Annotated in this window: 53 protein-coding genes (2 of these 53 only partly in view); 35 read left to right on the top strand and 18 right to left on the bottom strand. The window is 60.5% G+C overall.

Annotated features, from left to right (window positions below):
- The 4 genes from HX818_RS17095 to HX818_RS17110 form a co-directional block, all read right to left on the bottom strand.
- Positions 1–33: the 5' end (the start) of a hypothetical protein gene (locus HX818_RS17095; RefSeq protein ID WP_218173866.1), read on the bottom strand. The gene continues 2,340 nt to the left of window position 1, outside the view; only the first 33 of its 2,373 coding nucleotides appear in the window; its start codon is at positions 31–33; the stop codon falls past the left edge of the window.
- The gene (locus HX818_RS17100) at positions 30–341 is read right to left on the bottom strand and encodes a hypothetical protein (protein WP_177020449.1); all 312 of its coding nucleotides are present in this window, start codon (positions 339–341) and stop codon (positions 30–32) included. Before HX818_RS17100 ends, HX818_RS17095 begins: the two co-directional genes overlap by 4 nt.
- A 119-nt stretch (positions 342–460) precedes the next feature.
- Positions 461–3,808, bottom strand: a complete 3,348-nt coding sequence (locus tag HX818_RS17105; protein WP_023659189.1) for a dermonecrotic toxin domain-containing protein — start codon at positions 3,806–3,808, stop codon at positions 461–463.
- 299 nt (positions 3,809–4,107) lie between these two features.
- Complete coding sequence (locus HX818_RS17110; protein WP_003216012.1) at positions 4,108–4,821, bottom strand: SIMPL domain-containing protein; 714 nt, start codon at positions 4,819–4,821, stop codon at positions 4,108–4,110.
- 206 nt (positions 4,822–5,027) lie between these two features.
- Between HX818_RS17110 and HX818_RS17115 the strand changes: the two genes are divergently transcribed.
- The 3 genes from HX818_RS17115 (at position 5,028) to HX818_RS17125 (ending at position 8,667) form a co-directional block, all read left to right on the top strand.
- Positions 5,028–6,290 carry an ATP-binding protein gene (locus HX818_RS17115; RefSeq protein ID WP_003216013.1) on the top strand — a complete coding sequence of 421 codons (1,263 nt, stop codon included), beginning with the start codon at positions 5,028–5,030 and terminating at the stop codon, positions 6,288–6,290.
- The gene (locus HX818_RS17120; protein WP_003216016.1) at positions 6,283–6,843 is read left to right on the top strand and encodes a response regulator transcription factor; all 561 of its coding nucleotides are present in this window, start codon (positions 6,283–6,285) and stop codon (positions 6,841–6,843) included. The genes HX818_RS17115 and HX818_RS17120 overlap by 8 nt, the downstream gene beginning before the upstream one ends.
- Positions 6,844–6,942: 99 nt before the next feature.
- Positions 6,943–8,667, top strand: a complete 1,725-nt coding sequence (locus tag HX818_RS17125; protein ID WP_003216018.1) for an ABC transporter ATP-binding protein/permease — start codon at positions 6,943–6,945, stop codon at positions 8,665–8,667.
- A 198-nt stretch (positions 8,668–8,865) separates the two neighbouring features.
- Here the strand turns inward: HX818_RS17125 and HX818_RS17130 are convergent, their stop codons facing one another.
- Positions 8,866–9,303: a YhcB family protein gene (locus tag HX818_RS17130; RefSeq protein WP_003216019.1), complete on the bottom strand. Its 438-nt coding sequence runs from the start codon at positions 9,301–9,303 to the stop codon at positions 8,866–8,868.
- 147 nt (positions 9,304–9,450) lie between these two features.
- Here HX818_RS17130 and HX818_RS17135 point away from each other — a divergent pair, with 147 nt between their 5' ends.
- From HX818_RS17135 to zapE, 3 genes are all read left to right on the top strand, one after another.
- Entirely contained in the window at positions 9,451–10,080 is a 630-nt protein-coding gene (locus tag HX818_RS17135; protein WP_023659190.1) for an alpha/beta hydrolase, read from the top strand.
- 16 nt (positions 10,081–10,096) lie between these two features.
- On the top strand, positions 10,097–11,452 hold the full coding sequence (locus HX818_RS17140; RefSeq protein ID WP_177020450.1) for a tryptophan--tRNA ligase: 1,356 nt from the start codon (positions 10,097–10,099) through the stop codon (positions 11,450–11,452).
- Positions 11,453–11,530: 78 nt separating this feature from the next.
- Complete coding sequence (gene zapE / locus HX818_RS17145) at positions 11,531–12,625, top strand: cell division protein ZapE (RefSeq protein WP_003216025.1); 1,095 nt, start codon at positions 11,531–11,533, stop codon at positions 12,623–12,625.
- Between the two features lie 194 nt (positions 12,626–12,819).
- Here the strand turns inward: zapE and HX818_RS17150 are convergent, their stop codons facing one another.
- Positions 12,820–13,740 (bottom strand): GlxA family transcriptional regulator, encoded by a 921-nt coding sequence (locus HX818_RS17150; protein WP_173406101.1) that lies wholly within the window; start codon positions 13,738–13,740, stop codon positions 12,820–12,822.
- A gap of 220 nt (positions 13,741–13,960) precedes the next feature.
- Between HX818_RS17150 and HX818_RS17155 the strand changes: the two genes are divergently transcribed.
- Positions 13,961–15,097, top strand: a complete 1,137-nt coding sequence (locus HX818_RS17155) for an acyl-CoA dehydrogenase family protein (protein ID WP_003216028.1) — start codon at positions 13,961–13,963, stop codon at positions 15,095–15,097.
- Positions 15,098–15,220: 123 nt separating this feature from the next.
- On the opposite strand, the gene HX818_RS17160 is transcribed toward HX818_RS17155, so the two are convergent.
- A complete protein-coding gene (locus HX818_RS17160; protein WP_177020451.1) occupies positions 15,221–16,261 on the bottom strand; it encodes an NADP(H)-dependent aldo-keto reductase in 1,041 nt (346 codons plus the stop codon).
- Positions 16,262–16,509: 248 nt separating this feature from the next.
- Between HX818_RS17160 and rplM the strand changes: the two genes are divergently transcribed.
- The 8 genes from rplM to HX818_RS17200 all read left to right on the top strand — a co-directional run bounded on the left by rplM (position 16,510) and on the right by HX818_RS17200 (position 22,318).
- Positions 16,510–16,938: a 50S ribosomal protein L13 gene (gene rplM, locus HX818_RS17165; RefSeq protein WP_003216032.1), complete on the top strand. Its 429-nt coding sequence runs from the start codon at positions 16,510–16,512 to the stop codon at positions 16,936–16,938.
- 14 nt (positions 16,939–16,952) lie between these two features.
- Positions 16,953–17,345 (top strand): 30S ribosomal protein S9, encoded by a 393-nt coding sequence (gene rpsI, locus HX818_RS17170; protein ID WP_003216038.1) that lies wholly within the window; start codon positions 16,953–16,955, stop codon positions 17,343–17,345.
- Positions 17,346–17,611: 266 nt separating this feature from the next.
- Complete coding sequence (gene petA / locus HX818_RS17175; RefSeq protein ID WP_003216040.1) at positions 17,612–18,208, top strand: ubiquinol-cytochrome c reductase iron-sulfur subunit; 597 nt, start codon at positions 17,612–17,614, stop codon at positions 18,206–18,208.
- Positions 18,208–19,419 (top strand): cytochrome bc complex cytochrome b subunit, encoded by a 1,212-nt coding sequence (locus HX818_RS17180; protein ID WP_003216042.1) that lies wholly within the window; start codon positions 18,208–18,210, stop codon positions 19,417–19,419. The genes petA and HX818_RS17180 overlap by 1 nt, the downstream gene beginning before the upstream one ends.
- Positions 19,419–20,198 carry a cytochrome c1 gene (locus HX818_RS17185; protein ID WP_003216044.1) on the top strand — a complete coding sequence of 260 codons (780 nt, stop codon included), beginning with the start codon at positions 19,419–19,421 and terminating at the stop codon, positions 20,196–20,198. Before HX818_RS17180 ends, HX818_RS17185 begins: the two co-directional genes overlap by 1 nt.
- A gap of 145 nt (positions 20,199–20,343) precedes the next feature.
- The gene (locus HX818_RS17190) at positions 20,344–20,961 is read left to right on the top strand and encodes a glutathione S-transferase N-terminal domain-containing protein (RefSeq protein ID WP_003216049.1); all 618 of its coding nucleotides are present in this window, start codon (positions 20,344–20,346) and stop codon (positions 20,959–20,961) included.
- Positions 20,962–20,978: 17 nt separating this feature from the next.
- Positions 20,979–21,398, top strand: coding sequence for a ClpXP protease specificity-enhancing factor (locus HX818_RS17195; RefSeq protein ID WP_003216051.1), 420 nt, complete (start codon positions 20,979–20,981; stop codon positions 21,396–21,398).
- A gap of 170 nt (positions 21,399–21,568) precedes the next feature.
- The gene (locus tag HX818_RS17200) at positions 21,569–22,318 is read left to right on the top strand and encodes a FadR/GntR family transcriptional regulator (RefSeq protein ID WP_008437251.1); all 750 of its coding nucleotides are present in this window, start codon (positions 21,569–21,571) and stop codon (positions 22,316–22,318) included.
- Between the two features lie 201 nt (positions 22,319–22,519).
- Here the strand turns inward: HX818_RS17200 and HX818_RS17205 are convergent, their stop codons facing one another.
- Positions 22,520–23,674 (bottom strand): hypothetical protein, encoded by a 1,155-nt coding sequence (locus tag HX818_RS17205; protein WP_003216055.1) that lies wholly within the window; start codon positions 23,672–23,674, stop codon positions 22,520–22,522.
- A 224-nt stretch (positions 23,675–23,898) separates the two neighbouring features.
- Between HX818_RS17205 and kdgD the strand changes: the two genes are divergently transcribed.
- The 5 genes from kdgD (at position 23,899) to HX818_RS17230 (ending at position 30,446) form a co-directional block, all read left to right on the top strand.
- Positions 23,899–24,810 (top strand): 5-dehydro-4-deoxyglucarate dehydratase, encoded by a 912-nt coding sequence (kdgD, locus tag HX818_RS17210; RefSeq protein WP_003216058.1) that lies wholly within the window; start codon positions 23,899–23,901, stop codon positions 24,808–24,810.
- 54 nt (positions 24,811–24,864) lie between these two features.
- Positions 24,865–26,310, top strand: coding sequence for an aldehyde dehydrogenase family protein (locus HX818_RS17215; protein ID WP_177020452.1), 1,446 nt, complete (start codon positions 24,865–24,867; stop codon positions 26,308–26,310).
- Between the two features lie 87 nt (positions 26,311–26,397).
- Positions 26,398–27,762 carry an MFS transporter gene (locus HX818_RS17220; RefSeq protein ID WP_167662905.1) on the top strand — a complete coding sequence of 455 codons (1,365 nt, stop codon included), beginning with the start codon at positions 26,398–26,400 and terminating at the stop codon, positions 27,760–27,762.
- A 13-nt stretch (positions 27,763–27,775) separates the two neighbouring features.
- Positions 27,776–29,329, top strand: coding sequence for a galactarate dehydratase (gene garD, locus HX818_RS17225; RefSeq protein ID WP_177020453.1), 1,554 nt, complete (start codon positions 27,776–27,778; stop codon positions 29,327–29,329).
- A 175-nt stretch (positions 29,330–29,504) separates the two neighbouring features.
- Positions 29,505–30,446 carry an AEC family transporter gene (locus tag HX818_RS17230; protein WP_177020454.1) on the top strand — a complete coding sequence of 314 codons (942 nt, stop codon included), beginning with the start codon at positions 29,505–29,507 and terminating at the stop codon, positions 30,444–30,446.
- On the opposite strand, the gene HX818_RS17235 is transcribed toward HX818_RS17230, so the two are convergent.
- From HX818_RS17235 to gatC, 6 genes are all read right to left on the bottom strand, one after another.
- Positions 30,443–30,823, bottom strand: coding sequence for a carboxymuconolactone decarboxylase family protein (locus HX818_RS17235; RefSeq protein WP_003216068.1), 381 nt, complete (start codon positions 30,821–30,823; stop codon positions 30,443–30,445). The genes HX818_RS17230 and HX818_RS17235 overlap by 4 nt on opposite strands.
- On the bottom strand, positions 30,820–31,866 hold the full coding sequence (locus HX818_RS17240; protein ID WP_032899620.1) for a calcium/sodium antiporter: 1,047 nt from the start codon (positions 31,864–31,866) through the stop codon (positions 30,820–30,822). Before HX818_RS17240 ends, HX818_RS17235 begins: the two co-directional genes overlap by 4 nt.
- A 59-nt stretch (positions 31,867–31,925) precedes the next feature.
- Positions 31,926–32,297, bottom strand: a complete 372-nt coding sequence (locus tag HX818_RS17245) for a septal ring lytic transglycosylase RlpA family protein (RefSeq protein ID WP_003216071.1) — start codon at positions 32,295–32,297, stop codon at positions 31,926–31,928.
- Positions 32,298–32,489: 192 nt separating this feature from the next.
- A complete protein-coding gene (gene gatB, locus HX818_RS17250; RefSeq protein WP_003216073.1) occupies positions 32,490–33,935 on the bottom strand; it encodes an Asp-tRNA(Asn)/Glu-tRNA(Gln) amidotransferase subunit GatB in 1,446 nt (481 codons plus the stop codon).
- Positions 33,936–33,945: 10 nt separating this feature from the next.
- Positions 33,946–35,397, bottom strand: coding sequence for an Asp-tRNA(Asn)/Glu-tRNA(Gln) amidotransferase subunit GatA (gene gatA / locus HX818_RS17255; protein WP_003216075.1), 1,452 nt, complete (start codon positions 35,395–35,397; stop codon positions 33,946–33,948).
- Between the two features lie 16 nt (positions 35,398–35,413).
- Positions 35,414–35,701: an Asp-tRNA(Asn)/Glu-tRNA(Gln) amidotransferase subunit GatC gene (gene gatC / locus HX818_RS17260; protein ID WP_003216077.1), complete on the bottom strand. Its 288-nt coding sequence runs from the start codon at positions 35,699–35,701 to the stop codon at positions 35,414–35,416.
- Between the two features lie 210 nt (positions 35,702–35,911).
- Here gatC and mreB point away from each other — a divergent pair, with 210 nt between their 5' ends.
- The 8 genes from mreB (at position 35,912) to tldD (ending at position 47,110) form a co-directional block, all read left to right on the top strand.
- Positions 35,912–36,949: a rod shape-determining protein MreB gene (gene mreB / locus HX818_RS17265; RefSeq protein WP_002555108.1), complete on the top strand. Its 1,038-nt coding sequence runs from the start codon at positions 35,912–35,914 to the stop codon at positions 36,947–36,949.
- A 140-nt stretch (positions 36,950–37,089) separates the two neighbouring features.
- Positions 37,090–38,199 carry a rod shape-determining protein MreC gene (mreC, locus tag HX818_RS17270; protein WP_080673268.1) on the top strand — a complete coding sequence of 370 codons (1,110 nt, stop codon included), beginning with the start codon at positions 37,090–37,092 and terminating at the stop codon, positions 38,197–38,199.
- Positions 38,199–38,687, top strand: a complete 489-nt coding sequence (gene mreD, locus HX818_RS17275; RefSeq protein WP_003216081.1) for a rod shape-determining protein MreD — start codon at positions 38,199–38,201, stop codon at positions 38,685–38,687. The genes mreC and mreD overlap by 1 nt, the downstream gene beginning before the upstream one ends.
- Positions 38,688–38,737: 50 nt before the next feature.
- Positions 38,738–39,334, top strand: a complete 597-nt coding sequence (locus HX818_RS17280; protein WP_003216083.1) for a nucleoside triphosphate pyrophosphatase — start codon at positions 38,738–38,740, stop codon at positions 39,332–39,334.
- A 70-nt stretch (positions 39,335–39,404) separates the two neighbouring features.
- Positions 39,405–40,862, top strand: coding sequence for a ribonuclease G (rng, locus tag HX818_RS17285; protein WP_003216085.1), 1,458 nt, complete (start codon positions 39,405–39,407; stop codon positions 40,860–40,862).
- Between the two features lie 76 nt (positions 40,863–40,938).
- Entirely contained in the window at positions 40,939–44,754 is a 3,816-nt protein-coding gene (locus HX818_RS17290) for a YhdP family protein (RefSeq protein WP_177020455.1), read from the top strand.
- 48 nt (positions 44,755–44,802) lie between these two features.
- A complete protein-coding gene (locus tag HX818_RS17295) occupies positions 44,803–45,651 on the top strand; it encodes a carbon-nitrogen hydrolase family protein (protein WP_008437218.1) in 849 nt (282 codons plus the stop codon).
- Between the two features lie 16 nt (positions 45,652–45,667).
- Positions 45,668–47,110 carry a metalloprotease TldD gene (tldD, locus tag HX818_RS17300; RefSeq protein WP_177020456.1) on the top strand — a complete coding sequence of 481 codons (1,443 nt, stop codon included), beginning with the start codon at positions 45,668–45,670 and terminating at the stop codon, positions 47,108–47,110.
- A 45-nt stretch (positions 47,111–47,155) separates the two neighbouring features.
- On the opposite strand, the gene yjgA is transcribed toward tldD, so the two are convergent.
- Complete coding sequence (yjgA, locus tag HX818_RS17305; protein WP_003216092.1) at positions 47,156–47,677, bottom strand: ribosome biogenesis factor YjgA; 522 nt, start codon at positions 47,675–47,677, stop codon at positions 47,156–47,158.
- Positions 47,678–47,785: 108 nt separating this feature from the next.
- Between yjgA and pmbA the strand changes: the two genes are divergently transcribed.
- From pmbA to HX818_RS17335, 6 genes are all read left to right on the top strand, one after another.
- Positions 47,786–49,132: a metalloprotease PmbA gene (gene pmbA, locus HX818_RS17310; RefSeq protein ID WP_003216094.1), complete on the top strand. Its 1,347-nt coding sequence runs from the start codon at positions 47,786–47,788 to the stop codon at positions 49,130–49,132.
- Between the two features lie 149 nt (positions 49,133–49,281).
- On the top strand, positions 49,282–49,677 hold the full coding sequence (locus tag HX818_RS17315; protein ID WP_008434319.1) for a hypothetical protein: 396 nt from the start codon (positions 49,282–49,284) through the stop codon (positions 49,675–49,677).
- Positions 49,670–51,046, top strand: coding sequence for an aspartate ammonia-lyase (locus tag HX818_RS17320; RefSeq protein WP_008434316.1), 1,377 nt, complete (start codon positions 49,670–49,672; stop codon positions 51,044–51,046). Before HX818_RS17315 ends, HX818_RS17320 begins: the two co-directional genes overlap by 8 nt.
- Before the next feature lie 27 nt (positions 51,047–51,073).
- Positions 51,074–51,517 (top strand): hypothetical protein, encoded by a 444-nt coding sequence (locus tag HX818_RS17325; RefSeq protein WP_003216099.1) that lies wholly within the window; start codon positions 51,074–51,076, stop codon positions 51,515–51,517.
- A 1-nt stretch (position 51,518) separates the two neighbouring features.
- Positions 51,519–52,130 (top strand): superoxide dismutase, encoded by a 612-nt coding sequence (locus HX818_RS17330; RefSeq protein WP_003216101.1) that lies wholly within the window; start codon positions 51,519–51,521, stop codon positions 52,128–52,130.
- A gap of 31 nt (positions 52,131–52,161) precedes the next feature.
- The gene (locus HX818_RS17335; RefSeq protein ID WP_003216102.1) at positions 52,162–53,055 is read left to right on the top strand and encodes a ZIP family metal transporter; all 894 of its coding nucleotides are present in this window, start codon (positions 52,162–52,164) and stop codon (positions 53,053–53,055) included.
- Between the two features lie 13 nt (positions 53,056–53,068).
- On the opposite strand, the gene HX818_RS17340 is transcribed toward HX818_RS17335, so the two are convergent.
- Positions 53,069–54,019, bottom strand: coding sequence for a GlxA family transcriptional regulator (locus tag HX818_RS17340; protein ID WP_087692865.1), 951 nt, complete (start codon positions 54,017–54,019; stop codon positions 53,069–53,071).
- A gap of 114 nt (positions 54,020–54,133) precedes the next feature.
- On the opposite strand from HX818_RS17340, the gene HX818_RS17345 reads away from it, so the two are divergent.
- Positions 54,134–55,135 carry an SLAC1 anion channel family protein gene (locus HX818_RS17345; RefSeq protein WP_102369902.1) on the top strand — a complete coding sequence of 334 codons (1,002 nt, stop codon included), beginning with the start codon at positions 54,134–54,136 and terminating at the stop codon, positions 55,133–55,135.
- Positions 55,136–55,155: 20 nt separating this feature from the next.
- Here the strand turns inward: HX818_RS17345 and HX818_RS17350 are convergent, their stop codons facing one another.
- Both HX818_RS17350 and rapZ read right to left on the bottom strand, forming a co-directional pair.
- A complete protein-coding gene (locus HX818_RS17350; protein ID WP_003216108.1) occupies positions 55,156–55,428 on the bottom strand; it encodes an HPr family phosphocarrier protein in 273 nt (90 codons plus the stop codon).
- A gap of 16 nt (positions 55,429–55,444) precedes the next feature.
- Positions 55,445–56,194: the 3' portion of an RNase adapter RapZ gene (rapZ, locus tag HX818_RS17355; RefSeq protein ID WP_003216111.1), read on the bottom strand. 108 nt of this gene lie beyond the right edge of the window; the window shows 750 of its 858 coding nt (coding positions 109–858); the start codon falls outside the window, past its right edge — the gene reads right to left on this strand; it ends in the stop codon at positions 55,445–55,447.

Genomic DNA, 56,194 nt, shown 5'->3' on the forward strand with positions numbered 1-56,194 from the left:
ATGGACAATGTTAAGTTGAGCTGAGCTTGTCATTTCAGATTACCTGGCTGGATGTTGATTGCACGCATCTGCGCCGCCATAAACTGTGGATGAGGAGTACGGTGATTTACGCCATGAGTGGTGAAGCGTCCAGGCGTGTTCCGCTCGTTGAGGGTGAGGATGTAGTTGTCCATTGCACGGGTTATAAGTTGAAAAGATTTATCACCATCGCACTTCAATGTGTCCGGACCAGCACACGCCCGGCGATTAAGCATTTTCTGAAGCTGGTAACCGGTTATTACCGCTGAAACTTCTTGAATGAAGTGCCAGGCAAAAAAAATGCTGCCCGAAGGCAGCGGCATTGCAGTCCTGCTCCCTGAAATGGCAGGTAAACGCTACGCGAACGAGAACGGCGGTCACCACGGTTGCCGCCGTTCGGGTTACCCAGGTTGAGATAAGCGCCTGCGTCGCGGCGATCGCCTTAAAACACCTGTGCGCCGCCATAAACGGTGGACTGTATCCACCGCGGGTCCATAGGATCGCTCCAGACGTGCCGAGGCGGCGTACCACCATCTCCGATCAGGATTTGCCGGCCCTCGTCGCTCCATTCCTGCATGCGTTGTGCGAATTGGCCGTGGTACTCGTTGGCCGGACAAGTGATACCGGCCCATGGGTCCACTATCCACGCATCAGCCCATTCGGGCTCGGCAAATCCAGCGGTCAAGAGGTTAGGCTGACTTGCGGGGCCGCCGACCACGCTGAAGGTGTGTCCCTGCACTTGTGCAATGCGGGCAAAGCCGCCACTGGCGTTAACGGTATCGGTGGCGACCCTGGCCATCTGGTCGCAATTGCCGGCCCCCGTTTTCAGGATGACCTCCGAGTAGTTGGGCGCGCCGGTTCGAGTGTATAGCCAGGTCACTATTTCATTGGCCACGTCGCTGCGCAGACTGTTACCGGCATCGGCCAGGGTTTTCTGGTTGGCCGACCGTATACCGGTTGTCTGGAACTGTTCCTCCACCGTTCTCTTGCCCCAACGGGCGTAGGCCTTGTTTTGCTCGTTGACCGTGAGCTGCCCGAAATAGTGAGGCTTTTGAAGGGGCTCAAGTTGTATGGTCTTGGCGGCCACCTCTACCTTCTTGTCCCAGGCATAGACTGCCAGTAGAACTTCACGTTTCTTTTCATCGGACAGTCCGGCCAGGACTCGGTCCAGTTGGGTGGCTTGATCGGGTGTGAAGTTGTATTCAAGGCTCAGTTTTTTTGCCAGTGAGTCCAGGGAGGGCAGTATCACCAGATCGTTATTGTGGGTTTTTCCGGAAATGTCACGATAGAGGTCCTTGTACTCGTCATGCAGCCTGATGATGTCCCGGCTGGCCGGATCGGTGTTTGCGGCGATGCGTTGAAAGTTGAGCGCAGGGTTCGAACCGTCGTATTCGGCCACGTAGTAAATGCCGGTATCGCCCTCGACCACCACATAATCTATTCCTGCGTAGGGTATTTTTATGCCCCTCAGGACGCGCTGGTCATCACTGAGATCACTGATCTGGTCCAGCTTTACAACCACGGTTTCCTGGTTGAGCGCCCGTGGTTGACCGATATCTTCATAGCCGAAGTCCGGCTCATTGAGCACCACCCCGCTGGTTTGGTTGCGGTAGGTAACCGGCGTGTGCCCGGGCACCGACATCAGCTCCTGGCTGGATGTGTCGCTCACTCTATACAGCCTGTGCTCATGCACCACGGTCCGCGCGCCTTCCTGCGTTGGGGCGCCCGGCAAGAGACGCCGATGCTCAAGTGCCTGGGCGTCTTGAGCGACCGATGTATCGGCGTCCTCGATCATTTTTGTGTAGCACAAGCTGTCAATGTTGCGCTTTACGCGGCGCCCAACCGGCGCACAAACGGCTTCAAAATCCTCCAGCGGCTCGGCATGCTCGGTAGGCCCCATCTTGGTCAAGGCGTCCGGTTGTGCGGGGTCGTAGCGGTAAACGTCATCCCCGACCACTACATCGGTATGGGTTGCACGCTTGATCAGGAAGGTCTGGTCTGCGGACAGGCCCTCAGGTACCAGCACGCTTGCCCCTGCAGCTCCCGGCTCGACTTCGCGCGTGAGGGCGATGCGGGTGGAGGACTCAAGGGCTTTCGAGGCCCTCTCTATCCCTTTCTCCACCAGTGAAGTTGCGCCCGAAGCCACCGTCGGCAGCGCATTGAGCACTCCGAACACGATATGGTCGGCCCCGCCTTTCTTGCCGTGCTTGACGTCATCGATGCCGATACCGGCCTCCGCTACGCCGGAGGCGACGTAGAACACCTCGAGGGCCACGGCGACTTCGGGCATCACCAGTGCCAGCGGCGTCATCAGCATCGCGACCTTGGTGGCGGTTTCCAGGCCTTTGAGGATGTTGGCTTTGGTCACGTCGCTGTCGGTGACGATTTGGGTCTCGGCATCCTTGTACGAGCGATCTTTCTGGCGGGCAGTAATGGCCTCGAATGGGTCCTGGGCGAGGGGTTCGGTGGTGATGAAAGTCTGCGGGTTGAATTCATTCAGGCGCTCCAACACATCGGCATCCGGCGCGTCTTTGCGGTGCCAGCCACCCAGCCCGGTCAGTGTCTGGTTCACGCCGTCGGAGAACGTCCGGTCGGCCTGGTCACGCAGCGTGAAATGGGTTGAAAGGGCTTCGCGCTTGGTGGGGTCGGCAGCTTGCTCAGCCAGCCAGTTTTTCATCTGGGCCTGGCTGTCAAAGCGATGAATAGGCGACGAGTTGCCGGGAATATACAAAAGCGTGGGGCTGATGATCTTGCCGTCATCGGTGACCTTGGGGTTTTTGTCGGTGATGTACAGCAGGTCCGAAGATTGAAAACCGTTGATGCTGAGCAGACCCATTTCCAGGCCTGGGTCCTGGGCGGCAGAGGCTTTCAGGTCCTCGACGCGGAGGTTCGACCAGTCTTTATCGGTGGTCAAGTTCGCTGCGCGTAGCGCCAGTTCCTTGTCGCTTGGGCTCAGGCTGCCGGTCTTTTCCTGGAGCAGGATGGCGGCAACGAAGGAGGCCTTGGTCAATGCCGTGTATTTGCTTTCGTGGCTGGGCCAGAACGTATCCAGGAATGTTTTATACGGCGCGGCGCGTTCGGTGTTCCACACCAATTCCCTGAATTGCTCCGGGGTCTTTTTGATCCGCATCGACTCGTTGTATTGCTGGCGCTGGCCGGGCGGGGAGGCGCGGTATATAAACTCATAGGTCTGCTGGGCATTGACGGCAGAGTCAATGGCAAGCCCCGCCTGGCCCAGCGGCGAAAACGTCAGTAGCCGTTCCAGCCAGGTATGCAGGGTCGTGCGTGTTTTTTCCTCGGGCGTCTGGTGTTCATCGGTGTTGTTTTTTTTCTGCACATCTTGCAGGGCCGCCTGGGTCAAGGTTATCCGGTTCAGTACCTTTGCATTGCGAGGAGGCCTTCCCCGTGTCGGGTCGTAGTTGAAGGTAGTAATAAACGTGTTGTCCGGATCAACGTCCTCGCCCCACTTTTTCTTGATTTCGGCCTTGATAAGGTTGGCGGTGCTTTCCAGGGGCGTCTCGAACCCTGTCGTTGCACTGCGAATGTAGTTTTCGACTGTCTTGTTGTATGGCAATCCCGGGATCAACACGTCGTGAGTGTGACGGCGGGGTCGTGATGCGGGAGTGTCGGTGGCCCGATCGGCTGCCTTTACGGGCTGCCCTGGCGAATATGTCTGCCGTGAAGTATCCGTACCTTGGCGGGGTTTTCCCTGTTCTTCGGCAATACCTGCCGAGGAGGGGGTATCAAGGAAGAAGCCGTTGTTTGCCGCGATGGAACCTATGGTGGTCATATGACAAATCCTGATGTGCATGGTGTGCAGGAATGATGTGATGTCCGCCATAGGTGGTTCAGCGTGTAGGCGTGTTCCGTTCTTTGATGGGGAAGATGTAGTTCGCCATTACGCGGGTTATAAGCTGAAAAGATTTATCGCCGGTGCGCTTCAAGGTGTGTGGACCAGAACACTCTCAGCCATTGAGTATTTTCTTAAGCTGATATCCGGTTATTACCGCTGATACTTCTTGAATGAAGTGCGCAGGCAAAAAAAACGCTGCCCGTGGGCAGCGTCATTGCAACTGGGGTACCACTCGATCAAGGCATCTGGACTTCGATCACGCCATCTGCGGTCATGTTGACCTGGCTGGTGCCGGCTTCGACTTCCGGCGTCGGTGCCGAATCCATCGCTGCGGCTTTCATCATCATCCCGCCACGTGCATACGGCTGTGGATAACCGTTGGTGTTGAAGTTCAGGTTGACGATCTTGTAGCCCTTGCCGCCCAGCGCATCGGTGGCCAGTTGGGCACGGGCCTTGAATGCGGTGACCGCTTCTTTAAGCAGGGCATCTTCGCTGGCCTTGCGGGTCGGGTTGGCGATGGCGAAGTCCATGCTGTCCATTTTCAGGTTGGTCAGCATGTCGCCGGTGAGCTTGGACAGGGCGGCGAAGTCGGCACTTTCCATGCGCAGCTCAGCGCGTTCACGCCAGCCGGTGATTTTCTGGTTCTTGTTGTCGTAGATCGGGTAGCTGTTGCGGCTACCCTGGCGCAGGGTCACGCCTTTGACTTCGCGGGCCTGGGCCAGCGCCTTGTTCATGGTGGTGGTGATTTCGGCGGCAAGCTTGGCCGGGTCGGTGTTCTGCGACTCGGTGTACAGGGTGACGATCATCTGGTCGCGCGCCACTTCCTGGCTGACTTCGGCACGCAGGGAAATCTGGTTGTAATGCAGTTCGTCAGCAGCCATGGCCGGCAGGCTGGCGAGGGTAGCGGCGCCGAGGGTGAGGGTGGCTGCACTGCGAATGAAACGAGACATGTAAGCTCCTTGAGATGTTCGTGTTCGGTAAGACTGTAGACGCAAGGTTTCAGTTCTTCGGGTTTACACATTCGCTACAAGTTGGCGGATACCGACGAACGGTCATGATCCTGACCCCTGCGTCAAAGAGCCACACACGCCGTGCCAGCGCTGTCGCTTCGTTTATACTCCGTGCGATCCGCCTGCAGCGCTCATCGGGAGAGCTCATGCTCGCCGCCGTAAAACTGACTTCCGCCACCCGCCAGAACCTTTGGCGCCTGACGTTCATCCGCACCCTGGTGCTGGCCGCACAGGCCGGTTCGGTGGGGCTCGCCTATTGGTTCAAGCTGCTGCCGCTGCCCTGGTTGCAGTTGGCCGTGACCCTCGGCTTCTCCACGGTGCTGTGTGTATTTACCGTGATCCGGCTGCGCACCACGTGGCCTGTGACCGAGCTGGAATACGCCCTGCAACTGGCCTGCGACCTGTTTATCCACAGTGTGTTGCTGTACTTCTCCGGCGGCTCCACCAACCCGTTCGTGTCCTATTACCTGGTGCCACTGACCATCGCGGCGGTGACCTTGCCGTGGCGTTATTCGGTGGTGCTGTCGGGTATTGCCCTGACCCTGTACACCCTGCTGCTGGCACAGTTCTACCCGTTGCAGACCTTCCCCATCGCCCGGGAAAACCTGCAGATCTACGGCATGTGGCTGAGCTTTGCCCTGTCGGCGGCGGTCATCACCTTTTTTGCCGCACGAATGGCGGAAGAGCTGCGCCGCCAGGAAGAGCTGCGCGCCATTCGCCGTGAAGAAGGCCTGCGGGACCAGCAGCTGCTGGCCGTCGCCACCCAGGCCGCCGGCGCGGCCCACGAATTGGGCACGCCGCTGGCGACCATGAGCGTACTGCTCAAGGAAATGACCCAGGACCACCACGACCCGGCCCTGCAAGACGACCTGAGTGTGCTGCAGGAACAGGTCAAGCAGTGCAAGCTGACCTTGCAGCAGCTGGTGCGCGCCGCCGAGGCCAATCGCCGCCTGGCGGTGGAGATGCAAGACGTCACCCAGTGGCTGGACGAAGCCCTGAACCGCTGGCACCTGATGCGTCCCGAAGCCAGTTACCGGTTCCACCTGCTGGGCCAGGGCACGGTGCCGCGCATGGCACCGCCGCCGGACCTGACCCAGGCGCTGCTGAACCTGCTGAACAACGCCGCCGATGCCTGCCCGGAAGGGTTGGAAGTGACCCTGGACTGGGATGCGGAAGACTTCACCATCAGCATTCGCGACCACGGCGCCGGTGTGCCGCTGGCGATTGCCGAGCAGATCGGCAAGCCCTTCTTTACCACCAAGGGCAAAGGCTTCGGCCTGGGCCTGTTTTTGAGCAAGGCCAGCGTGACCCGCGCGGGCGGCTCAGTGAAACTCTATAGTCATGAGGAAGGCGGCACGCTCACCGAGCTGCGCCTGCCCCGTGTCGCACGAGGAGACATCGATGAGTGACGAGATCCAAGTCGAAGGCGAAGAACTGCCGCACCTGCTGCTGGTAGATGACGACGCCACCTTTACCCGCGTGATGGCCCGCGCCATGAGCCGTCGTGGCTTTCGCGTCAGCACCGCAGGTTCCGCCGAGGAAGGCCTGGCCATCGCCACGGCCGACCTGCCGGAATACGCGGCCCTGGACCTGAAAATGGACGGCGACTCCGGCCTGGTGCTGCTGCCCAAGCTGCTGGAGCTGGACCCGGAAATGCGCGTGGTGATCCTCACCGGCTATTCCAGCATTGCCACCGCCGTCGAGGCGATCAAGCGTGGCGCCTGCAACTATCTGTGCAAGCCGGCAGATGCCGACGACGTGCTGGCCGCCTTGCTCTCCGAGCACGCCGACCTCGACACCCTGGTGCCGGAAAACCCGATGTCGGTGGACCGCCTGCAGTGGGAACACATCCAGCGGGTGTTGACCGAGCACGAAGGCAACATCTCCGCCACGGCCCGCGCCCTGGGCATGCATCGTCGAACGTTGCAGCGCAAGTTGCAGAAACGCCCGGTTCGACGTTGAACGGCGACTGAACAATCTGCTTCAGGCCGCACGGAGCCCTGAACCGATCGTTTATGATCGGTTCAAACGCCTGTTATTTTTTCCTACCGAGCCTGAACAATGAATCAGAACGCTGAGTATTCCGCGGTCAATGACGCGGTGCGTGGGCAATTTTTAAGGAAAGTCTGGGCGCTGATCACCCCCTACTGGCGCAGTGAGGAGAAGTTCAAGGCCTGGCTGTTGTTGCTGGTGGTGCTGGGGCTTTCGCTGTTCAGTGTGGCCGTGTCGGTGTGGTTCAACAGCTGGAACCGCGACTTCTATAACGCCCTGGAAAAGAAGGACTACGACGCCTTCACCCACCTGCTGATGTATTTCAGCGTGATCGCCGTGGTGGCGATCGTCACCGGGGTGTTCACTTCCTATTTGCAGCAAATGCTCACCATCCGCTGGCGGCGCTGGCTGACTGAAACCTACTTCGCCAAGTGGCTGAGCGAGAAGAACTACTACCACCTGGAATATGGCGGCTACACCGATAACCCCGACCAACGTATTTCCGAAGACCTCAACGCCTTTACCAGCAGCACCCTGAGCCTGGGCCTGGGGTTTATCAGTAACCTGGTGAGCCTGGTGTCGTTCTCGGTGATCCTGTGGGGCGTGTCCGGCAGTATCGAGGTTTGGGGCATCACGATTCCCGGCTATATGTTCTGGGCGGCACTGGTATATGCCGTGCTGGGCAGTTGGTTGACCCACTTGATTGGTCGAAAACTGATCGGCTTGAGCAACCGCCAGCAACGCTTCGAGGCCGACTTGCGTTTCAGCCTGGTGCGGGTGCGCGAGAACGCGGAAAGCATCGCGCTGTTCAATGGCGAGCCGAATGAACACCAGCAACTGAGTGCACGTTTCGGGCGGGTGTGGAGCAACTTCTGGAGCATCATGCAGCTGAAGAAGCGCCTGAACTTCTTCACCAGTGGTTACTCACAGATCGCGATCATCTTCCCGTTTGTGGTGGCAGCGCCGCGTTACTTTTCCGGCCAGATAGAGCTGGGCGTGCTGATGCAAGTGGCCAGTGCGTTTGGCAGCGTGCAGGGCAGCCTGAGCTGGTTTGTCGACGCGTACACCGTGTTGGCCAGCTGGCGTGCGACCTGTGATCGTCTGCTGAGCTTTGGCGAGGCGATGGAAGAAAACGAAGGCCGCAACATGGGCATCGAGTTGCAACGCCAGGGCGGCAATTTGCAGATGAGCAACCTCAGCCTCGATCTGGCGGATGGTCGTCACCTGCTGGATGGCGCCAACCTGACGGTTGCCGAGGGTGAGCGATTGATGCTCAGCGGGCGTTCCGGCAGCGGCAAGTCAACCTTGCTGCGGGCCATGGGCAATCTCTGGCCAAACGGCCACGGCAACATCCGCTTGCCGGCCGAGCGTTATCTGTTCCTGCCGCAAAAGCCGTACCTGCCGATTGGTACCTTGCGGGGTGTGTTGAGTTATCCACAGGAGGAGGGCGCGTACCCGGCGCAACGTTATGCACAGGTCCTGGAAACCTGCCGCCTGGCGCATCTGATTCCACGCTTGGACGAAGCCAATCACTGGCAGCGCATGCTGTCGCCGGGTGAGCAACAGCGCCTGGCGTTTGCGCGGGCGTTGTTGTTTGAACCGCAATGGCTGTACATGGACGAGGCCACCTCGGCGATGGACGAGGAAGATGAGGCGGCTCTGTATCAGGCGTTGATCGATGAATTGCCGGGGTTGAGCATCGTCAGCGTCGGGCACCGCAGCAGCCTCAAGCGTTTCCATGGGCGGCACGTGCGGATCGAGAACGGGCAGCTACAAGAACAGCCAGTGTCCTGAAGTCGGACTCGGTCAATGTGGGAGCGGGCTTGCTCGCGAATACGGTGGGTCAGTTAATACATAGGGTGACTGATAGACCGCATTCGCGAGCAAGCCCGCTCCCACATTGGATCAGTGTCGTCTGGCCGACCTGGTTCCAACAAAAAAGCCCGGCTGATCATCGATCAGCCGGGCTTTTTCATGCCGCTTGAAAAGCTATTACTTTTTCAAGCCGTAATGCTCATCCAGCATCCCCGGGGCGTTTGGCGTTTTTGGCGCGTAATCCCGTGGCGGTTCCTGATTTTCCCGCGGAGGGGTCAGGCGTTCCCGTGGAGCGTGCGGTGCATCGGAATGCAGCGCGGCCAGCAGGCGCTGGCGGGTGATGTCGTCCAGGGCCAGGCGGTTGGCACCCTCGGCGAGATGATCCTGTACTTCCTGATAGCTCTGAGTGAGCTTTTTCACCAGGGTCGCGGTGCTGTTGAAGTGGGTAACAACCTCGTTCTGATAACTGTCAAAACGTTCCTGAATGTCATCCAGCTGACGCTGCGTGCGGTTAGGCGCGGCATTCGGCAGCAGGCGGGCAACCAGGAATCCAATGGCGACACCGGCAACCAAGGCGAGAGTCGGCAACAACCAAACTAAGAGCGAGTGTTCCACGAGTCCTTCCTCTATAAACGGCTTTGCTTTACGTTAACGGCTCGGACCTGCGCTGTATACCGCGATTAAGCTCGCAATGATGCCATGCACAGACTTTTAGCTAGACGAGTCGACCCCTTGAGAGGTCACGGAGTTCCTTCCTTGCTGATGCGTGAAACCCCCGTTTTGATCGATGGCCCGGTAGGCCAACTGGAAGCCCTGTATCTGGATCACCCCGAGCCACGTGGCCTGGCGCTGATCTGTCACCCGAACCCGGTGCAGGGCGGCACCATGCTCAACAAAGTCGTATCGACCCTGCAACGCACCGCGCGCGATGCCGGCTTGATCACGTTACGTTTCAATTATCGCGGTGTCGGCACCAGTGCCGGTACGCACGATATGGGCACCGGTGAAGTCGACGACGCCGAAGCGGCAGCCACCTGGCTGCGTGAAAAGCATCCCGACCTGCCGATCACCCTGCTGGGTTTTTCCTTCGGCGGGTTTGTCGCGGCCACCCTCGGCGGCCGCCTGGAAGCCAAGGGCGAAAAACTCGCGCACCTGTTCATGGTGGCCGCGGCCGTGATGCGCCTGCGGGATAACGACGTGTTGCCACAAGGCTGCCCATTGACCGTGATCCAGCCGGAAACCGACGAAGTGGTTGACCCGCAACTCGTCTACGACTGGTCCGCGGCCCTGAATCGCCCCCATGAGCTGCTGAAAGTGGCAGAATGCGGACACTTTTTTCATGGCAAGCTGACCGATCTCAAGGATCTTGTGCTGCCACGTCTTTCGAATTGATGACAAGCGATCACCCATGACGACCCGTACCCGCATCCTCACCGGCATCACCACCACCGGCACGCCGCACCTGGGCAACTACGCCGGCGCGATCCGCCCGGCGATCCTTGCCAGCCAGGACGCCAACGCCGACTCCTTCTACTTCCTGGCCGACTACCACGCCCTGATCAAGTGCGATGACCCGCAGCGCATCCAGCGCTCGCGCATGGAAATTGCCGCGACCTGGCTGGCCGGTGGCCTGGATGTGAACCGGGTAACCTTCTACCGCCAGTCCGATATCCCGGAAATCCCCGAGCTGACCTGGTTGCTGACCTGCGTGGCGGCCAAGGGCCTGCTCAACCGTGCGCACGCCTATAAGGCCTCGGTGGACAAGAACCTGGAGAACGGCGAAGACCCGGATGCGGGGATCACCATGGGCCTGTACAGCTACCCGGTGCTGATGGCCGCGGACATCCTGATGTTCAACGCCCACAAGGTGCCGGTCGGTCGTGACCAGATCCAGCACGTGGAAATGGCTCGCGACATCGGCCAGCGCTTCAACCACCTGTTCGGCAAGGGTAAAGAATTCTTCACCATGCCCGAAGCGCTGATCGAAGAAAGCGTCGCCACCTTGCCGGGCCTGGATGGCCGCAAGATGTCGAAGAGCTACGACAACACCATCCCGTTGTTCACCAGCGCCAAGGACATGAAGGACGCGATCTCGCGGATCGTCACCGACTCCCGCGCGCCGGGCGAAGCCAAGGATCCGGACAACTCGCACCTGTTCACCCTGTACCAGGCATTTGCCACCCAGGCCCAGGAAGAAGAGTTCCGCGGCGATCTGCTGCAGGGCCTGGGCTGGGGCGAGGCGAAGAACCGTCTGTTCCAACTGCTGGACGGCCAGTTGGGTGAAGCGCGCGAGCGTTATCACCAACTGATGTCGCGCCCGTCGGACATGGAAGACCTGCTGCTGGTCGGCGCCCGCAAAGCCCGCGCCGTGGCTGCACCGTTCCTGGCCGAACTGCGTGAAGCGGTGGGCCTGCGCTCGTTCGTCAACCCGGTCGCCGTTGCTGCCACCACCAAGAAGAAAGCTGCGAAAGCCGCGCGCTTTGTCAGCTTCCGCGAAGACGACGGCAGCTTCCGCTTCCGTTTGCTGGCGGCCGAAGGCGAGCAACTGCTGCTGTCGCGCAACTTTGCCGACGGTAAAACCGCAGGCGCCGTAACCAAGCAGCTGCAATCGGGTCAGGCGCTGGATGTACGCAGTGAAGCCTCGAGCTTCAGCGTGTGGCTGGACGGTGAAGTCGTCGCCGATAGCCCGGCGTTCGCCGACAGCGCCTCGCGGGATGCGGCGATCGAAGCCTTGCGCGTTGCGTTGACCCCAATCGAGGATTGACCCGACCAAGGGGTGATTGCCATTCTTCAGGGCCGTCGTTACAGTGGCGGCCCGTTTTTGTTGCCTTGCTAACGAATTATGACGCCCCTAGAACGATATCAAGCTGATCTGAAACGCCCTGAATTCTTCCATGACGCTGCCCAGGAAACTGCGGTGCGCCATTTGCAGCGCCTGTACGACGATCTGGTCCAGGCCTCGCAGAACAAGCCGGGCATGTTCAGCAAGCTGTTTGGCAAGAAAGACCACACGCCGGTCAAGGGCCTGTATTTCTGGGGTGGTGTTGGCCGGGGCAAGACTTACCTGGTGGACACCTTCTTCGAAGCGCTGCCGTTCAAGGAAAAGGTCCGCACCCACTTCCACCGCTTCATGAAGCGCGTGCATGAAGAGATGAAGACCCTGCCGGGCGAAAAGAACCCGCTGACCATCATCGCCAAGCGCTTCTCGGAAGAAGCCCGGGTGATCTGTTTCGATGAGTTCTTCGTGTCCGACATCACCGACGCGATGATCCTCGGCACCCTGATGGAAGAGTTGTTCAAGAACGGCGTGACCCTGGTCGCCACCTCGAACATCGTGCCCGACGGCCTGTACAAGGACGGCCTGCAACGTGCACGTTTCCTGCCGGCCATCGCCCTGATCAAGCAGAACACCGACATCGTCAACGTCGACAGCGGCGTCGACTACCGCCTGCGTCACCTTGAACAAGCCGAACTGTTCCACTACCCGCTCAATGAAGTGGCCCAGGAAAGCCTGCGCAAGAGCTTCCGCGCGCTGACGCCGGAATGCACCCAGGCGATTGAAAACGACAAGCTGATCATCGAAAACCGCGAAATCATCGCACTGCGTACCTGCGATGACGTGGCCTGGTTCGAATTCCGCGAACTGTGCGACGGCCCTCGCAGCCAGAACGACTACATCGAACTGGGCAAGATCTTCCACGCGGTGATCCTGAGCGGTGTCGAGCAGATGAGCGTCACCACCGACGACATCGCGCGGCGCTTTATCAACATGGTCGACGAATTCTACGACCGCAACGTCAAGCTGATCATCTCGGCGGAAGTCGAGCTCAAGGACCTCTACACCGGCGGCCGCTTGAACTTCGAATTCCAGCGCACCTTGAGCCGCTTGCTGGAAATGCAGTCCCACGAGTTCCTGTCGCGGGCGCACAAGCCGTAAGCGATGTGCTTGAAATGAAAAAGGCCCGCAGCGATGCGGGCCTTTTTTTATGCAAAATTTCCAGGTCAACAGAAAGCAACTGTGGGAGCCGGGCTTGCCCGCGATAGCGGTCTGTCAGCTAATGCCTCTGGTGCCTGGCACGCTGCCATCGCAGGCAAGCCAGCTCCCACATTTTTACTGCGTATACCCTTTGGTTACGCGGCCTGCTGGAACTGCTGGCGATACTGGTTGGGCGACAGCTCGGTATGCTGGCGGAACAGCCTCGCAAAGAAGCTCGCGTCGTCGTAGCCCACCTCGTAACTGATGGTCTTGATGCTTTTGCGGCTGCCGGACAGCAGGCCCTTGGCTGTCTCGATGCGCAACCGTTGCAGGTAGTGCAGCGGCTTGTCACCGGTGGCGGTCTGGAAGCGGCGCATGAAGTTGCGGATGCTCATGCCGTGTTCCCGGGCCACGTCTTCGAAGCGGAACTTGTCGGCGAAGTGCTCTTCGAGCCAATGCTGGATCTGCAGGATGATCACGTCCTGGTGCAGCTTCTGCCCGCCAAAACCGATGCGCCCGGGGGCGTAGCTGCGTTGCACTTCGTAGAGGATGTCGCGGGCCACGGCCTGGGCGATGTTGGCGCCGCAGAAGCGTTCGATCAGGTAGATGTAGAGGTCGCAGGCTGAAGTGGTGCCGCCGGCGCAGTAGAGGTTGTCGGCGTCGGTCAGGTGCTTGTCCTGGTTCAGTTGCACCTTGGGAAAGCGTTCGGTGAAAGCGTTGAAGAAGCGCCAATAGGTGGTCGCTTCCTTGCCATCCAGCAGGCCGGCTTCGGCGAGCCAGAACACCCCGGTGGCTTCGCCGCACAGCACCGCGCCACGGGCGTGTTGTTCGCGCAGCCAGGGCAGCACTTGGGGGTAGCGTTGGCACAACGAGTCGAAATCGTCCCAGAAGGCCGGGAGCACGATGATGTCGGCGTTTTCGAGGCCGCCGTCCACCGGCATGATCACATCGCTGAAGCTGCGCACCGACTGCCCGTCGGGGCTGACCAGGCGGGTTTCGAAGGCGGGAGTGAGGCCCTGGCCCAGCTGTTTGCCGTAGCGCAGGCTCGCGAGGTGGAAGAAATCCTTGGCTTGCATGAGGGTTGAAGCGAATACCCGATCAATGGCCAAAATGCTGACGCGCCGCAAGGGCGTGGAGATTTGGTTAGACATAATTTCATTTATTCTTATAGGGGAAAGTGGTCACCAGACGGCTGGATCGTCTTATTTTTTGTCGCATGTGTCCAGTGTCCTGTGACGCCTTCGCGGCTTAGGCTCTGTGATCCCGGTCTTGTCCGACAATTCACACAGGTGACCCATGATTCCCAGAACCTTGTTCAGCTCGGAGCACGAACTCTTCCGCCAGAGCGTGCGCACCTTCCTCGAAAAAGACGCGGCGCCGTTCCACGGGCAATGGGAAAAGCAGGGCTACATCGACCGCAACCTGTGGAACAAGGCGGGGGAGGCGGGGATGCTCTGCTCGCATTTGCCGGAAGAGTACGGCGGCCTCGGGGCGGACTTTCTCTACAGCGCGGTGGTGATCGAGGAGATCAGCCGGCTGGGATTGACCGGGATTGGTTTCTCCCTGCATTCGGACATTGTTGCGCCCTACATCCTGCATTACGGCAGTGAGGCGCTGAAGCACAAGTACCTGCCCAAGCTGATCTCCGGGGAAATGGTCACGGCGATTGCCATGACCGAGCCGGGGGCCGGGTCCGACCTGCAAGGGGTCAAGACCACGGCGGTGCTGGATGGCGATGAATACGTGATCAACGGCTCCAAGACGTTCATCACCAATGGCTTCCTGGCTGATCTGGTGATCGTCGTGGCCAAGACCGATCCCAAGGCCGGCGCCAAGGGCACCAGCCTGTTCCTGGTGGAGGCCAATACGCCGGGTTTCGACAAGGGCAAGCGCCTGGAGAAGGTCGGGATGAAGGCCCAGGATACATCGGAGCTGTTCTTCCAGGATGTGCGGGTGCCCAAGGAGAATCTGCTGGGCCAGGCGGGGATGGGCTTTGCCTACCTGATGCAGGAGTTGCCGCAGGAGCGTTTGACGGTGGCGATTGGCGCGTTGTCGTCAGCCGAGGCGGCGCTGCAATGGACGCTGGAATACACCCGGGACCGCAAGGCGTTCGGCAAGGCGATCATCGACTTCCAGAACACCCGATTCAAACTGGCGGAGATTGCCACTGAAACCCAGATCGGCCGGGTGTTTGTCGACAAGTGCATGGAGTTGCACCTGGAAGGCAAGCTCGATGTGCCCACGGCCGCGATGGCCAAATACTGGGCCACGGACCTGCAGTGCAAGGTGCTGGATGAGTGTGTGCAACTGCACGGCGGGTATGGGTTTATGTGGGAATACCCGATTGCGCGGGCGTGGGCAGATGCGCGGGTGCAGCGGATTTATGCGGGGACGAATGAGATCATGAAGGAGATTATTGCGCGGGCGCTTTGAATTCTTGGTGTTTTTGAGGGCCGCTTCGCGAGCAAGCCCGCTCCCACATTCGACTGCATTCCAAAGGTGGAACTCGGTCGAATGTGGGAGCGGGCTTGCTCGCGAAGGCGGTCTAGAGATCAATCAAGGCGCAGGATTCGGATGATCCTTCTGAATCGCCTCAATCCCTGCCAGCACCTCATCCGACAGTTTCAAATCAGCGCTGGCGATGTTGCTGTCCAGCTGCTCCAGGGTCGTGGCGCCAATGATGTTGCTGGTCACGAACGGTTGTTGGGTCACAAACGCCAATGCCATCTGCGCCGGGTCCAGGCCGTGCTCACGGGCCAGTGCCACATAACGGCTGCACGCAGCTTCCGATTGCGCATTGAAGTAGCGGCTGAAGCGGCTATAGAGGCTCAGGCGGCCCTTGGCCGGGCGTGCGCCACCTTCGTACTTGCCGCTGAGCATGCCGAACGCCAGCGGTGAATACGCCAGCAAACCGCACTGTTCACGGATGGCGATTTCCGCCAGGCCCACTTCAAAGCTGCGGTTGAGCAGGTTGTAGGGGTTCTGGATCGACACCGCGCGGGTCCAGCCACGGGCTTCGGCCAGGGCCAGGAACTTCATGGTGCCCCACGGGGTTTCGTTGGACAGGCCGATGTGGCGGATCTTGCCGGCCTTGACCTGCTCATCCAGGGCTTCGAGGGTTTCTTCCAGCGGTGTCAGGTCTTCTTCGGCCTTGTGCTTGTAGCCCAGTTGGCCGAAAAAGTTGGTGCTGCGTTCCGGCCAGTGCAGCTGGTAGAGGTCGATCCAGTCGGTTTGCAGGCGCTTGAGGCTCGCGTCCAGGGCTTCGGCGATGTGCTTGCGGTCGTGCTTGAGGCTGCCATCGCGGATGTAGTCGATGGTGTTGCCGGGGCCGGCGATCTTGCTGGCGAGGATCCAGTCGGCACGGTCGCCGCGGCTTTTGAAGTAATTACCGATGTAGCGCTCGGTGGTGGCGTAGGTGTCGGCCTTGGGCGGCACCGGGTACATTTCCGCGGTGTCGAGGAAGTTGATCCCCGCGGCCTTGGCCCGTTCGATCTGTGCGAAGGCCTCTGCCTCGCTGTTCTGCTCGCCCCAGGTCATGGTGCCCAAGGCTATCGCGCTCACGTTCAGATCGGTTCGGCCCAGCTGTCGATAGTCCATCGGGTACTCCTTCGGGGAAAACAATCATAAAAGCAGGTTGAAATTTTTTTGGCAATCTGCATAATTGCCCACCTCTTTCTGCAGTGGAAGTGATGCGCCGCCTGCCGAAGAATCTTGCCGTTGAACGGACGCGCCGACCCGAGCCCCCGATAGCGTCTGTATCCGGCTGCCTTTGACTTGTCAAAGTACGCACTATTCAGTAAGATCCGCCGTCTAATTTACAGGGCGGCCCCTGAGGCTATTAAAGAATGACAACTTTTACTGCAAAACCAGAAACAGTTCAGCGCGACTGGTTTGTCGTCGACGCCGCTGGTCAGACCCTGGGTCGTCTGGCCACTGAAGTCGCCAGCCGTCTGCGTGGCAAGCACAAGCCTGAGTACACCCCTCACGTTGATACCGGTGACTACATTGTCATCATCAACGCCGAGCAGGTACGTGTTACCGGCAACAAAGCGCAAGACAAAATGTACTACCGTCACTCCGGTTTCCCAGGCGGTATCAAGTCTTCGAACTTCGAAGGCCTGATCTCCAAAAAGCCTGAAGCCCCGATTGAAATCGCGGTCAAAGGTATGCTGCCGAAGGGCCCACTGGGTCGCGACATGTATCGCAAGCTGAAAGTCTATGCGGGCGCTGCTCACCCTCATGCTGCTCAGCAGCCCCAAGAACTGAAGTTTTAACGGAATAGTTCATTATGTCGGCGACTCAAAATTACGGCACTGGCCGTCGCAAAACCGCTACCGCTCGCGTTTTCCTGCGTCCGGGTACTGGTAACATCTCGATCAACAACCGCACTCTGGAAAATTTCTTCGGTCGCGAAACTGCCCGCATGGTAGTTCGTCAGCCGCTGGAATTGACCGAGACCGTTGAAAAGTTCGACATCTACGTCACCGTTATCGGTGGCGGTGTAAGTGGTCAAGCTGGCGCAATCCGCCACGGTATCACTCGCGCTCTGATGCAGTACGACGAAACCCTGCGTGGCGCTCTGCGCAAAGCTGGCTTCGTGACTCGCGATGCTCGTGAAGTTGAACGTAAGAAAGTTGGTCTGCGTAAAGCGCGTAAGCGTCCGCAGTACTCGAAGCGTTAATTCGCTTTTACGTTCCAGAAAACGCCCAGCCTCCTCACGGAGCTGGGCGTTTTTTATTGCCTGCTATTTATGTAAAAAAATCTGTGTGACAACTTGCCACATCCGTAGAGCCCCTATACTCAAAGGCTTGGAGCCAGTGCCGGGGGTAATTACCTTGTCAGACGTGGGGCTTTTCATTACCATTCGGCAAAATTTTTATAAGTTCAGATTTAACACTTAGTAGACGCCTGATTTAACAGGCCACAAAGCTGATGGGAGAGGACTGAATGAGCAATGACGGCGTGAATGCAGGCCGGCGTCGCTTCTTGGTAGCAGCCACATCCGTGGTGGGTGCTGCAGGAGCGGTGGGGGCTGCGGTCCCGTTCGTGGGGTCATGGTTTCCCAGTGCCAAGGCGAAAGCCGCAGGTGCACCGGTGAAGGTGAATGTCAGCAAGATCGATCCAGGCCAGCAAATGATTGCTGAATGGCGCGGTCAGCCAGTGTTCATCGTTCGTCGTACCGAGGAAATCCTGGGAAATCTGAAGAAGATCGAGGGCCAGCTGTCCGACCCCGACTCGAAGAATTCCGACCAACCCGCTTACGTCGATAAGGAAATTCGCTCGATCAAGCCGGAAATTCTGCTGCTGATCGGTATCTGCACCCACTTGGGTTGCTCTCCCACCTTCCGCCCGGAAGTGGCGCCCGCGGACCTGGGCAAGGACTGGGTCGGGGGCTATTTCTGCCCGTGCCACGGTTCTCACTACGACCTCGCTGGCCGCGTCTACAAGTCACAACCTGCACCACTGAACCTGCCAGTTCCGCCACATCACTACGAGACTGACAGTGTCATTGTCATTGGCGTCGACGAGGGGGAGAAAGCCTGATGAGCAAGTTCATGGATTGGGTGGATGCGCGCTTCCCCGCGACCAAGATGTGGGAAGACCACCTCAGCAAGTATTACGCACCGAAGAATTTCAACTTCTTCTATTTCTTTGGCTCCCTGGCACTTCTGGTACTGGTCAATCAGATCGTTACCGGTGTCTGGCTGACGATGAGCTACACCCCGTCGGCCGAAGAAGCCTTCGCCTCCGTCGAATACATCATGCGCGACGTCGAGTACGGCTCGATCCTGCGTCTGCTGCACTCCACCGGCGCCTCGGCGTTCTTCATCGTCGTCTACATGCACATGTTCCGTGGCCTGCTCTACGGTTCGTACCAGAAGCCCCGCGAGCTGGTGTGGGTGTTCGGCATGCTGATCTACCTGGCACTGATGGCCGAGGCCTTCATGGGCTACCTGCTGCCGTGGGGCCAGATGTCCTATTGGGGCGCCCAGGTGATCATCTCGCTGTTCGGTGCGATCCCGGTCATCGGCAACGACCTGACCCAGTGGATTCGCGGTGACTACCTGATCTCCGGGATCACCCTGAACCGCTTCTTCGCCTTGCACGTGGTGGCCTTGCCGATCGTGATCCTGGGCCTGGTAGTGCTGCACATCCTGGCGTTGCACGAAGTGGGTTCGAACAACCCCGACGGCGTGGATATCAAGAAGCACAAGGACGAAAACGGCGTACCACTGGACGGCATTCCGTTCCACCCGTACTACACCGTGAAAGATATCGTCGGTGTGGTGGTGTTCCTGTTCATTTTCTGCTCGATCGTGTTCTTTTTCCCGGAGATGGGCGGTTATTTCCTCGAGAAACCGAACTTCGAACAGGCGAACGCCTTCAAGACCCCGGAACACATTGCCCCGGTCTGGTACTTCACTCCGTTCTACGCGATCTTGCGGGCGATTCCCGACAAACTCATGGGCGTTATCGCCATGGGCGCAGCGATTGCGGTGCTGTTCGTGCTGCCGTGGCTCGACCGTAGCCCGGTCAAGTCCATGCGCTACAAGGGCTGGCTGAGCAAGATCTGGCTGTGGGTGTTCTGCATTGCGTTCGTGATCCTGGGTGTACTGGGCGTACTGGCGCCGACCCCGGAGCGTACGTTGCTGTCGCAGGTCTGCACCTTCCTGTACTTCGCCTACTTCATTCTGATGCCGTTCTACACCCGGCTCGAGAAGACCAAACCGGTACCGGAAAGGGTGACTGGCTGATGAAAAAATTATTCGTTGCATTCATTCTTGCGGCCCTGCCGCTGCTGTCTTTCGCCGCTGAACACGGCCCAGAACTGGAAAAAGTCGACATCGACGTGTCGGACAAAGCCGCAATGCAGGACGGGCTGCGTACGTTCACCAACTACTGCATGGGCTGCCACAGCGCCAAGTTCCAGCGTTACGAGCGAGTGGCCGACGACCTGGGCATTCCCCATGACGTGATGCTGAGCCACTCGGTGTTCACCGGGGCGAAGATCGGCGACCACATGACCATCGGCATGCAACCGGCCGACGCCAAGACCTGGTTCGGGGCTGCACCGCCCGATCTGACCCTGGTGGCCCGTGTGCGTGGCACCGATTGGCTCTATGGCTACCTGAAATCCTTCTATGAAGACCCGACGCGTCCCTACGGCGTGAACAACAAAGTGTTCCCGAACGTCGGTATGCCTAACGTTCTGGTCGGCCTGCAAGGTCGCCAAGTGGTAGGATGCAAGCAAGTACAAATCGTCGAAGACGGCAAGAAGCAGTATGATCCGCTCACCGGTACGCCTTTGACTCATGAAGCGTGCGATCAGCTGACCATAGTGCCGAAGACCGGCACGCTGAACGAAGAGCAGTTCGACGAGAAGGTCAAGAATCTGGTGACCTTCCTGGCCTACTCGGCCAACCCAGTGAAGCTGCAGCATCAGCGCATTGGTACCTATGTGTTGCTGTACCTGGCCTTCTTCTTCGTGTTCGCCTATCTGCTGAAACGCGAATACTGGAAGGATGTGCATTGATCCAACCGTAAGTAATTGCTGTTAATCTTGCGCGCCCAGCGGCATCTCTGAAGGTAAGTCTGGTTTATCCAGGCATCACGGAGATGCTCACTGGGCGCGCTCGTTTTTGAGCTTCCGATAATTTCAACAAGCGAGGAGGACCGCCATGGGCGTGACCAATCGGTTGGCCTGTTACTCCGACCCCGCCGACCACTATTCCCACCGAGTACGCATCGTGCTCGCAGAGAAGGGTGTCAGCGCAGAGATCATCAGTGTGGAGGTGGGACGTCACCCGCCGAAACTGATCGAAGTGAACCCTTACGGCAGCTTGCCCACCCTGGTCGATCGTGACCTGGCGTTGTGGGAGTCAACCGTGGTGATGGAATACCTGGATGAGCGTTATCCCCATCCACCGTTGCTGCCGGTGTATCCGGTGGCGCGTGCCAACAGCCGCCTGCTGATCCATCGGATCCAGCGTGACTGGTGTGGCCTGGTGGACCTGATTCTGGATTCACGCAGCAAGGAAGCGGCCCGGGTTCAGGCGCGCAAGGAATTGCGCGAGAGCCTGACCGGTGTTTCGCCGTTGTTTGCCGACAAACCTTTTTTCCTCAGCGAGGAACAAAGTCTGGTGGATTGCTGCCTATTACCCATACTCTGGCGCTTGCCGATTTTGGGCATAGAACTGCCGCGGCCTGCCAAGCCGCTGCTTGACTACATGGAGCGCCAGTTTGCGCGTGAGGCTTTCCAGGCGAGTCTGTCTGGTGTCGAACGCGATATGCGCTAAGGCTTAAGGAGCCGTTGATGAACTCCAGTCGACCTTACCTGGTCCGCGCGCTCTATGAGTGGATAGTGGACAACGATTGCACCCCGCACATGCTGGTCAATTCCGAGTTTCCCGCGGTTCAGGTACCGCAAGGTTTTGCCAGTGACGGACAAATCGTCCTGAACGTTTCACCCAGTGCCGTGCGACACCTGCACATGGACAATGAAGCGGTCAGCTTTGAAGGGCGTTTCGGCGGTGTGCCGCATACGCTGTTCGTGCCCATCGGTGCCATCCTCGGGATCTACGCCCGGGAAAATGGCCAGGGCATGGTGTTTGATCTGGAGTCTTCCCTTGAGGATGACGAAGCGATCGAGCTCGAAGGCGAAGATGATGTGCCGCCGCCGGATTCCGAGCCACCGCGTCCAAGCGGTCGGCCGAGTCTGAAAGTGGTGAAGTAACAAGGCGCGGGCCCTCGGGCCAGCGTTGAAAATGCCTCGGTGATGCCGGGGCATTTTTTTGCCTGGCGAAAACCCCGGCCGTTATAGATGAAAGTCATGACAGGACGGTGATCGTACAACCGCCATGGGCTATCATGCGTGCTTCAGATCGCCGAGATAGATGATTCATCATGGAAAACTCCAGCGCCGCCCCTCGTCTTCCCCGCAAGCGCCGCAGCCTTGCCCAGGAATTGGTCACGGTGTTGTCCGAGCAGATCCGCGACGGCCAACTCAAACGTGGCGACAAACTGCCCACCGAGTCGGCGATCATGGACGCCCATGGGGTCAGCCGCACCGTGGTGCGTGAAGCCATCTCGCGATTGCAGGCCGCCGGGCAGGTAGAAACCCGCCATGGCATAGGCACTTTTGTACTGGATACGCCAAGCCCCAGCGGTTTCCGGATTGATCCGGCCACTGTCGTCACCCTGCGTGATGTGCTGGCCATCCTTGAACTGCGGATCAGCCTGGAAGTGGAGTCTGCCGGGCTCGCCGCCCAGCGTCGTAGCGACGAGCAATTGGCCGGCATGCGTGCTGCCCTCGATGCCCTTAACGAAAGTGCGGCCCACGCCGGTGATGCGGTGGCGTCGGACTTCCAGTTCCACCTGCAGATTGCCCTGTCCACCGGCAACCGCTACTTCACCGACATCATGACCCACCTGGGCACCAGCATCATTCCGCGCACGCGGCTGAACTCGGCACGCCTGGCCCATGATGACCAGCAGCACTACATGAGCCGCCTGAGCCGCGAACACGAAGAGATCTATGAGGCGATCGCGCGCCAGGATTCGGATGCGGCGCGGGCGGCCATGCGGTTGCACCTGACCAACAGCCGTGAGCGGCTGCGCCATGCCCATGAAGAGGCGGAAGCGCAGCGCGGTTGATTCCAGGCTGGACGTAAGCGTGTGGCTTGAAAGCTCATTGTGGCGAGGGAGCTTGCTCCCGTTGGGCCGCGCAGCGGCCCCAAATCCATTGCCCCGAGTTCTGTCTGAAAGAACCCCGTGTTCTTGCCGGGGCTGCTTCGCAGCCCAACGGGAGCAAGCTCCCTCGCCACAGGTTAATGCGCGAGGCTTAACTCACGTCTTTCAGGCCGGCTGATTCGGCTTGTAGTCCTTGAGCAGCAGATACGTGCTCCAACCCCACCAGTCATTGGTCCACTGCTTGTCGTTCAGGTTGTTGACGTCCTTGCGTCGCAGCACCTTGTCGCCTTCAGCCTTGAACAGCGGTGAGAAGTTGTTCGCCGGGTTCTGCGCGGCGTTCAGGTCCGGCACATACAGCGGTGCCTTGAAGTTGGCCGGGGAGGGCGCCATGCCGCTGATAAACGTTTCGAAGATCTCATCGGCCGAGGCCTGCACGGCGCGTTTGACCATGGCGCGGTTGGCCGCATCGTTGCTGTCGAAATAGCGTTTATCACCGTAGGCATGCCACTGCTCGCCCAGGGCGTTGCGCACATTGAGCCCGAACTTGCTGTCTTCATCGTGCATGAAGCGGCTGATCAGCGAGCCCAGTTCACCCGGTGTCACCACCGCCGCCAGTTGCTTGCGCGGTACCCGCAGGTGCCCGGCGGAAAATAGATCGGTCAAAAAGTGATCAGCAAAGCTGTTCATGGCATAGGCCAGTTCCAGCGCCTGGTCGGTGCCGGTCTGATGCGCCACGACGGCTTGTTGCAAGGCTGCCGTATGCCCCGCCAGATAGGCCGCCAAAGCCCATTCGCCAAAGTGGTCGGCATTGTCTGCCGCCAGTTTCAGGTAGCGCCCCAGTGGAATCAGCGCCGAGACGGCACTGCCGCCGCCGGTGATGCGGTTCCATTCCTCGGACAAGGTGTCACCCAGCGCGTCATAGGCTTCATGGGGTTGCTTGCCATCCTTGATCGCCTGGTTGACCGCATTGATCTCCTTTTGCATCACCGCCAGGATCTTGCCCGCTTCTTCCCGTGATGCTGGCAATACCGCCAGCGAGTTGAATGCATCGGTAAAGCGCTGCACACGATCAGCGGGCGATGTGCCTTCGTTGATGGGGCGCCCGGGGATGCCATAGAAATCACCGCCCAGGGCGATGATCTGGCCGTAGCTCAGGGCCAGGCCATTGGGCAGGTGCAATTCGACCTGCCGCGCGGGAATCGGCGGGGCGTCCTTGACGAAACGCAACAGGGTGTCGTCGCCGATGGCGGTGTGTTCGCCGCCTTCAAAACGCAGGGTTGGTGGGGTTTTCACAGGTGTGGCGAGTTCAAGATCTGACATGTTAGCTCCTTGCTACGTCGTAGGAATCTTCCGTAATAACTGTACGTATATACAGTTATCCCGAGCATAGAGGAAAAACTTCCTACGTCAAGAAAGCAGCAATCGAGAAGGGCGGCGATGAATTGCAGTTGACGAATATTTTTATAGTTGTACGATGACGTACGACATCAAGATAACCATCCGTAATCTCACAACAGAAAGTCTTCGCCCAGGGTGTTCGAATAATGAATCCACAAGAACTGAAGTCCATCCTCTCTCACGGTCTGCTGTCTTTCCCGGTGACCGATTTCAATGCCCAGGGTGATTTCCACCAGGCGGGCTACATCAAGCGTCTGGAATGGCTGGCCCCTTACGGCGCTACCGCCTTGTTCGCCGCTGGCGGCACCGGTGAGTTTTTCTCCCTGGCGGCCAGCGAATATTCGCAAGTGGTGAAAACCGCCGTTGATACCTGCGCCACCAGCGTGCCGATTCTTGCCGGTGTCGGCGGTGCCACCCGCCAGGCCATCGAGTACGCCCAGGAAGCCGAGCGTCTGGGCGCCAAAGGCCTGTTGCTGCTGCCGCACTACCTGACCGAAGCCAGCCAGGACGGGGTTGCCGCCCACGTTGAAGCGGTGTGCAAGTCGGTCAAGATCGGTGTAGTGGTCTACAACCGCAACGTCTGCCGCCTGACCGCGCCGCTGCTGGAACGCCTGGCCGAGCGCTGCCCGAACCTGATCGGTTACAAGGACGGCCTGGGTGACATTGAATTGATGGTGTCGATCCGTCGTCGCCTCGGTGACCGTTTCAGCTACCTGGGCGGCTTGCCGACTGCAGAGGTTTACGCCGCTGCCTACAAGGCCCTGGGCGTGCCGGTGTACTCCTCGGCGGTGTTCAACTTCATTCCAAAAACCGCGATGGATTTCTACCACGCCATTGCCCGGGAAGATCACGCCACCGTCGGCAAGATCATCGACGACTTCTTCCTGCCGTACCTCGACATCCGTAACCGCAAGGCCGGTTACGCGGTGAGCATCGTCAAGGCCGGGGCGAAAATCGTCGGTTACGACGCAGGCCCCGTGCGTACGCCGCTGACCGATCTGCTGCCGGAAGAATACGAAGCCCTGGCCGCGTTGATCGACAAGCAAGGCGCGCAATAACCCATCACCAAGGCCGCTGAGTAATCAGCGGCTTTTTGCGTCAGGAGAGAATTCGTGTCCCAAGCCAAGCGTTTTGAAAACTACATCGGTGGCCAGTGGGTTGCCGGCGCCGACTACTCGGCCAACATCAATCCGTCGGAGTTGTCTGATGTCATTGGCGAATACGCCAAGGCTGACCTCGCCCAGGTCCACGCGGCCATCGACGCTGCGCGCGCTGCTTTTCCGGCGTGGTCCACTTCCGGGATCCAGGCGCGTCATGATTCGCTGGATAAAGTCGGTACCGAAATCCTCGCCCGTCGCGAAGAACTCGGCACCCTGCTGGCCCGGGAAGAGGGCAAGACCCTGCCGGAAGCCATCGGCGAAGTGACCCGCGCCGGTAACATCTTCAAATTCTTCGCCGGTGAATGCCTGCGCCTGTCCGGCGACTACCTGCCGTCGGTGCGTCCGGGCGTCAACGTTGAAGTGACCCGTGAGGCGTTGGGCGTGGTTGGCCTGATCACGCCGTGGAACTTCCCGATTGCCATCCCGGCCTGGAAGATCGCCCCGGCCCTGGCCTATGGCAACTGCGTGGTGCTCAAGCCGGCTGAGCTGGTACCGGGCTGCGCCTGGGCCCTGGCCGAAATCATCTCCCGCGCCGGCTTCCCTGCCGGTGTGTTCAACCTGGTGATGGGCAGCGGCCGTGTGGTCGGCGATGCCATGGTCAACAGCCCGAAAGTCGACGGCATCAGCTTCACCGGTTCGGTGGGCGTGGGTCGTCAGATCGCCGTCAGCTGCGTGTCGCGCCAGGCCAAGGTGCAGTTGGAAATGGGCGGCAAGAACCCGCAGATCATTCTCGACGACGCCGACCTCAAGCAAGCCGTCGAGCTGTCGGTGCAGAGCGCGTTTTACTCCACCGGCCAACGTTGCACCGCGTCCAGCCGCTTTATCGTCACCGCCGGGATTCACGACCAGTTCGTCGCCGCCGTGGCTGAGCGGATGAAGTCGATCAAGGTCGGCCACGCGCTGAAAAGCGGTACCGACATTGGCCCGGTCGTCTCCCAAGCGCAGTTGGACCAGGACTTGAAGTACATCGACATCGGCCAGAGCGAAGGTGCCCGGCTGGTCAGCGGCGGTGAGCTGGTGACGTGCGACACCGAAGGCTACTTCCTCGCGCCGACGCTGTTTGCCGACAGCGAAGCCACAATGCGCATCAGCCGCGAAGAGATCTTCGGCCCAGTGGCCAACGTGGTGCGCGTGGCGGATTACGAGGCGGCGCTGGCGATGGCCAACGACACCGAGTTCGGCCTCTCGGCCGGTATCGCCACCACCTCGCTGAAGTATGCCAACCACTTCAAGCGTCATTCCCAGGCCGGGATGGTGATGGTCAATCTGCCGACTGCCGGTGTGGATTACCACGTTCCATTCGGCGGCCGTAAGGGTTCATCCTACGGTTCGCGTGAGCAGGGTCGCTATGCGCAAGAGTTCTACACCGTGGTGAAAACCAGCTACATCGGTTCGTAACGGCTGCACCCTGTGGCGGGTCCGTGCCCGCCACAGGCTTACAATTTGATTACCCGCAAAAAAAATAATTAGTGGGAGTACATCTTCATGCAAGCGACCAAGCCGACCCATGTCCGCTATTTGATCCTGCTCATGCTGTTCCTGGTGACCACGATCAACTACGCCGACCGGGCCACCATCGCCATTGCCGGCTCCAGCCTGCAAAAAGACCTCGGCATCGACGCGGTCACCCTTGGCTATATCTTCTCCGCATTCGGTTGGGCCTACGTGGCCGGGCAAATTCCCGGCGGCTGGCTGCTGGACCGCTTCGGTTCGAAAAAAGTCTACGCCCTGAGCATCTTCACCTGGTCACTGTTCACCGTGCTGCAAGGCTATGTCGGTGAGTTCGGTGTTTCCACGGCCATCGTTGCGCTGTTCATGTTGCGCTTCCTGGTGGGCCTGGCTGAAGCGCCATCCTTCCCCGGAAATGCGCGCATCGTGGCGGCGTGGTTTCCTACGGCTGAACGCGGCACCGCCTCGGCGATCTTCAACTCGGCGCAGTACTTCGCCACCGTGTTGTTCGCGCCGCTGATGGGCTGGATCGTCTACACCTTCGGCTGGCAGCACGTGTTCGTGGTGATGGGCGGCATCGGTATCGTGTTCTCGCTGATCTGGCTGAAAGTTATCCACAGCCCGCGCCAGCACCCGATGATCAACGAGGCCGAGTTCCAGCACATCGCTGCCAACGGGGCCATGGTCGACATGGACCAGGACAAGGGCAGAGGCAAGAAAACCGACGGCCCGAAGTGGGATTACATCCGTCAGTTGCTGACCAACCGCATGATGCTCGGCGTGTACCTGGGCCAGTACTGCATCAATGGCATCACCTATTTCTTCCTGACGTGGTTCCCGGTGTACCTGGTTCAAGAGCGCGGCATGACGATTCTCAAGGCCGGCTTCATCGCGTCCTTGCCGGCGATCTGCGGCTTTATCGGCGGCGTGTTGGGCGGGGTGATTTCCGACTACCTGCTGCGCAAGGGCCATTCGCTGACCTTCGCCCGCAAGGCGCCGATCATTGGTGGCTTGCTGATTTCCAGTAGCATTGTCGCGTGCAACTACGTGGACATCGAATGGATGGTGGTGGGCTTCATGGCCCTGGCCTTCTTCGGTAAAGGCGTTGGCGCACTGGGCTGGGCGGTGGTGTCCGACACCTCGCCGAAACAAATCGCTGGCTTGAGTGGCGGTCTGTTCAACATGTTCGGCAACCTGGCCTCCATCAGCACCCCGATCGTGATCGGCTACATCATCAGCACCACAGGCTCCTTCAAGTGGGCGCTGGTGTTTGTCGGTGCCAACGCATTGCTGGCGGTGTTCAGCTACCTGGTAATCGTTGGCCCGATCAAGCGTGTAGTGCTCAAGGAGCCGCCAGCCAAAGGCCCCGAGCTGACTAAACTTTCCCAAGCGCATTCCTGAAGGGGCCCGCGTCATGCAGTTGATTGAACATGCCGATTCGCCACGCTCCATCCGTTTGCACGCGCTGGATAACGTGGTGATTGTGGTCAACGACCAGGGCGTACCGGCGGGGACCGAGTTTCCCGACGGCCTGGTGACGGTGGATTTCATTCCCCAAAGCCACAAGGTGACGCTGGAAGACATCCCCGAAGGCGGCCGCATCATTCGCTACGGCCAGACCATCGGTTATGCCCTGCGCCCGATTCCCCGCGGCAGTTGGGTGCAGGAAGATCAACTGCGCATGCCCACGGCGCCGCCGCTGGACAGCTTGCCGCTGTCCACTGAAGTGCCCGAGACCCAGGCGCCGCTGGAAGGTTTTACCTTCGAGGGTTATCGCAATGCCGACGGCACCGTGGGCACGCGCAATATCCTCGGGATTACCACCACGGTGCAGTGCGTCACGGGCGTGCTGGACCATGCGGTGAAGCGCATCAAGGACGAGTTGCTGCCCAAGTACCCGAACGTCGATGACGTGGTGGCGCTGACCCACAGCTACGGCTGCGGCGTGGCGATCACGGCCACCGACGCCTACATCCCGATCCGCACCGTGCGTAACCTGGCGCGCAATCCGAACCTGGGCGGTGAAGCCCTGGTGATCAGTCTGGGTTGCGAGAAGTTGCAGGCCGGGCAGGTGATGCATGAAAACGACAGCTCGGTGGACCTGAGTGAGCCATGGCTGTATCGGTTGCAGGACTCCAGCCACGGCTTCACCGAAATGATCGAACAGATCATGGAACTGGCCGAAACCCGCCTGAAGAAACTCGACCTGCGCCGGCGGGAAACCGTACCGGCGTCGGAGTTGATCCTCGGCATGCAGTGTGGCGGCAGTGATGCGTTCTCGGGGATTACCGCCAACCCGGCGCTGGGTTATGCCTCGGATTTGCTGCTGCGGGCGGGCGCGACGGTGATGTTTTCCGAAGTGACCGAAGTGCGCGATGCGATCTACCTGCTGACTTCCCGTGCCGAGAACCAGGACGTGGCCCGGGAACTGGTGCGGGAAATGGACTGGTACGACCGCTACCTGGCCAAGGGCGAGGCGGATCGCAGCGCCAACACTACGCCGGGGAACAAGAAGGGTGGGTTGTCGAATATTGTCGAGAAGTCGTTGGGTTCCATCGTCAAGTCGGGCAGTAGTGCGATCAATGGCGTGCTTGGCCCGGGCGAGCGGTTCAATCGCAAGGGCCTGATCTTTTGCGCCACGCCGGCGAGTGATTTTGTGTGCGGCACGTTGCAGTTGGCGGCGGGGATGAATTTGCATGTGTTCACCACCGGGCGTGGCACGCCCTATGGGCTGGCGATGGCGCCGGTGGTGAAGGTTTCGACGCGCACCGAGCTGGCGCAGCGTTGGCCGGACCTGATTGATATCGATGCCGGGCGGATCGCCACTGGGCGGGCAACGATCGAGGAGTTGGGTTGGGAGTTGTTCCACTTCTATCTGGATGTGGCCAGCGGCAAAAAACAGACGTGGGCGGAGCAGCACAAGCTGCATAACGACATTACGTTGTTCAATCCCGCGCCGATTACTTAAGACCGAGTCGCCTGCTTCGCGAGCAAGCCCGCTCCCACATTTGACTGCATTCCAAAGGTAGAACTCGGTCAAATGTGGGAGCGGGCTTGCTCGCGAAAGCGGTAGTCCAGACGAAGCTGGCCATGCTGGCTTATCATTAGCCACCTACCGACGCCCACCCAAGGTTCTCTCCGGCATGCTGGCAATCTTCCTACAAACCCTGAACATCACCGCGCCGGTGTTTGCCATGCTGTTCCTGGGCGTCCTGCTCAAGCGCATCAACTGGATCAACGACAACTTTATCCACATCGCTTCGGCCCTGGTGTTCAACGTCACTATGCCGGCGTTGCTGTTCCTCGGGATTCTCCATGCCGACCTGCATTCAGCCCTCAAGCCCGGCCTGCTGATCTACTTCGCCGTCGCCACGCTGGTGAGCTTCGCCCTGGCCTGGGGCTGGGCGATCTTTCGGTGCCCGCGGGAAGATCGCGGCATCTATGCCCAAGGCGCGTTTCGCGGTAACAACGGTGTGATCGGCCTGGCCCTGGCCGCCAGTATGTACGGCGACTACGGGATTTCCCTTGGCGCGGTGCTCGCGGCGCTGGTGATCCTGTTCTACAACACCCTGTCGACCATTGTGCTGGCGGTGTACAGCCCGGTGATCAAGTCCGACCCGTGGAGCATTTTCAAAAGCGTGCTGGCCAACCCGTTGATCATCAGCGTGATCGCGGCGGCGCCCTTCGCGTACTTTCAGATTGGCTTGCCTGGCTGGCTGGAGTCCTCCGGGCAGTACCTGGCGGACATGACGTTGCCATTGGCGTTGATCTGTATCGGCGGCACGCTGTCGCTGGCGGCACTGCGTAAAAGCGGCGACATGGCCCTGAGTGCCAGCCTGATGAAGATGGTCTGGCTACCGGTGCTCGCCACCCTTGGCGCATGGCTGCTGGGGTTTCGCGGGCCGGAACTGGGGATTCTGTTCCTGTACTTCGGCGCGCCCACGGCGGCGGCCAGTTTTGTCATGGCGCGGGCGGCGCAGGGCAATCATGAACTGGCGGCCGCGATTATCGTGATCACCACCCTGATGGCGGCGGTGACCACGAATATCGGGATTTTCGTGTTGCAGGCGGGTGGCTGGATCTAGGCGTCTTTCTGGTAGCTGTCGATCACTTCCTGAGCGGCGCGGAAGGCGTCAATCGCCGCCGGCACACCGGCATACACCGCACAATGCAGCAGCGCCTCGCGAATCTCCTCCACGGTGCAACCGTTGTTCAGCGCGCCGCGCACGTGGCCCTTGAGTTCCTGCGGGCACTTGAGGGCGGTCAACGCGGCGAGGGTGATCAGGCTGCGGGTTTTCAGCGGCAACCCTTCGCGATTCCACACGCTGCCCCAGGCATGCTCGTTGACGAAATCCTGCAGCGGCTGGCTGAACTCCGTGGCATTGCCCAGCGCCCGATCGACAAACACATCACCCATCACCTGGCGGCGCATTTCAACGCCGGGCTTTTTCTGTTCGGTCATTGCGATTCCCTCTTGTGTTGGCGGCGCCAGGCTTGCAGCGAGGTGAACAACAGGAAAGCCACCAGCGCTGGCAGGACGTAATACAGCATCAGTTGTTCAAGCTTGTTGGCCAGCGGCATGCCGAAGGTGAACGACACCACGTGCAGCCCGTACACCAGGTACAGGCCCAGGAACACCAGGCCTTCGGCCCGGGTGACGCGGTAGCCCGAATAAAACACCGGCAGGCACAGGGCGACCACGCCGAGCATTACCGGCAGGTCGAAATCCAGGGCATTGGGCGACACCGACAACGGCGAGGGCGCCACGAGGGCGGTAAAGCCCAGCACCCCAAGCAGGTTGAACAGGTTGCTGCCGATCACGTTGCCCACGGCAATTTCCCGCTGGCCGCGCAGGGCGGCGATCAGCGAGGTGGCCAGGCAGGGCAGGGAAGTGCCGACGCCAATCAGCGTCAGACCGATGATGCGTTCCGACAGGCCCAGGTCAGAGGCCACGTCCACCGCCGCGCCCAGCAGCAGGTGCCCGGCCAGTACGAGGATCAACAGTCCACCGAGCATCAGCAGCACGCTGCTCAGCCACGGCGCCTGCACCACAGTGTCCCGGGTGCGCGGGCGGCGGGAGTGGCGGGTCTGGTAGAGCAGCACGCCGAGGTAGGCCACCAGGGCCACCAGCAGTAACAGGCCATCGATCGGCGTGAGTTCTTCATTGGCGGCTAGCACAAACACCAGCAGGCTGGCGATGATCATCATCGGGATATCCAGGCGTACCAGTTGCCGGGAGACCCGCAGCGGAATGATCAGGGCTGCCAGGCCAAGGGTCACGAGGGTGTTGAAGATGCTGCTGCCGATCACACTGCCCACGGCGATGTCGGTATTGTCCGCCAGGGTCGCTTGCAAGCTGATCGCCATCTGCGGCGCGCTGCTGCCGAAGGCGACGATGCTCAGGCCGATGATCAGCGGGCGCACCTTGAGGCTGGCCGCCAGGCGCACAGCGGCGCGCACTAATACTTCTGCGCCGAAGATCAACAGCAGCAGGCCGCTGATCAGTTCGATCAGGCTAAAGGGCGAGAGGGCGGTTAATGCGGAAATGGCCTGGGCTCCGTCGGTCAGTTGCTGAGGGCTTGCACGCGAACGCGCGCGGTGCCGCTGCCGATCATACCGATCTGTTCGGCGGCCTTGCGTGAAAGGTCGATCAGGCGCCCACGGGTATGCGGGCCGCGATCATTGATGCGGACAACGACGCTTTTGTTGTTGTCGAGATTGGTGACCTTCACCTGCGTGCCGAAGGGCAGGCGACGATGGGCGGCGGTCAGGGCATTCTGGTTGAACGGTTCACCGCTGGCAGTGCGGTTGCCGTGGTGTTTGGCGCCGTAGTAGGAAGCGGAGCCGGTTTCGTCATAGCCGTTGGGGTCGATGAGGCCGCTGGCGCAGCCGGCGAGCAGAGAGAACAGGGCCAACAGGCCGAGTAGACGCTTCATTTTCAAGGTTTCCCCCTTACAGATGTGGGAGCGGGCTTGGGTGGGAGCGGGCTTGCTCGCGAATGCAGTGTGTCAGGCAACGAATAGGCTGACTGATCCACCGCTTTCGCGAGCAAGCCCGCCCCACACAAGCCCGCTCCCACAAGGGGTCAGAGTTGGACGTGAGGTCCTGCTCCGACCATTTCACCGCGTTTAGCCTTCGAGTTTGCTTTTCAGCAGTTCGTTGACCTGTTGCGGGTTGGCCTTGCCTTTGGAGGCTTTCATCGCCTGGCCGACAAAGAAGCCGAACATCTTGCCCCGCTTGGCTTCATCCGCCGCACGGTATTGTTCAACCTGCTCGGCATTGGCTGCCAGCATCTCGTCGAGCACGGCCGAAATCGCGCCGCTGTCGGTGACTTGTTTCAGGCCGCGCTTCTCGATGATCTCGTCAGCGTTGCCTTCGCCGGCGGCCATGGCTTCAAACACGGTCTTGGCGATTTTGCCGGAGATGGTGTTGTCCTTGATCCGCAGCAACATGCCGCCCAGTTGCTCGGCCGACACCGGTGCTTCGTCGATTTCCAGGCCCTGTTTGTTCAACAGGCTGCCCAGCTCAACCATCACCCAGTTGGCCGCCAGTTTGGCGTCGCCGGCAATGCTCACGACTTTTTCGAAGTAGTTGGCTTGCTCGCGGCTCGACGCCAGCACGCTTGCGTCATACACCGAAAGACCGAACTGCGCCTGGAAACGCTCGCGTTTCTGCGGTGGCAGTTCCGGCAGCGTGGCGCGCACGTCAGCCAGGAACGAGTCCTCGATGACCACCGGCAGCAGGTCCGGATCGGGGAAGTAACGGTAGTCGTTGGCTTCCTCCTTACTGCGCATGGCGCGGGTTTCGTCTTTGTTCGGGTCGTACAGGCGGGTCTGCTGGATCACCTTGCCGCCGTCTTCGATCAACTCGATCTGGCGACGTACTTCGGTGTTGATCGCCTTCTCGATGAAACGGAACGAGTTGACGTTCTTGATCTCGCAGCGGGTGCCGTATTCGGCCTGGCCCTTTGGCCGCACCGACACGTTGCAGTCGCAACGCAGGGAGCCTTCGGCCATGTTGCCGTCGCAGATCCCGAGGTAACGCACCAGCGCGTGGATCGTCTTGACGTAGGCCACGGCTTCCTTGGCGCTGCGCATGTCCGGCTCGGAAACGATCTCCAGCAGCGGGGTGCCGGCGCGGTTCAGGTCGATGCCGGTGGCGCCGTTGAATTCTTCATGCAGGCTCTTGCCGGCATCTTCTTCCAGGTGCGCACGGGTCACGCCGACACGTTTGATGGTGCCGTCTTCCAGTGGGATGTCCAGGTAGCCCTTGCCGACGATCGGCAATTCCATCTGGCTGATCTGGTAGCCCTTGGGCAGGTCCGGGTAGAAGTAGTTCTTGCGGGCGAACACGTTGTGCTGGCCGATCTCGGCATCGATGGCGAGGCCGAACATCACCGCCATGCGCACCGCTTCCTGGTTCAGCACCGGCAGCACGCCGGGCATGCCCAGGTCTACCAGGCTGGCCTGGGTGTTGGGTTCTGCGCCGAACGTGGTGGCGCTACCGGAGAAAATCTTCGATTGGGTGGCGAGCTGGGTATGAATCTCCAGCCCGATCACGACTTCCCATTGCATAGTGTTCTCCTCAGAAGCCGGTAGGGGTGCGAGTGTGCCAGTCAGTGTTCAACTGGTACTGGTGCGCCACATTGAGCAGGCGGCCTTCCTGGAAATACGGGGCGAGCAGTTGCACGCCCACCGGCAAGCCATCGACGAAACCTGCAGGCATGGACAAGCCCGGCAGACCGGCGAGGTTGGCGGTGATGGTGTACAGGTCTTCCAGGTACTCGGCGATCGGGTCGCCGGTCTTGGCGCCGATCTTCCAGGCCGGGTTCGGCGTGGTTGGGCCGAGGATCACGTCGACTTCATTAAAGGCAGCCATGAAGTCGTTCTTGATCAGGCGACGGATCTTTTGCGCCTTGAGGTAGTACGCGTCGTAGTAGCCGGCCGACAGGGCGTAGGCACCGACCATGATCCGGCGTTGTACTTCCGCGCCGAAACCTTCGCCACGGGAGCGCTTGTACAGGTCGGTGAGGTCTTTCGGGTTTTCGCAGCGGTAGCCGAAGCGCACGCCGTCGAACCGCGACAGGTTGGAGGACGCTTCTGCCGGGGCGATCACGTAGTAGGCCGGAATCGCGTGCTGGTTGTTCGGCAGGCTGATTTCCTTGATCACGGCGCCGAGCTTTTCCAGCTCCTTGACGCTGTTGTGCACCAGTTCGGCGATGCGCGGGTCGAGGCCGGCGCTGAAATATTCTTTCGGCACGCCGATGCGCAGGCCTTTGATCGAGGTATTCAGGCTGGCGCTGTAGTCCGGCACGGGTTCATCAATGCTGGTGGAGTCCTGCGGATCGAAGCCTGCCATGCCTTGTAACAAAATTGCGCAGTCTTCAGCGGTGCGTGCCAGGGGGCCGCCCTGGTCGAGACTGGAGGCGTAGGCAATCATGCCCCAGCGGGAAACGCGACCGTAGGTCGGTTTCAGGCCGGTGAGGTTGGTGAAAGCGGCCGGTTGGCGGATCGAGCCGCCAGTGTCGGTGGCCGTGGCGGCAGGTAACAGACGAGCGGCAACCGCGGCCGCCGAACCACCGGACGAACCGCCGGGCACGTGCTCAAGGTTCCACGGGTTTTTCACCGCGCCGTAGTGGCTCGACTCGTTGGCCGAGCCCATGGCGAATTCGTCCATGTTGGTCTTGCCCAGGGTCACGGCCCCGGCAGCGGCCAGCTTGGCGACCACAGTGGCGTCGTAGGGCGCCTTGAAATTGTCGAGCATCTTCGAGCCGCAACTGGTGCGAATGCCCTGGGTGCAGAACAGGTCCTTGTGGGCAATCGGCGCACCCAACAGGGCGCCGTTCTCACCGTTGGCGCGACGTACGTCGGCGGCCTTGGCCTGGCTCAGGGCCAGCTCTTCGGTGATGCTGATGAAGCTGTTGACCTTAGGGTCCAGCTCGGCGATACGCGCCAGCAGGGTCGTGGTCAGCTCTTCGGAAGAAAACTTTTTGTCGGCGAGACCGCGGGCGATCTCGGCCAGAGTCAATTGATGCATTGCAGGCTCTTTCCCTTTAGTCGATGACTTTCGGAACCAGGTACAGGCCGTTTTCGACCGCTGGCGCGATGGACTGGTAAGCCTCGCGATTATTGCGCTCGGTCACGACGTCGGCGCGCAGGCGCTGGCTGGCTTCCAGCGGGTGAGCCAGGGGCTCGATGCCGTCGGTATTCACGGCTTGCATTTGGTCGACCAGCCCGAGAATGCTGTTCAGGGCTGCGGTGGTCTGTGGAAGATCGGCTTCATTGAGGCCCAGGCAGGCCAAATGAGCGATTTTTTCCACGTCGGAGCGTTCAAGCGCCATGGGATTCTCCAGTGGAAAACAGAACGGAAGCTATCCGTGTGTTAGATTGTAGGAACACTACCGCATTTCTACGGTCATATGGCCGCGATTGTGGGGGTTGGTGCACAGAAAGTCGGCCAATTTAGCACATTGGCGCCTTGCCCAAAATCCCTGTCGTTGTTAGAGTTTGCCGCACTTTTTTACCCACGCGTTGCCTAGGGTCCCTTTCCCATGTTCAAGAAACTGCGTGGCATGTTTTCCAGCGATCTTTCCATCGACCTGGGCACTGCCAACACCCTTATTTACGTGCGCGAGCGCGGTATCGTCCTGAATGAGCCATCGGTTGTGGCCATTCGGACCCATGGTAATCAGAAAAGTGTCGTTGCCGTTGGCACCGAGGCCAAGCGCATGTTGGGCCGAACACCGGGCAACATTGCTGCCATTCGTCCGATGAAGGATGGCGTGATTGCTGACTTCAGTGTCTGCGAAAAGATGCTGCAGTACTTCATCAACAAGGTTCACGAAAACAGTTTCCTGCAGCCCAGCCCTCGTGTGCTGATCTGCGTTCCGTGCAAGTCCACCCAGGTGGAACGTCGTGCCATCCGTGAGTCGGCCCTTGGCGCCGGTGCCCGTGAAGTGTTCCTGATTGAAGAGCCAATGGCCGCTGCGATCGGTGCCGGCCTGCCGGTTGAAGAAGCGCGCGGTTCGATGGTGGTGGATATCGGTGGTGGTACTACTGAAATCGCCCTGATCTCCCTCAATGGTGTGGTGTATGCCGAATCCGTACGGGTTGGCGGCGACCGCTTCGACGAAGCGATCATCACCTACGTGCGTCGCAACTACGGCAGCCTGATCGGCGAATCCACCGCCGAGCGCATCAAGCAGGAAATCGGTACCGCTTACCCGGGCGGCGAAGTTCGCGAAGTCGATGTTCGCGGTCGCAACCTGGCCGAAGGCGTCCCACGTGCCTTCACCCTGAACTCCAATGAAGTGCTGGAAGCTCTGCAAGAGTCCCTGGCCACCATCGTTCAGGCGGTGAAGAGCGCCCTGGAGCAATCGCCTCCGGAACTGGCTTCCGATATCGCCGAGCGTGGCCTGGTACTGACCGGTGGTGGCGCCTTGCTGCGCGACCTCGACAAGTTGCTGGCCCAGGAAACCGGTCTGCCAGTGATCGTCGCTGAAGACCCGTTGACCTGCGTCGCCCGTGGCGGTGGCCGTGCACTGGAAATGATGGATAAACACACCATGGACCTGCTCTCCAGCGAATAAGAATTTGCTGGTTTGCCCATGTTTCGCTCACAGGCAGCACTTTGCAGTGCTGCCTGTTGGCGTTTATCTTCTTCAATCTGCATCCAGGCCGGTTTGATGCCGTATGAATAAAGAAAACATTTGCCTGGGAGGAGCGGCTTATTAAACCGCTTTTTTCCAAAGGCCCCTCATTGGGCGTGCGCCTGTTGGTGCTGGTCGTGCTATCGGTTGCGCTGATGGTGGTCGATGCCCGCTTCACACTGCTCAAGCCAGTGCGTAGCCAGATGTCGCTGGTCCTGATGCAGACGTACTGGATCACTGACCTGCCGCAGCGTCTTTATCAGGGTGTCGCCAGTCAATTTGGCAGCCGCACCGAACTGGTGGCCGAGAACGAAAAACTCAAGACCGAAAACCTGCTGCTGCAGGGGCGCATGCAAAAGCTGGCGGCCCTCACCGAGCAGAACGTTCGGCTGCGCGAGTTGCTCAATTCCTCTGCGCTGGTCAATGAGAAGGTCGAAGTGGCCGAGTTGATCGGTATGGATCCGAACCCCTTCACCCATCGCATCATCATCAACAAGGGTGAGCGCGACGGCGTAGTCCTTGGCCAACCGGTGCTCGATGCCCGTGGCTTGATGGGCCAGGTGGTGGAGTTGATGCCTTATACCTCTCGCGTCCTGTTGCTGACCGACACCACCCACAGCATCCCGGTGCAAGTCAACCGCAACGGCCTGCGGGCGATTGCCAGCGGTACCGGTAACCCGGAACGCCTGGAGTTGCGTCACGTCGCAGACACCGCCGACATCAAGGAAGGCGACCTGCTGGTCAGCTCCGGCCTGGGTCAGCGGTTCCCGGCAGGCTACCCGGTCGCGACGGTCAAGGAAGTGATCCACGATTCCGGCCAGCCGTTCGCCATTGTGCGTGCCGTGCCGACCGCCGCATTGAACCGCAGCCGTTACCTGTTGCTGGTGTTCAGTGACAACCGCACCCCGGAAGAGCGTGCCAACGAAGCCGCCCAGGCCCAGGAAGCGGAAGACAAGCAAAACGGCACCGCGCCAATCATTCCGGCCACCGTGCCAAAACCGGCGGCACCTGCTGCCCCGGCAGCCGCTCCGGCAACGCCAGCCGCGCCGGTTGCGACACCGGTCAAGCCTGTGGCCCATAGCGCGCGTCCGGCCAAGCCTGCGGCTGCAACACCTGCCGCTGCCAAACCGCCCGCCGCCGCCAAACCACCGGCTGCGGCCCCGGCAACCACTCGGCAGAGGGAAGAATAATGGCCGGTACTCATTCGCGTAACGGCTGGATCGTCTGGCTGACCTTTGCCATCGGCTTGCTGCTCAGCGTTTCGCCGCTGCCGCAATTCATGGAGATCCTGCGCCCGCTGTGGCTCGCCTTGCTGCTGGCGTTCTGGGCCCTGGCGCTGCCGCACAAGGTCGGGATGGTTACGGCCATGTGCCTGGGGCTGATGGAGGATGTGCTCTACGGCACCCTGCTCGGGCAGAACGCGCTGATCCTGACCCTGATTACCTTCCTGGTGCTGTCATTGCAGCAGCGCCTGCGGATGTTCCCGATGTGGCAACAGTGCCTGGTGATCCTGGTGATCTTCGGCCTGGCGCAGTTGGTACAGCTGTGGCTCAGCGCCTTGACCGGCAACCGCCAACCGACCCTGGCGCTGGTGTTGCCCGCGCTGGTCAGCGCGCTGTTGTGGCCCTGGGTCAGTTTTGGCCTGCGTGGATTGCGTCGTCGCTATAAAATCAATTGAATGGATCGCGAGGCTCTGCCTGGTTATCGAACCCTACAGGGAGAGTCTGCATGAATTCGCTTTATCTGGCCTCGGGTTCCCCGAGGCGGCGTGAGCTGCTGACACAGATCGGCGTGCCGTTCACCGTCGTCAGCGCCGCCATTGATGAAACTCCCCTTACAAATGAATCGCCCGCGTCCTACGTAGAACGCCTGGCGCGCGGCAAGGCTGCGGCCGGTCGAGCGACCTTGGCCGATGCCACCGGCGCCTGTGTGCTGGGCGCGGACACAGCCGTGATCCTCGACGGCCGGATCCTCGGTAAACCCGTGGATCAAGCCGATGCCCTGGCCATGTTGCTGGCCCTTTCCGAGCGTGAACACGAAGTTTTGACGGCCATTGCCCTGATTGACGGCCAGCGTTGCGAAACGCAGCTGGTCAGCAGTCGTGTGCGCTTTCGCAGGATTTCAGCGGACGAAGCCACCACTTATTGGCACAGCGGCGAGCCCCAGGACAAAGCGGGCGGCTATGCTATCCAAGGCTTGGCGGCGGTGTTCGTCGCCGGACTCAATGGCAGCTACTCTGCCGTCGTTGGCCTGCCGGTCTGCGAAACCGCAGAACTGCTGGGCCAATTCGGCATACCCTGTTGGCAAAACCTTACCGTGCGCTAAACGCCGTATTCCAGCGCCAAGCCTTAAGCGATCGGTCACTATTGTGAAAACGCCTGAACGAGACCCAGCCATGAGTGAAGAGATTCTGATCAATATCACGCCGATGGAATCACGCGTGGCGGTGGTAGAGAACGGTGTTCTGCAAGAAGTGCACGTCGAGCGCACCCAAAAGCGCGGGATCGTCGGCAATATTTATAAAGGCAAGGTCGTGCGTGTGTTGCCGGGGATGCAAGCGGCGTTCGTCGACATCGGCCTGGACCGCGCTGCGTTTATCCATGCTTCGGAAATCTCCCTGCGCGAAGGCCCGGCGGTTGAAAGCATCAGCGCCCTGGTGCACGAAGGGCAGAGCCTGGTGGTGCAAGTCACCAAGGATCCGATTGGCTCAAAGGGCGCACGGCTGACCACGCAACTGTCGATTCCTTCGCGCTACCTGGTGTACATGCCGCGCACGGCCCACGTCGGTATTTCCCTGAAAATCGAAGATGAAGCCGAGCGCGAGCGCCTGAAAAAGGTGGTCAGTGACTGCGTGGCGCTGGAAGGTATCAAGGAGGCCGGCGGCTTTATCCTGCGTACTGCCGCAGAAGGTGCCGGTGCCGATGAAATCCTCATGGATATCCGCTACCTGCGTCGCCTGTGGGACCAGATCGGCGCGCAGATCAAGACCATCGGCGCCCCCAGCGTGATCTACGAAGACCTCGGCCTGGCCCTGCGCACCTTGCGCGACCTGGTCAGCCCGAAGATCGAGAAAATTCGCATCGACTCGCGGGAAACCTTCCAGCGCACTACGCAATTTGTTGCCGAGCTGATGCCGGAAATCGCCGATCGCCTGGAGCATTACCCGGGCGAGCGGCCGATTTTCGACCTGTATGGCGTCGAAGACGAAATCCAGAAAGCCCTTGAGCGCAAAGTGCCGCTCAAGTCCGGCGGTTACCTGGTGGTGGACCCGGCGGAAGCCATGAGCACTATAGACGTGAATACCGGTGCCTTTGTGGGCCATCGCAATCTCGAAGAAACCATCTTCAAGACCAACCTCGAAGCGGCCACCGCGATCGCCCGCCAGCTGCGCCTGCGCAACCTGGGCGGGATCATCATCATCGACTTCATCGACATGGAAGACGAAGAGCACCAGCGCCAGGTGCTGCGTACCCTGGAGAAGCAACTGGAGCGCGATCACGCCAAGACCAACATCATCGGCATCACCGAGCTGGGCCTGGTGCAGATGACCCGCAAGCGCACCCGCGAAAGCCTGGAGCAAGTGCTGTGCGAGCCGTGCAGCAGTTGCCAGGGGCGCGGTAAGTTGAAGACCCCGGAAACGGTTTGCTACGAGATTTTCCGGGAAATCTTACGGGAGGCACGCGCCTACCAGGCCGAGGGCTATAGAGTCCTGGCTAACCAGAAGGTGGTCGACCGTTTGCTGGATGAAGAATCCGGCAACGTAGCCGAGCTGGAGGGTTTTATCGGGCGCACCATTCGCTTCCAGGTCGAAACCATGTATTCCCAGGAACAATATGACGTGGTGCTGCTCTGATTCGCGTTAGTTCTTATCAACGAGACGGGCAGCCCTTGATCTGCCGTCCGACTATTGCCTTTGAGGGTCGCCTGACATGGAGCGTCTGATACGCTTTTTTGCCGCATTGACCCGCTGGGGCCTCGGCCTGTGCGCCTTGCTGCTGGTATTGGCGGCGGTGTACGTGAGCCTGGGCCGTGAATTGACGCCGTTGGTGGCGGAATACCGTGGCGAAATCGAGGCCAAGGCGCGTACTGCGCTGGATATGCCCGTGAACATCGGCAGCCTGGAAGGGCGCTGGAGTGGCTTCGCGCCGGTATTGTTGGCTCACGACGTGATGGTCGGCGAGGGCAGCAGCGCCCTGCGCCTGGACCAGGTGCAAGTGGTGCCGGATATCTGGGCCAGCCTGCTGGCGCGTGAAGTGCGCATTGCCCACCTGGAAGTCAGCGGCCTGCAAGTCAGCGTGAAGGAAGACCAGGACGGCCACTGGGCGCTGCAAGGCCTGCCGGTGCAGGATGACCAGCCGCTGGATCCCGAACAACTGCTGACGCGCCTGCAAATGGTCGGGCAGGTTTCATTGCTCGACAGCCAGGTGACGCTGCAGCCGTTCGACCAGGCTCCGCTGACCTTGACCTATGTCGGCGTGAGCCTGCAGACCGGCGCCAACCGCCAGCGCCTGGACGCGCGCCTGACCCTGCCCGACGGCCAGCCCCTGGCGTTGAACCTGCGCACCCGAATCCGCGCCAGCCAGTGGAAAGACGGCGAAGCCGAGGCTTACCTGAGCTTGCCCCAGAGTGACTGGGCAAAATGGATCCCGGCAAAACTGACCCAGCAATGGAAACTTACCGAACTCAAGGCCGGCGGCGAATTCTGGCTGACCTGGGCCAAGGGCACCGTGCAAAGCGCCGCCGTGCGCCTCAACGCCCCGCAGCTCAAGGGCAGCTATGCCGATCGCAAGCCGACGCACATCGAGAACCTGGCCCTCACTGCGTACCTGCAACGCAGTGACAGCGGCCTCAAGGTGCTGTTTGACTCGCTCGCAATGAACCTCGGCGACACCCGCTGGGAATCGCGCCTGCAACTGCAGCAAACCCTGGCCACCGACAAGGCCCAGGAAGTCTGGAACCTGCAGGCCGATCGCCTCGACCTGACGCCGATCACGCCATTGCTGCACGCCTTGGCACCCTTGCCGGAAGCCGTGGCCACCACCCTGGATCATCTGAAGGCCACCGGCACGCTGCGGAACGTGTTGCTGGATTATCGGCCTCAAGACACCACCGACCAGCGCGTGAGCTTCGCGGCCAACCTCGACCGTATTGGTTTCGACGCTTACTTCGGCGCGCCGGCAGCCCGCAATGTCAGCGGCAGCATCAGCGGTGACCTGGGCAAGGGTGAGCTGCGCATGGACAGCAAGGATTTCTCCTTGCACCTGTTTCCGATCTTCGCCAAGCCCTGGCAGTACATCCAGGCCAACGCTCGCCTGACGTGGAAGCTCGACAAGCAAGGCTTCACCCTGATCGCGCCGTATATCAAGGTGCTGGGCGAGGAGGGCAAGGTCGCCGCCGACTTCCTGATTCGCCTGCATTTCGACCATAGCCAGGAAGACTACATGGACCTGCGGGTCGGTATGGTCGACGGCGATGGCCGCTTCACCCCCAAATACCTGCCGGCGGTGTTGAGCCCGGCACTCGATGAGTGGCTGCGCACTGCGATTCTCAAGGGGGCAGTGGACGAGGGCTTCTTCCAGTACCAAGGCTCGCTGAACCACGACGCACTGCCTGCCTCGCGCAATATCAGCCTGTTCTTCAAGGTGCATGATGCCGAGCTGGCATTCCAGCCGGGCTGGCCGCACGTGAGCAAGGTCAAGGGTGAAGTGTTTGTCGAGGAAAGCGGCGTGCGCATCCTGGCCAGCAAGGGCCAGTTGCTCGACACCAAGGTCAATGATATCTACGTCAACATTCCCCACGCCCCCGAAGGCAAGGACAGCCACCTGCTGCTCACCGGCAACTTTGCCGGCGGCCTGGGCGATGGCCTGAAAATCCTTCAGGAAGCGCCGATCGGCACCGCCTCGACCTTCGCCGGCTGGAAAGGCGAGGGCGACCTGCAAGGCAAGCTGGACCTGGATATTCCCCTGGCCAAGGGCGCCGATCCCAAGATCGTGGTGGATTTCAAGACCGACAAGTCCCGCCTGCAACTGGCCGAGCCTACGCTGGACCTGAGCCAGCTCAAGGGTGATTTCCGCTTCGACAGCGCCAAGGGCCTGAGTGGCCAGAACATCAGCGCCCAGGCCTTCGACCGACCGATCACCGCGCAGATTTTCGCCGATGGCAAGCCAGGCGACCTCAACACCCGCGTCACCGCGAAAGGGCAGGTGACCGTCAAGCGGCTGACTGACTGGCTGAAGGTCAGCCAGCCGTTGCCGGTGTCCGGCGATATCCCCTACCAATTGCAGCTCAACCTCGATGGCGCCGACAGCCAGTTGATGGTCAGCTCCAACCTCAAGGGCGTGGCCGTGGACCTGCCGGCGCCGTTCGGCATGCCGGCGAGCCAGGGCCGCGACAGTGTGTTCCGCATGACCTTGCAGGGTAAGGAGCGCCGTTACTGGTTCGATTATGGCGAGTTGGGCAGCTTCACCTTCGCCGCCCCGGCGGACAATTTCGCCGACGGCCGGGGTGAGCTGTTCCTGGGAGATGGCGATGCGGTGTTGCCGGCCGGCAAGGGCTTGCGAATCCGCGGCGTGTTGTCGGAGCTGGATATCGACCCCTGGAAAAAGCTCGTGGACCGCTACGCCGGCAACGACCCGGGTGGCAGTGCCAAGCAGTTGTTGAGCGGGGCCGATTTCAAGGTCGGCAAGCTGACCGGTTTCGGCACCCAGTTCGACCAGGTCAGCTTGCAGCTGGACCGCAAACCCGCTGCCTGGGGCTTGCAGTTCGACAGCCAGCAGGCCAAGGGTACCGTGGGGTTGCCGGACGCCAAGGGCGCGCCGATTGCAGTCAACCTGCAATACGTGAAGCTGCCTGCGGTGGATCCGACCGTGCAGGCGGATGAAAATGCGCCGGACCCATTGGCTGATGTTGATCCCAAGGATATTCCCGCGCTGGATATCTCGATTGCCCAGTTGTTCCAGGGCCCGGACCTGGTAGGTGCCTGGTCTCTGAAAGTTCGCCCGACCACCAGGGGCATGGCGTTCAACAGCCTGAACCTGGGGCTCAAGGGCATGGTGCTCCAGGGCGCCGGCGGTTGGGAAGGTGCACCCGGTGCCAGCAGCAGTTGGTACAAGGGCCGCCTCGATGGCAAGAACATTGGCGACGTGCTCAAGGGCTGGGGATTTGCGCCGAGCGTGACCAGCGAAGATTTTCACGTGGACGTGGACGGCCGCTGGCCGGGTTCGCCGGCCTGGGTAGGTCCCAAGCGTTTCTCCGGCAGCCTGGACGCCAGTTTCCGCAAAGGCCAGTTTGTTGAAGTGGACGGCGGTGCGCAGGCCCTGCGGGTGTTTGGCTTGCTGAACTTCAACTCCATCGGTCGCCGGCTGCGCCTGGACTTCTCGGACTTGCTTGGCAAGGGCTTGAGTTATGACCGGGTCAAGGGCTTGCTGGCCGCCAGTAACGGCGTGTTTGTAACCCGTGAGCCGATCACCATGACCGGCCCGTCGAGTAACCTGGAGATCAACGGCACCCTGGACCTGGTGGCAGATCGCGTCGATGCCAAGTTGCTGGTGACGCTGCCGGTCACCAACAACCTGCCGATTGCTGCTTTGATCGTCGGCGCGCCGGCCATTGGTGGGGCGCTGTTCCTGATCGACAAGCTGATTGGCGACCGTGTTTCGCGTTTCGCCAGCGTGCAGTACAAGGTAGAAGGCCCGTGGAAGGACCCGAAAATCACCTTCGACAAGCCATTTGAAAAGCCAAACTGAGTACCTGTGGAGTAGCATGGCCTCATGCCTTTTCTGGAGTGTGGGCCCATGTCCTTTGCGGTAATTCAAATGGTCAGCCAAAGCGATGTGCTGGCCAACCTGGCTCAGGCTCGGCGCCTGCTGGAGCAAGCGGCGGCGGGCGGTGCAAGGCTTGCGGTACTCCCGGAAAACTTCGCCGCCATGGGCCGTCGCGATGTGGCCGATATCGGTCGCGCCGAGGCCTTGGGCGAAGGTCCGATCCTGCCATGGTTGAAACAGACCGCCCGCGACCTCACCTTATGGATAGTGGCCGGCACTTTGCCGCTGCCTCCAAAGGATCAACCGAACGCCAAGTCCAATGCCTGCTCGCTGCTGATCGATGATCAGGGCGAAATCGTTGCCCGCTACGACAAGCTGCACCTGTTCGATGTCGATGTGGCCGATGCCCGGGGTCGTTATCGTGAATCCGATGACTATGCTCATGGTAGCCAGGTGGTCGTGGCGGATACGCCGGTCGGCCGCCTGGGGCTGACGGTGTGTTACGACTTGCGCTTCCCGGAGCTATACAGCGAATTGCGCGCTGCGGGTGCCGAGTTGATCACCGCGCCCTCGGCCTTTACAGCGGTAACCGGCGCCGCGCACTGGGATGTGCTGATCCGTGCGCGTGCCATCGAGACCCAGTGCTACCTGCTGGCAGCCGCCCAGGGTGGCGTGCATCCGGGGCCCAGGGAAACCTTCGGGCATGCAGCGATCATCGACCCATGGGGGCGGGTGCTGGCACAACAGGATCAAGGCGAGGCGGTGTTGTTGGCCGAACGCGATAGCAGCGAACAGGCGTCGATACGGACGCGCATGCCGGTGGCGGGCCACCGGCGCTTTTTCTCGCAGGGCGCACAGCGACCTGCTTCAGAACGATGAATTTAAGGCCAAACCTATGAGCGAGTTGTTGTCCTCAGTCAGTGAACACCTCCTGGCGCCTGGTGGCGTGACCATCGAAAGCTTGCAAACGGTCCTCGGCGATCTGGCCGGGCCAGGCATCGACGCGGCCGACCTGTATTTCCAGGGGCAGATTTCCGAGTCCTGGGCCCTGGAAGACGGGATCGTCAAGGAAGGCAGCTTCAACCTCGACCAAGGCGTGGGTGTGCGTGCGCAGTCCGGTGAAAAAACCGGCTTTGCCTACAGCAACGCCATCACCCTGGAAGCCCTGGGGCTGGCGGCTCGTGCAGCGCGTTCGATCTCCCGTGCCGGGCAAAACGGCACGGTGCAGGCGTTCAGCACCCAGGACGTGGCCCAGCTGTATGCCCCGGATAACCCATTGGAAGTGATCAGCCGTGCCGAAAAGGTCGAGCTGCTCAAGCGTGTGGACGCGGCGACCCGCGCCCTGGACCCGCGTATCCAGCAAGTCACCGTAAGCATGGCCGGGGTGTGGGAACGCATCCTCGTGGCCTCCACCGATGGCGGCCTGGCGGCGGATGTGCGGCCGCTGGTGCGCTTCAATGTCAGCGTGATCGTTGAACAGAATGGCCGTCGCGAGCGCGGTGGCCATGGCGGCGGTGGGCGTACCGACTACCGTTATTTCCTCACCGAAGACCGCGCCATGGGGTATGCCCGTGAAGCGTTGCGCCAGGCCCTGGTCAATCTGGAAGCAATTCCGGCCCCGGCGGGTACGTTGCCGGTGGTGTTGGGCTCTGGCTGGTCCGGCGTGTTGCTGCATGAAGCGGTGGGCCACGGCCTGGAAGGTGATTTCAACCGCAAGGGCAGTTCCGCCTACAGCGGGCGCATGGGCGAGATGGTTGCGTCCAGGCTCTGCACCATCGTCGATGACGGTACCCTGGCCGGGCGTCGCGGTTCGTTGAGGGTCGATGACGAAGGCACCCCGACCGAGTGCACCACACTGATCGAAAACGGTGTGCTCAAGGGCTACATGCAAGACAAGCTCAACGCGCGCCTGATGGGCGTGGCCCGCACCGGTAACGGTCGTCGCGAGTCCTACGCGCACCTGCCGATGCCGCGCATGACCAACACCTACATGCTCGGCGGCGAAAGCGATCCGGCCGAAATCATCGCCTCGGTGAAACGCGGCATCTACTGCGCCAACCTCGGTGGGGGGCAGGTGGATATCACCAGCGGCAAGTTCGTGTTCTCCACCAGCGAGGCGTATTTGATCGAAGACGGCAAGATCACCGCGCCGGTCAAGGGTGCAACGTTGATTGGCAACGGCCCGGAAGCCATGAGCAAGGTGTCGATGGTCGGTAACGACCTGTCGCTGGACAGCGGTGTGGGGACGTGCGGCAAGGATGGTCAGTCGGTGCCGGTGGGTGTCGGCCAGCCAACCTTGAAAATCGATGCGATCACCGTGGGTGGCACGGGGTCGTAAGAACGGGAGCTTCGGGTGGCGAAGGCCGCCACCCGGGGAAGAGGGTCAGCGCAGGCCGCGTTGACTATCGTCCAGCTCACGGATGTATTTGAAGATTTTTCGGCTGGAGGCCGGTGGCTTGCTTTGCGCCAGTTCGTGCTGGGCCTGACGGATCAGGGAGCGCAATTGTTGGCGATCGGCATCCGGGTACTCGATGACGAACTTCTCCAGTACCGCGTCATCGCCAGCGATCAGGCGATCACGCCAGCGTTCCAGGTTATGGAAGCGCTCGTTGTACTGGCGAGTGGAGGCATCGAGTTGATCGAGCAACGTCAGAATGGCGTCAGTGTCCTGGTCGCGCATCAGTTTGCCGATGAACATGAGGTGCCGTTTACGCGCGATATTCGCGGTGTGCTTGGGCGCATCGTTCAGAGCCCGGCGCAGGGCGTCGGTCAATGGCAGTTTTGCACACAAGTCAGGCTTGAGTGTTGTAAGGCGCTCGCCGAGGTCAACCAGAGCATGCAGCTCGCGTTTGACCTGAGATTTGCTTTTCTCCCCATCGAGGGAGTCGTCGTAAGAATCAACCATGGTGGCAGTCCGCAAAGAAACGCCGCCATGATAACCAGTCGGGGGCCGCTTGTCCGGCCCGGTCGCTAGAAGGCCTTAACCGAAAGCAGAATTTGAGTGGAGAAAACCATGAGTGCAGCCCAAAGCGTCGGTCCGCAAGCGTTACCGGCACTGCAGGAACAAGTCGAGCAGATCATTGCCGAGGCCAAGCGCCAGGGGGCCAGTGCCTGTGAAGTGGCGGTGTCCCTGGAGCAGGGGTTGTCGACTTCGGTGCGCCAGCGGGAAGTGGAAACCGTCGAATTCAACCGCGACCAGGGGTTTGGCATCACCTTGTACGTGGGCCAGCGCAAGGGCTCGGCCAGCACTTCTGCCAGCGGCCCGGAAGCGATTCGCGAAACCGTTGCAGCAGCGCTGGCGATTGCCAAGCACACCTCCGAAGATGAAAGCTCCGGCCTGGCTGATGCAGCCCTGATGGCTCGGGACTTGAAGGATTTTGACCTGTTCCATGCCTGGGACATCACCCCGGAACAGGCTATTGAACAGGCTTTGACCTGTGAAGCGGCGGCATTCGATGCCGACAGCCGGATCAAGAACGCCGATGGCACCACCTTGAGTACTCATCAGGGTTGCCGCGTATACGGCAACAGCCACGGTTTTATCGGCGGTTATGCCTCGACGCGTCACAGCCTGAGTTGCGTGATGATCGCCGAAGCCAACGGCCAGATGCAGCGTGATTACTGGTACGACGTGAACCGCCAGGGCGAATTGCTGATGGACCCGGTACTCATCGGCCAGCGTGCCGCGCAGCGTGCTGCCAGCCGCCTGGGCGCGCGCCCGGTGCCGACCTGTGAAGTGCCGGTGTTGTTCTCGGCGGAACTGGCCGGTGGTTTGTTCGGCAGTTTCCTTGGGGCGATTTCCGGTGGCAACCTGTACCGCAAGTCGTCGTTCCTGGAAGGTGCGATTGGCCAGAAGCTGTTCCCGGAATGGCTGACCATCGATGAGCGCCCGCACCTGATGCGCGCCATGGGCAGTTCGTCGTTTGACGGTGATGGCCTGGCCACCTATGCCAAGCCGTTCGTTGAGAACGGTGAGCTGGTGTCCTATGTGCTGGGCACCTACGCCGGTCGCAAACTCGGCCTGCCAAGCACCGCCAACTCCGGTGGCGTACACAACCTGTTCATCACCCATGGCGATGAAGACCAGGCGGCGCTGTTGCGGCGCATGGGCCGTGGCTTGCTGGTCACCGAGTTGATGGGCCATGGCCTGAATATGGTCACGGGTGATTACTCCCGTGGTGCGGCGGGTTTCTGGGTGGAAAACGGCGAAATCCAGTTCGCCGTGCAGGAAGTGACCATCGCGGGCAACATGCGTGACATGTTCAAGCAGATTGTCGCGGTGGGTAATGACCTGGAACTGCGCAGCAACATCCGCACCGGTTCGGTGTTGATCGAAAAGATGACCGTCGCCGGCAGCTAATCCGCCGACAGACGCCATAAAGAAGGCGCGCCACCCATTGGGTGGCGCGCCTTTTTTTGTGCCTGGAATTCCGAGTGATTCCCTCAGGCTCTTGTTTTGATTCTCAATATCATTTAATAATAAATATCATTACCGAATGAGTGTGGATCATGAGTTCTGTCCTGCATGAGGATCCCTACCTGGAAAGCTGGCGTTGGATGAGTCGTCAGATTCGTTGCGGCCTTGCTCCCGACGAGCCCCGCCTGATCGAACATTACCTGGCCGAAGGCCGGTACCTCGCCTGTTGCACTGCGACCCACCCGTGGACCATCGGCGAAACCTCATTCCGCCTGCTGCTGGACACCGCCTCCGACATCGCCTTGCCCTGGCACTGGCGGTCCATGTGCCTGGACCAGGCCTGGCGCCCGTTGCGCGACCTGGAAAAACTTTCCCACTGTGCCTGCCGCCTCAAGCGCTGGCAGACCTTTGCCTGGCAATTGGCGACCTGCGAATTGCTGCCATCGATTTCTCACTCTGACCTGGTGCAAGGATCTTCCGATGAGTAACACCCGTATCGAACGCGACAGCATGGGCGAACTGCAAGTGCCCGCCGAGGCCCTGTATGGCGCACAAACCCAGCGTGCGGTGAACAACTTTCCCATCAGCCACCAGCGCATGCCGGCGCAGTTCATTCGTGCGTTGATCCTGGCCAAGGCTGCCGCTGCTAAAGCCAACGTCGAGCTGAAACAACTGAGCGAAGCCCAGGGCAAGGCCATCGTTGATGCCGCCCAAGGCTTGCTGGAAGGCGATTTCATGCAGCATTTCCCGGTGGATATCTTCCAGACCGGTTCCGGCACCAGCTCCAACATGAACGCCAACGAAGTGATTGCGACCCTCGCCAGCCGCTTGCTGGGCGAGCCGGTCAACCCTAACGATCACGTCAACTGCGGCCAGAGCAGCAACGACATCATCCCGACCACCATTCACGTCAGCGCGGCGCTGGTGCTGCATGAGCAAACCCTGCCGGCGCTGCTGCACCTGGTCCAGGTGATCGAGCACAAGGCCGAGGAGGTGCACCGTTTCGTCAAGACCGGTCGGACGCATCTGATGGACGCCATGCCGGTGCGCATGAGCCAGGTGCTCAATGGCTGGGCGCAGCAGCTCAAGGCCAATATCGGCCATCTGCAAGACCTGCTGCCGAGCTTGCAGGCGCTGGCCCAGGGTGGCACTGCAGTCGGCACCGGGATCAATGCGCATCCGGAGTTTGCAGCGCGCTTCAGCCAGCAACTGAGCAGCCTGACCCACGTCCAGTTCACCCCAGGCAAGAACCTGTTCGCGCTGATCGGCTCCCAGGACACGGCCGTCGCGGTCTCCGGGCAGCTCAAGACCACCGCCGTGTCCCTGATGAAAATCGCCAACGACCTGCGCTGGATGAACTCCGGCCCATTGGCGGGCCTTGGTGAAATCGAGCTGGAAGGCCTGCAGCCGGGCTCTTCGATCATGCCCGGCAAGGTCAACCCGGTGATCCCGGAAGCCACCGCCATGGTTGCCGCACAAGTCATCGGCAACGATACGGTGATTACCATCGCCGGCCAGTCCGGCAACTTCGAACTCAACGTGATGCTGCCGATCATTGCCCAGAACCTGCTCGGCAGCCTGGAGTTGCTGGCCAACTCCAGCCGACTGCTGGCAGACAAGGCCATCGCCAGCTTCAAGGTCAACGAAGCCAAGCTCAAGGAAGCGCTGTCGCGCAATCCGATCCTGGTGACCGCACTGAACCCGATCATCGGTTACCAAAAGGCCGCCGAAATCGCCAAGAAGGCCTATCAACAAGGCCGTCCGGTGATTGATGTGGCGCTCGAACATACCGACTTGCCCCGCAGCCAACTGGAAATCCTGCTGGATCCGGAAAAGCTCACGGCCGGCGGCGTGTAATCACCGACCCTGCTTTGGAGGCTCACCATGGAGCACTGGAAACGCACGATCGAACGGGCCAATCGCTGCTTTATGGCGGGCGAGCTGGTAGATGCCCGCGAGGCCTACCTGCAAGCCCTGGCCCTGGCTCAAGTGTTGTTTGAGCGCTGGGCGGATGCCGACGAAGCGGTGGCGGCTTGCGTCATTTCCCATCACAACCTGGCCGACCTGCACTTGCGCCTGAACCAGCCGGAAGAAAGCGCGGAATACCTCTGCGCCATTCACCAGCGCCTGTTGCAGACCATGCAAGACACCCGTCTTAACCCGCTATTGCGGGAAGCGGCCCTGCGCCAGAGCAGCAAGACCTACGTCGAACTGCTGAATTTCATCAGCGATCACGGTGAGTACCCACGTACCCACCGCCTGCTGGGCAGCAACGTGGCGCCATCGGATGCGTCGACCCGCAACAGCCCTTTTTATGGAGCTCATTGATATGTCCTACACCTTGCCGGCCTTGCCTTACGCCTACGATGCCCTTGAACCGCATATCGACGCGCAAACCATGGAGATCCACTACACCAAGCACCACCAGACCTACATCAACAACCTCAACGCAGCCGTCGAAGGCACCGAGTTTGCCGCTTGGCCGGTGGAGAAACTGGTGTCCAGCGTCCAGCAACTGCCGGAAAAGCTCCGGGCGGCGGTGATCAACCAGGGCGGCGGCCACGCCAACCACTCGTTGTTCTGGGCTGTCATGTCGCCCAAGGGCGGCGGCAAGCCAGACGGCGCGCTGGGTAACGCCATCGACGAGCAGTTGGGCGGTTTCGACGCCTTCAAAGAGGCCTTCACCAAAGCTGCCTTGACCCGTTTCGGCAGCGGCTGGGCGTGGTTGAGCGTGACGCCGCAAAAGACCCTGGTGGTGGAAAGCAGCGGCAACCAGGACAGCCCGTTGATGAACGGCAATACGCCAATCCTCGGCCTGGACGTCTGGGAACACGCTTATTACCTGCTGTACCAGAACCGTCGTCCGGAATACATCAATGCGTTCTACAGCGTCATCAACTGGCCGGAAGTTGCCGGCCGCTACCAGGCTGCGCTGGGCTGAAACTCCTCTATAACAAGATCTAAGGCCGACTATGGGCACTGAAACACTGGCGATCAGCAGCGTGCGAATGTTTCGTTATGCGTTTGGCTCGCTGCTGCTATTGGCAGGAACTGCATTGCTGGTGGCCCAAGGGCTGGCCTGGCTTGACCTGGAACCGCGCATCCTGCGTGCCTTGCAGGGCGGGGCCATCTGCGCGCTCGGCACCGCCCTGGGTGCCGTGCCGGTACTGGTGATCCGCCGGATGCCATTGGCGGTGAGCGACACGCTGCTCGGCTTCGGTGCCGGGGTGATGTTGGCCGCTACGGCGTTTTCGCTGATCGTGCCGGGTATTGCGGCTGCCCAAAGCCTGGGGCTGACGCCATGGGCCGCCAGTGGATTGATCAGTTTCGGCATCATGCTGGGCGCGTTCGGGCTGTATCTGGTGGATCGCAAGGTCTCCGGCGCCACCCCGGAAATGCTCGTGGGCAGTCCGGAGCATCCGGTGATACCGCCGCGTATCTGGCTGTTTGTGTTCGCCATCATTGCCCACAACATTCCCGAAGGCATGGCCGTGGGTGTCTCGGCAGGCGGCGGCATGCCGGATGCCGACAGCCTCGCCATGGGTATTGCCTTGCAGGATGTGCCGGAGGGACTGGTGATTGCGTTGGTGCTGGCCGGGGCAGGGATGTCGCGGGTCAAGGCGTTCCTGATCGGCGCAGCGTCAGGGCTGGTGGAGCCGGTGTTTGCGGTGCTGTGTGCCTGGCTGGTGAGCCTGGCTCAGGTGCTGTTGCCGCTGGGGCTGGCGCTGGCGGCCGGGGCAATGCTGCTGGTGGTGACTCACGAAGTCATTCCCGAGTCGCGGCGCAATGGCCATGACAAGCTCGCCAGCCTGGGGCTGTGTATCGGGTTTTGCTTGATGATGGTGATGGATACGGCGTTGGGCTGAGGCTGTCGCGCTTCTACAAGAAGCGCTTGCGGTAGTCGCTGGGGGTAACGCCCAGGCGGCGAACGAAGGCGCGCCGGAACCCATCAACATTGGCATAGCCGACCTGATCGGCCAGGCGTTTGAGCGAGACATTCGAGCCTTCGATCAGCCGCCGTGCCTGGTCGATACGTGCCAGCTCCACGAACTCGGCAGGGGTGAATCCACCCTCGGCCTTGAATACCCGGGCAAAGTTGCGTTCGCTCATGTCAGCGCGCTGGGCCAGCAATGCCACGCTCAGGTCTGCGGCCAGGTTGTCGACGATATAGGTCTGTATCTGGCGAATGTTCGTGCGCTCTGCGGTCTGTGCCGCCAGTTGGGCGCTGAACTGTGACTGGCCGCCCGGCCGTTTGAAGTACATCACCATCTCCCTGGCCACACTGAGCGCCAAATCCCGGCCGTGGTCCTCCTCGACTAACGCGAGCGCCAGATCCATACCGGCCGTCACACCGGCGGAGGTGTACAGGTTACCGTCGCGGATAAAAATGCTGTCCGGTTCGACCACGGCATCGGGGTATTGCCTGGCCAGCAATGCACTGGAATTCCAGTGCGTGGTGACGCGTCGCCCGACCAGCAAGCCAGCAGCCCCCAGCACAAAAGCGCCACTGCAAACCGAGCCTATCCGCCGCACGCGCGTGGCCTGGTAGCGTACCCAGTCCCGCAGGTGGGCGTCGTGTGCCACGTCATTCACGCTGGGGCTTCCAGCGATCAGCAGCGTATCGATAGCCCCCTTGAACGTCTCGATGGAGTCATCCGTGGCCAGGCGAAGCCCATTGGTTCCCTTGATCTGCCCGGCGACGGTACCGATGACCGAGATCCTGTATGCACGGGAATTACCCAATTGCCTGGCCGCTTCAGCGAACACATCGGCAGGGCCGACGACATCCAGCATTTGCACGCGGGGAAATGCCAGGAGGGCAATTCGCATGGTGTCGGTCTCCGTAGTGGAAATGGCTGAAATCGTCGTTAAGCGACACTATAGGACAGAGGGGAGGTAGGCGACACTGTCCGTCACGTGCTTTATCGTCAACCGGAGACCCGCATGAGCATCTGTAACGCGCCACTTCCCCCCTTCGCTGTCGAATCGAGCGAGCGGTCGGGGTCCATCAAGAATCTTCCCATCAATTTGTTTGGCGCCGTGATGGGGTTGGCCGGCCTGAGCCTGGCCTGGCAGTCCGCCAGTGAATATGTGGCTTACGCGCAAATGATCGGAGCGGTCATTGGTGGGTTTGCCATTCTGGTGTTTATCGCACTGGTGGCGGGGTATCTCACCAAATGGGTTAAATACCCTGCGGCGGTCAAAGCCGAGTTCAATCACCCGATATCAGGAAATTTCTTTGGCACGGTGACGATCGCGTTGCTGCTGCTGTCGGCAGTCGTAGGTTCAGCTAGCACCCTGATCAGCCAGGGGCTTTGGATGTTGGGTAGCCTGCTGACCATGATCCTGGCGGCAATTGTGCTCTCGCGACTGTTGTCCGGTAATCAGGAGTCGCAATATGCGGTGCCTGCCTGGCTGATCCCGGGGGTGGCGGCGCTCGACATCGCGGTGACAGGTGCCCACATGCCCATGGCGTGGGCATACGAGTTCAATCTGTTCGCGATGGCGGTAGGGAGTGTGATTGCGCTGGTGTTCTTCACGCGAATTTTTTCACGTCTGGTTCACGAGCCGGTGATGGCCAAAGGTATGACACCTTCGCTGATGATACTTATCGCCCCCTTTGAAGTCGGCTTTCTGGCTTACACCAACTTCTTTGGCAGCGTCGACTACTTTGCCAGCGTGCTCTTCTACTTTGGCCTGTTCCTGTTTGGGGTGCTGGCATTCAAAGTATTCCGTCAGGCCGCGCCTTTTTCTCCTGCCTGGTGGGCAATCAGCTTTCCGATTGCGGCATTGAGCAACGCTGCGTTGAAATATGCCGATGCCAAAGGAGGCGTGATCCTGGAAGCGATTGCCTATCTGATCCTGGCTTTCCTGACGATCGCCCTGGCCGTACTGACGGTCAAGACGTTGAAGATTCTGTTCAACGGCAAACTGCTGTCCAACTGACGCAGGGGAGGGGCGATTACCTACTCGCCCTCATCAAAGAAATTATTGATCAACGCTACCAGGGCATCCATCGCTTCCTGCTCTTGCTCGCCTTCGGTCTTCAAATGAATCTTCGTGCCCTTGCCCGCAGCCAGCATCATCATGGCCATGATGCTTTTGCCGTCGACCATGGATTCCGGGGTACGCCCGGCGCGGATCTGGCAAGGGAACTGCCCGGCGACGCCGACGAACTTGGCCGAGGCCCGGGCGTGCAGGCCCAGCTTGTTGATGATTTCAATTTCCAGAGCGGGCATCGCGGGGGTGTTCCTTTCAGCTGAGGTCGCGGTGGCGAACCTGGACGTTCTTGAGGGTTTGTTGCAGCACCTTGCCCAGGCGTTCGGTCAGGTAGACGGATCGGTGGTGGCCGCCGGTGCAGCCAATGGCGATGGTGACATAAGCCCGATTGCTGGCCGCAAAACGCGGCAGCCACTTGAGCAGGTAGCTGGAGATGTCCTGGTACATTTCCTCGACATCCGGTTGCGCCGCCAGGTACTCGGCCACAGGTTGGTCCAGCCCCGACTGATCGCGCAGTTCCGGCTTCCAGTACGGGTTGGGCAGGCAGCGCACATCGAACACCAGGTCGGCATCTACCGGCATGCCGCGCTTGAAACCGAACGACTCGACAAGGAACGCCGTGCCCGGCTCCGGCTGGTTCAGCAGACGCAGCTTGATCGCATCCCGCAGTTGATACAGGTTCAGGCTGGTGGTGTTGATCTTGAGGTCGGCCAGGTCAATGATTGGCCCCAGCAGTTTGGTCTCGTCCTCGATGGCTTCGGCCAGGGAGCGATGAGGGCTGCTCAACGGGTGGCGGCGACGGGTTTCGGAGAAGCGCTTGAGCAGGGTCTCTTCGTCGGCGTCCAGGTACAGCACATCGCAATGGATATGCTTGGCCCGCACTTCTTCGAGCAGTTCAGGAAAGCGTGTGAGGTGGCTGGGCAGGTTGCGGGCGTCGATCGACACGGCGACCAGCGGTTGCGCCAGCTCGGTATGAATCAACGCGCGTTCCGCCAGTTCCGGTAG

Origin of the sequence: Pseudomonas sp. F9001 (assembly GCF_013385435.1) — a bacterium.
In the GTDB taxonomy this organism is placed as follows: domain Bacteria; phylum Pseudomonadota; class Gammaproteobacteria; order Pseudomonadales; family Pseudomonadaceae; genus Aquipseudomonas.

Excerpts from the sequence above, each read along its gene's own strand:
- petA (WP_003216040.1), top strand. The coding sequence starts at position 17,612 with ATGAGCAATGACGGCGTGAATGCAGGCCGGCGTCGCTTCTTGGTAGCA.
- rng (WP_003216085.1), top strand. The coding sequence starts at position 39,405 with ATGAGTGAAGAGATTCTGATCAATATCACGCCGATGGAATCACGCGTG.
- gatA (WP_003216075.1), bottom strand. The coding sequence starts at position 35,397 with ATGCATCAATTGACTCTGGCCGAGATCGCCCGCGGTCTCGCCGACAAA.
- HX818_RS17205 (WP_003216055.1), bottom strand. The coding sequence starts at position 23,674 with ATGTCAGATCTTGAACTCGCCACACCTGTGAAAACCCCACCAACCCTG.
- HX818_RS17155 (WP_003216028.1), top strand. The coding sequence starts at position 13,961 with ATGATTCCCAGAACCTTGTTCAGCTCGGAGCACGAACTCTTCCGCCAG.
- zapE (WP_003216025.1), top strand. The coding sequence starts at position 11,531 with ATGACGCCCCTAGAACGATATCAAGCTGATCTGAAACGCCCTGAATTC.
- HX818_RS17320 (WP_008434316.1), top strand. The coding sequence starts at position 49,670 with ATGAGTAACACCCGTATCGAACGCGACAGCATGGGCGAACTGCAAGTG.
- garD (WP_177020453.1), top strand. The coding sequence starts at position 27,776 with ATGCAGTTGATTGAACATGCCGATTCGCCACGCTCCATCCGTTTGCAC.
- HX818_RS17230 (WP_177020454.1), top strand. The coding sequence starts at position 29,505 with ATGCTGGCAATCTTCCTACAAACCCTGAACATCACCGCGCCGGTGTTT.
- rplM (WP_003216032.1), top strand. The coding sequence starts at position 16,510 with ATGACAACTTTTACTGCAAAACCAGAAACAGTTCAGCGCGACTGGTTT.
- HX818_RS17105 (WP_023659189.1), bottom strand. The coding sequence starts at position 3,808 with ATGACCACCATAGGTTCCATCGCGGCAAACAACGGCTTCTTCCTTGAT.
- gatC (WP_003216077.1), bottom strand. The coding sequence starts at position 35,701 with ATGGCGCTTGAACGCTCCGACGTGGAAAAAATCGCTCATTTGGCCTGC.
- HX818_RS17315 (WP_008434319.1), top strand. The coding sequence starts at position 49,282 with ATGAGTTCTGTCCTGCATGAGGATCCCTACCTGGAAAGCTGGCGTTGG.
- mreB (WP_002555108.1), top strand. The coding sequence starts at position 35,912 with ATGTTCAAGAAACTGCGTGGCATGTTTTCCAGCGATCTTTCCATCGAC.
- HX818_RS17330 (WP_003216101.1), top strand. The coding sequence starts at position 51,519 with ATGTCCTACACCTTGCCGGCCTTGCCTTACGCCTACGATGCCCTTGAA.
- HX818_RS17160 (WP_177020451.1), bottom strand. The coding sequence starts at position 16,261 with ATGGACTATCGACAGCTGGGCCGAACCGATCTGAACGTGAGCGCGATA.
- HX818_RS17195 (WP_003216051.1), top strand. The coding sequence starts at position 20,979 with ATGAACTCCAGTCGACCTTACCTGGTCCGCGCGCTCTATGAGTGGATA.
- yjgA (WP_003216092.1), bottom strand. The coding sequence starts at position 47,677 with ATGGTTGATTCTTACGACGACTCCCTCGATGGGGAGAAAAGCAAATCT.
- HX818_RS17180 (WP_003216042.1), top strand. The coding sequence starts at position 18,208 with ATGAGCAAGTTCATGGATTGGGTGGATGCGCGCTTCCCCGCGACCAAG.
- mreD (WP_003216081.1), top strand. The coding sequence starts at position 38,199 with ATGGCCGGTACTCATTCGCGTAACGGCTGGATCGTCTGGCTGACCTTT.
- HX818_RS17220 (WP_167662905.1), top strand. The coding sequence starts at position 26,398 with ATGCAAGCGACCAAGCCGACCCATGTCCGCTATTTGATCCTGCTCATG.
- HX818_RS17125 (WP_003216018.1), top strand. The coding sequence starts at position 6,943 with ATGAATCAGAACGCTGAGTATTCCGCGGTCAATGACGCGGTGCGTGGG.
- HX818_RS17190 (WP_003216049.1), top strand. The coding sequence starts at position 20,344 with ATGGGCGTGACCAATCGGTTGGCCTGTTACTCCGACCCCGCCGACCAC.
- HX818_RS17290 (WP_177020455.1), top strand. The coding sequence starts at position 40,939 with ATGGAGCGTCTGATACGCTTTTTTGCCGCATTGACCCGCTGGGGCCTC.
- HX818_RS17120 (WP_003216016.1), top strand. The coding sequence starts at position 6,283 with ATGAGTGACGAGATCCAAGTCGAAGGCGAAGAACTGCCGCACCTGCTG.
- HX818_RS17110 (WP_003216012.1), bottom strand. The coding sequence starts at position 4,821 with ATGTCTCGTTTCATTCGCAGTGCAGCCACCCTCACCCTCGGCGCCGCT.
- rpsI (WP_003216038.1), top strand. The coding sequence starts at position 16,953 with ATGTCGGCGACTCAAAATTACGGCACTGGCCGTCGCAAAACCGCTACC.
- HX818_RS17325 (WP_003216099.1), top strand. The coding sequence starts at position 51,074 with ATGGAGCACTGGAAACGCACGATCGAACGGGCCAATCGCTGCTTTATG.
- HX818_RS17115 (WP_003216013.1), top strand. The coding sequence starts at position 5,028 with ATGCTCGCCGCCGTAAAACTGACTTCCGCCACCCGCCAGAACCTTTGG.
- HX818_RS17335 (WP_003216102.1), top strand. The coding sequence starts at position 52,162 with ATGGGCACTGAAACACTGGCGATCAGCAGCGTGCGAATGTTTCGTTAT.
- HX818_RS17350 (WP_003216108.1), bottom strand. The coding sequence starts at position 55,428 with ATGCCCGCTCTGGAAATTGAAATCATCAACAAGCTGGGCCTGCACGCC.
- HX818_RS17280 (WP_003216083.1), top strand. The coding sequence starts at position 38,738 with ATGAATTCGCTTTATCTGGCCTCGGGTTCCCCGAGGCGGCGTGAGCTG.
- HX818_RS17235 (WP_003216068.1), bottom strand. The coding sequence starts at position 30,823 with ATGACCGAACAGAAAAAGCCCGGCGTTGAAATGCGCCGCCAGGTGATG.
- HX818_RS17245 (WP_003216071.1), bottom strand. The coding sequence starts at position 32,297 with ATGAAGCGTCTACTCGGCCTGTTGGCCCTGTTCTCTCTGCTCGCCGGC.
- HX818_RS17135 (WP_023659190.1), top strand. The coding sequence starts at position 9,451 with ATGCGTGAAACCCCCGTTTTGATCGATGGCCCGGTAGGCCAACTGGAA.
- HX818_RS17345 (WP_102369902.1), top strand. The coding sequence starts at position 54,134 with ATGAGCATCTGTAACGCGCCACTTCCCCCCTTCGCTGTCGAATCGAGC.
- HX818_RS17100 (WP_177020449.1), bottom strand. The coding sequence starts at position 341 with ATGCCGCTGCCTTCGGGCAGCATTTTTTTTGCCTGGCACTTCATTCAA.
- gatB (WP_003216073.1), bottom strand. The coding sequence starts at position 33,935 with ATGCAATGGGAAGTCGTGATCGGGCTGGAGATTCATACCCAGCTCGCC.
- HX818_RS17200 (WP_008437251.1), top strand. The coding sequence starts at position 21,569 with ATGGAAAACTCCAGCGCCGCCCCTCGTCTTCCCCGCAAGCGCCGCAGC.
- kdgD (WP_003216058.1), top strand. The coding sequence starts at position 23,899 with ATGAATCCACAAGAACTGAAGTCCATCCTCTCTCACGGTCTGCTGTCT.
- HX818_RS17295 (WP_008437218.1), top strand. The coding sequence starts at position 44,803 with ATGTCCTTTGCGGTAATTCAAATGGTCAGCCAAAGCGATGTGCTGGCC.
- HX818_RS17140 (WP_177020450.1), top strand. The coding sequence starts at position 10,097 with ATGACGACCCGTACCCGCATCCTCACCGGCATCACCACCACCGGCACG.
- HX818_RS17150 (WP_173406101.1), bottom strand. The coding sequence starts at position 13,740 with ATGCAAGCCAAGGATTTCTTCCACCTCGCGAGCCTGCGCTACGGCAAA.
- HX818_RS17340 (WP_087692865.1), bottom strand. The coding sequence starts at position 54,019 with ATGCGAATTGCCCTCCTGGCATTTCCCCGCGTGCAAATGCTGGATGTC.
- tldD (WP_177020456.1), top strand. The coding sequence starts at position 45,668 with ATGAGCGAGTTGTTGTCCTCAGTCAGTGAACACCTCCTGGCGCCTGGT.
- HX818_RS17185 (WP_003216044.1), top strand. The coding sequence starts at position 19,419 with ATGAAAAAATTATTCGTTGCATTCATTCTTGCGGCCCTGCCGCTGCTG.
- pmbA (WP_003216094.1), top strand. The coding sequence starts at position 47,786 with ATGAGTGCAGCCCAAAGCGTCGGTCCGCAAGCGTTACCGGCACTGCAG.